This is a genomic window from Salmonella sp. SSDFZ54, assembly GCF_004010735.1.
Taxonomy (GTDB): Bacteria; Pseudomonadota; Gammaproteobacteria; order Enterobacterales; family Enterobacteriaceae; genus Salmonella; species Salmonella enterica.
Genome location: NZ_CP034819.1, coordinates 4375675 through 4431509, shown reverse-complemented (window position 1 = coordinate 4431509; position 55835 = coordinate 4375675). Strand labels below are relative to the sequence as shown.

61 protein-coding genes (2 of these 61 only partly in view) are annotated in these 55835 nt (G+C 51.8%); 23 read left to right on the top strand and 38 right to left on the bottom strand.

Annotation, left to right across the window (positions count from 1 at the left end):
* Positions 1-364, top strand: partial view of a Re/Si-specific NAD(P)(+) transhydrogenase subunit beta gene (gene pntB, locus EOS97_RS22000; RefSeq protein ID WP_000014056.1) — the 3' end only. 1025 nt of this gene lie to the left of the window's left edge; the window shows 364 of its 1389 coding nt (coding positions 1026-1389); its start codon lies beyond the left edge, outside the window; the stop codon is at positions 362-364.
* A gap of 174 nt (positions 365-538) precedes the next feature.
* On the opposite strand, the gene EOS97_RS21995 is transcribed toward pntB, so the two are convergent.
* Positions 539-1573 carry an AI-2E family transporter gene (locus tag EOS97_RS21995; protein WP_001118268.1) on the bottom strand — a complete coding sequence of 345 codons (1035 nt, stop codon included), beginning with the start codon at positions 1571-1573 and terminating at the stop codon, positions 539-541.
* Positions 1574-1990: 417 nt separating this feature from the next.
* On the opposite strand from EOS97_RS21995, the gene mdtJ reads away from it, so the two are divergent.
* Positions 1991-2353 carry a multidrug/spermidine efflux SMR transporter subunit MdtJ gene (gene mdtJ, locus EOS97_RS21985; RefSeq protein WP_000500278.1) on the top strand — a complete coding sequence of 121 codons (363 nt, stop codon included), beginning with the start codon at positions 1991-1993 and terminating at the stop codon, positions 2351-2353.
* Positions 2340-2669 carry a multidrug/spermidine efflux SMR transporter subunit MdtI gene (mdtI, locus tag EOS97_RS21980; RefSeq protein ID WP_001183821.1) on the top strand — a complete coding sequence of 110 codons (330 nt, stop codon included), beginning with the start codon at positions 2340-2342 and terminating at the stop codon, positions 2667-2669. The genes mdtJ and mdtI overlap by 14 nt, the downstream gene beginning before the upstream one ends.
* A 39-nt stretch (positions 2670-2708) precedes the next feature.
* Here mdtI and EOS97_RS21975 read toward each other — a convergent pair whose 3' ends face one another.
* Both EOS97_RS21975 and asr read right to left on the bottom strand, forming a co-directional pair.
* Positions 2709-3530 carry a serine protease gene (locus EOS97_RS21975; protein ID WP_000549652.1) on the bottom strand — a complete coding sequence of 274 codons (822 nt, stop codon included), beginning with the start codon at positions 3528-3530 and terminating at the stop codon, positions 2709-2711.
* A gap of 268 nt (positions 3531-3798) precedes the next feature.
* Entirely contained in the window at positions 3799-4047 is a 249-nt protein-coding gene (asr, locus tag EOS97_RS21970; RefSeq protein WP_000756314.1) for an acid resistance repetitive basic protein Asr, read from the bottom strand.
* A gap of 235 nt (positions 4048-4282) precedes the next feature.
* Between asr and EOS97_RS27295 the strand changes: the two genes are divergently transcribed.
* A complete protein-coding gene (locus tag EOS97_RS27295; RefSeq protein ID WP_001068154.1) occupies positions 4283-4375 on the top strand; it encodes a hypothetical protein in 93 nt (30 codons plus the stop codon).
* 66 nt (positions 4376-4441) lie between these two features.
* Here the strand turns inward: EOS97_RS27295 and EOS97_RS21965 are convergent, their stop codons facing one another.
* Positions 4442-5695, bottom strand: coding sequence for an MFS transporter (locus EOS97_RS21965; RefSeq protein ID WP_000091796.1), 1254 nt, complete (start codon positions 5693-5695; stop codon positions 4442-4444).
* Positions 5696-5814: 119 nt separating this feature from the next.
* Here EOS97_RS21965 and EOS97_RS21960 point away from each other — a divergent pair, with 119 nt between their 5' ends.
* The 3 genes from EOS97_RS21960 to bioD all read left to right on the top strand — a co-directional run bounded on the left by EOS97_RS21960 (position 5815) and on the right by bioD (position 8883).
* Positions 5815-6714, top strand: a complete 900-nt coding sequence (locus EOS97_RS21960; RefSeq protein WP_001019577.1) for a LysR family transcriptional regulator — start codon at positions 5815-5817, stop codon at positions 6712-6714.
* Between the two features lie 127 nt (positions 6715-6841).
* The gene (gene mlc, locus EOS97_RS21955) at positions 6842-8062 is read left to right on the top strand and encodes a sugar metabolism global transcriptional regulator Mlc (protein ID WP_000225093.1); all 1221 of its coding nucleotides are present in this window, start codon (positions 6842-6844) and stop codon (positions 8060-8062) included.
* Between the two features lie 125 nt (positions 8063-8187).
* On the top strand, positions 8188-8883 hold the full coding sequence (gene bioD / locus EOS97_RS21950) for a dethiobiotin synthase (protein ID WP_000919206.1): 696 nt from the start codon (positions 8188-8190) through the stop codon (positions 8881-8883).
* On the opposite strand, the gene clcB is transcribed toward bioD, so the two are convergent.
* The 11 genes from clcB to EOS97_RS21895 all read right to left on the bottom strand — a co-directional run bounded on the left by clcB (position 8839) and on the right by EOS97_RS21895 (position 21596).
* On the bottom strand, positions 8839-10128 hold the full coding sequence (clcB, locus tag EOS97_RS21945) for a voltage-gated ClC-type chloride channel ClcB (RefSeq protein ID WP_000554911.1): 1290 nt from the start codon (positions 10126-10128) through the stop codon (positions 8839-8841). The genes bioD and clcB overlap by 45 nt on opposite strands.
* Positions 10129-10263: 135 nt before the next feature.
* Entirely contained in the window at positions 10264-11412 is a 1149-nt protein-coding gene (osmV, locus tag EOS97_RS21940) for an osmoprotectant ABC transporter ATP-binding protein OsmV (protein WP_000593093.1), read from the bottom strand.
* Positions 11412-12059 carry an osmoprotectant ABC transporter permease OsmW gene (osmW, locus tag EOS97_RS21935; protein ID WP_000379677.1) on the bottom strand — a complete coding sequence of 216 codons (648 nt, stop codon included), beginning with the start codon at positions 12057-12059 and terminating at the stop codon, positions 11412-11414. Before osmW ends, osmV begins: the two co-directional genes overlap by 1 nt.
* Before the next feature lie 9 nt (positions 12060-12068).
* Complete coding sequence (gene osmX, locus EOS97_RS21930; RefSeq protein ID WP_001211193.1) at positions 12069-12971, bottom strand: osmoprotectant ABC transporter substrate-binding protein OsmX; 903 nt, start codon at positions 12969-12971, stop codon at positions 12069-12071.
* 28 nt (positions 12972-12999) lie between these two features.
* Positions 13000-13710 (bottom strand): osmoprotectant ABC transporter permease OsmY, encoded by a 711-nt coding sequence (gene osmY, locus EOS97_RS21925; RefSeq protein WP_000556892.1) that lies wholly within the window; start codon positions 13708-13710, stop codon positions 13000-13002.
* A 304-nt stretch (positions 13711-14014) separates the two neighbouring features.
* Positions 14015-14629 (bottom strand): Tat proofreading chaperone DmsD, encoded by a 615-nt coding sequence (dmsD, locus tag EOS97_RS21920; RefSeq protein WP_000206562.1) that lies wholly within the window; start codon positions 14627-14629, stop codon positions 14015-14017.
* A 42-nt stretch (positions 14630-14671) separates the two neighbouring features.
* Positions 14672-15529: a dimethyl sulfoxide reductase anchor subunit family protein gene (locus EOS97_RS21915; protein ID WP_000534702.1), complete on the bottom strand. Its 858-nt coding sequence runs from the start codon at positions 15527-15529 to the stop codon at positions 14672-14674.
* A 1-nt stretch (position 15530) separates the two neighbouring features.
* Complete coding sequence (gene dmsB, locus EOS97_RS21910; RefSeq protein ID WP_000213064.1) at positions 15531-16148, bottom strand: dimethylsulfoxide reductase iron-sulfur subunit DmsB; 618 nt, start codon at positions 16146-16148, stop codon at positions 15531-15533.
* 10 nt (positions 16149-16158) lie between these two features.
* Positions 16159-18594: a selenate/tellurate reductase subunit YnfF gene (ynfF, locus tag EOS97_RS21905; protein ID WP_000705275.1), complete on the bottom strand. Its 2436-nt coding sequence runs from the start codon at positions 18592-18594 to the stop codon at positions 16159-16161.
* A 98-nt stretch (positions 18595-18692) separates the two neighbouring features.
* On the bottom strand, positions 18693-21131 hold the full coding sequence (gene ynfE / locus EOS97_RS21900; RefSeq protein WP_001117605.1) for a selenate/tellurate reductase subunit YnfE: 2439 nt from the start codon (positions 21129-21131) through the stop codon (positions 18693-18695).
* Between the two features lie 156 nt (positions 21132-21287).
* Positions 21288-21596 carry a DUF1161 domain-containing protein gene (locus tag EOS97_RS21895; RefSeq protein WP_000975516.1) on the bottom strand — a complete coding sequence of 103 codons (309 nt, stop codon included), beginning with the start codon at positions 21594-21596 and terminating at the stop codon, positions 21288-21290.
* A gap of 103 nt (positions 21597-21699) precedes the next feature.
* Between EOS97_RS21895 and EOS97_RS21890 the strand changes: the two genes are divergently transcribed.
* A complete protein-coding gene (locus EOS97_RS21890; protein ID WP_000743126.1) occupies positions 21700-22410 on the top strand; it encodes a YnfC family lipoprotein in 711 nt (236 codons plus the stop codon).
* 40 nt (positions 22411-22450) lie between these two features.
* Here the strand turns inward: EOS97_RS21890 and speG are convergent, their stop codons facing one another.
* Both speG and EOS97_RS21880 read right to left on the bottom strand, forming a co-directional pair.
* The gene (gene speG, locus EOS97_RS21885; protein ID WP_000199997.1) at positions 22451-23011 is read right to left on the bottom strand and encodes a spermidine N1-acetyltransferase; all 561 of its coding nucleotides are present in this window, start codon (positions 23009-23011) and stop codon (positions 22451-22453) included.
* 35 nt (positions 23012-23046) lie between these two features.
* Positions 23047-23388 carry a DUF1283 family protein gene (locus EOS97_RS21880; RefSeq protein WP_001066440.1) on the bottom strand — a complete coding sequence of 114 codons (342 nt, stop codon included), beginning with the start codon at positions 23386-23388 and terminating at the stop codon, positions 23047-23049.
* Positions 23389-23540: 152 nt separating this feature from the next.
* Between EOS97_RS21880 and EOS97_RS21875 the strand changes: the two genes are divergently transcribed.
* The 5 genes from EOS97_RS21875 (at position 23541) to EOS97_RS21855 (ending at position 29276) form a co-directional block, all read left to right on the top strand.
* On the top strand, positions 23541-23867 hold the full coding sequence (locus EOS97_RS21875) for a YnfA family protein (RefSeq protein ID WP_000921389.1): 327 nt from the start codon (positions 23541-23543) through the stop codon (positions 23865-23867).
* Between the two features lie 121 nt (positions 23868-23988).
* The gene (gene rspA / locus EOS97_RS21870; protein WP_000706269.1) at positions 23989-25203 is read left to right on the top strand and encodes a starvation-sensing protein RspA; all 1215 of its coding nucleotides are present in this window, start codon (positions 23989-23991) and stop codon (positions 25201-25203) included.
* A 10-nt stretch (positions 25204-25213) separates the two neighbouring features.
* Positions 25214-26233 (top strand): Zn-dependent oxidoreductase, encoded by a 1020-nt coding sequence (locus EOS97_RS21865; protein WP_000836494.1) that lies wholly within the window; start codon positions 25214-25216, stop codon positions 26231-26233.
* 53 nt (positions 26234-26286) lie between these two features.
* A complete protein-coding gene (locus tag EOS97_RS21860; RefSeq protein ID WP_001804839.1) occupies positions 26287-27666 on the top strand; it encodes an MFS transporter in 1380 nt (459 codons plus the stop codon).
* A gap of 143 nt (positions 27667-27809) precedes the next feature.
* Positions 27810-29276: a mannitol dehydrogenase family protein gene (locus EOS97_RS21855; protein ID WP_001181240.1), complete on the top strand. Its 1467-nt coding sequence runs from the start codon at positions 27810-27812 to the stop codon at positions 29274-29276.
* A gap of 66 nt (positions 29277-29342) precedes the next feature.
* Here EOS97_RS21855 and ydfZ read toward each other — a convergent pair whose 3' ends face one another.
* The 3 genes from ydfZ to ydfG all read right to left on the bottom strand — a co-directional run bounded on the left by ydfZ (position 29343) and on the right by ydfG (position 31290).
* Positions 29343-29546 carry a putative selenium delivery protein YdfZ gene (gene ydfZ, locus EOS97_RS21850; RefSeq protein WP_000989267.1) on the bottom strand — a complete coding sequence of 68 codons (204 nt, stop codon included), beginning with the start codon at positions 29544-29546 and terminating at the stop codon, positions 29343-29345.
* A gap of 181 nt (positions 29547-29727) precedes the next feature.
* Positions 29728-30414 (bottom strand): GntR family transcriptional regulator, encoded by a 687-nt coding sequence (locus EOS97_RS21845; RefSeq protein WP_000215562.1) that lies wholly within the window; start codon positions 30412-30414, stop codon positions 29728-29730.
* A 129-nt stretch (positions 30415-30543) separates the two neighbouring features.
* Entirely contained in the window at positions 30544-31290 is a 747-nt protein-coding gene (gene ydfG / locus EOS97_RS21840) for a bifunctional NADP-dependent 3-hydroxy acid dehydrogenase/3-hydroxypropionate dehydrogenase YdfG (protein WP_000636564.1), read from the bottom strand.
* Positions 31291-31428: 138 nt separating this feature from the next.
* Between ydfG and dcp the strand changes: the two genes are divergently transcribed.
* Together dcp and EOS97_RS21825 are read left to right on the top strand one after the other, a co-directional pair.
* Positions 31429-33471 (top strand): peptidyl-dipeptidase Dcp, encoded by a 2043-nt coding sequence (gene dcp / locus EOS97_RS21835; protein WP_000106261.1) that lies wholly within the window; start codon positions 31429-31431, stop codon positions 33469-33471.
* Positions 33472-33815: 344 nt separating this feature from the next.
* Positions 33816-33998, top strand: a complete 183-nt coding sequence (locus EOS97_RS21825; protein WP_000807642.1) for a general stress protein — start codon at positions 33816-33818, stop codon at positions 33996-33998.
* Positions 33999-34117: 119 nt separating this feature from the next.
* Here the strand turns inward: EOS97_RS21825 and EOS97_RS21820 are convergent, their stop codons facing one another.
* A complete protein-coding gene (locus tag EOS97_RS21820) occupies positions 34118-34645 on the bottom strand; it encodes a 2-oxo-tetronate isomerase (RefSeq protein WP_001235357.1) in 528 nt (175 codons plus the stop codon).
* A gap of 426 nt (positions 34646-35071) precedes the next feature.
* On the opposite strand from EOS97_RS21820, the gene EOS97_RS21815 reads away from it, so the two are divergent.
* Positions 35072-35464, top strand: a complete 393-nt coding sequence (locus tag EOS97_RS21815) for a YdeI family stress tolerance OB fold protein (protein WP_000776349.1) — start codon at positions 35072-35074, stop codon at positions 35462-35464.
* Between the two features lie 346 nt (positions 35465-35810).
* On the opposite strand, the gene mgtS is transcribed toward EOS97_RS21815, so the two are convergent.
* Together mgtS and ydeE are read right to left on the bottom strand one after the other, a co-directional pair.
* Complete coding sequence (gene mgtS / locus EOS97_RS21805) at positions 35811-35906, bottom strand: protein MgtS (protein WP_000901531.1); 96 nt, start codon at positions 35904-35906, stop codon at positions 35811-35813.
* A gap of 246 nt (positions 35907-36152) precedes the next feature.
* Positions 36153-37340 (bottom strand): efflux MFS transporter YdeE, encoded by a 1188-nt coding sequence (ydeE, locus tag EOS97_RS21800; protein WP_001068055.1) that lies wholly within the window; start codon positions 37338-37340, stop codon positions 36153-36155.
* 227 nt (positions 37341-37567) lie between these two features.
* Here ydeE and eamA point away from each other — a divergent pair, with 227 nt between their 5' ends.
* The gene (gene eamA / locus EOS97_RS21795; protein WP_127836197.1) at positions 37568-38470 is read left to right on the top strand and encodes an O-acetylserine/cysteine exporter; all 903 of its coding nucleotides are present in this window, start codon (positions 37568-37570) and stop codon (positions 38468-38470) included.
* Positions 38471-38588: 118 nt separating this feature from the next.
* On the opposite strand, the gene marB is transcribed toward eamA, so the two are convergent.
* From marB to marR, 3 genes are read right to left on the bottom strand one after another with little or no spacing between them, the layout of a single operon-like run.
* Positions 38589-38804, bottom strand: a complete 216-nt coding sequence (marB, locus tag EOS97_RS21790; RefSeq protein WP_000783051.1) for a multiple antibiotic resistance protein MarB — start codon at positions 38802-38804, stop codon at positions 38589-38591.
* Between the two features lie 28 nt (positions 38805-38832).
* Positions 38833-39216 carry an MDR efflux pump AcrAB transcriptional activator MarA gene (marA, locus tag EOS97_RS21785; RefSeq protein ID WP_000091194.1) on the bottom strand — a complete coding sequence of 128 codons (384 nt, stop codon included), beginning with the start codon at positions 39214-39216 and terminating at the stop codon, positions 38833-38835.
* Between the two features lie 19 nt (positions 39217-39235).
* Positions 39236-39670 carry a multiple antibiotic resistance transcriptional regulator MarR gene (marR, locus tag EOS97_RS21780; RefSeq protein ID WP_000843434.1) on the bottom strand — a complete coding sequence of 145 codons (435 nt, stop codon included), beginning with the start codon at positions 39668-39670 and terminating at the stop codon, positions 39236-39238.
* 258 nt (positions 39671-39928) lie between these two features.
* Here marR and EOS97_RS21775 point away from each other — a divergent pair, with 258 nt between their 5' ends.
* Positions 39929-40594 carry a MarC family NAAT transporter gene (locus EOS97_RS21775; protein ID WP_000968968.1) on the top strand — a complete coding sequence of 222 codons (666 nt, stop codon included), beginning with the start codon at positions 39929-39931 and terminating at the stop codon, positions 40592-40594.
* A gap of 46 nt (positions 40595-40640) precedes the next feature.
* Here EOS97_RS21775 and EOS97_RS21770 read toward each other — a convergent pair whose 3' ends face one another.
* A complete protein-coding gene (locus tag EOS97_RS21770; RefSeq protein ID WP_000154617.1) occupies positions 40641-41831 on the bottom strand; it encodes a sugar transporter in 1191 nt (396 codons plus the stop codon).
* Positions 41832-41946: 115 nt separating this feature from the next.
* Complete coding sequence (locus tag EOS97_RS21765) at positions 41947-42819, bottom strand: LysR family transcriptional regulator (RefSeq protein ID WP_000366528.1); 873 nt, start codon at positions 42817-42819, stop codon at positions 41947-41949.
* A gap of 102 nt (positions 42820-42921) precedes the next feature.
* Between EOS97_RS21765 and sad the strand changes: the two genes are divergently transcribed.
* From sad to EOS97_RS21745, 4 genes are all read left to right on the top strand, one after another.
* Entirely contained in the window at positions 42922-44310 is a 1389-nt protein-coding gene (gene sad, locus EOS97_RS21760) for a succinate-semialdehyde dehydrogenase (RefSeq protein ID WP_000178412.1), read from the top strand.
* A 72-nt stretch (positions 44311-44382) separates the two neighbouring features.
* Entirely contained in the window at positions 44383-45309 is a 927-nt protein-coding gene (gene glsB / locus EOS97_RS21755; protein WP_000090081.1) for a glutaminase B, read from the top strand.
* Positions 45309-45668: a DUF4186 domain-containing protein gene (locus tag EOS97_RS21750; RefSeq protein WP_000992449.1), complete on the top strand. Its 360-nt coding sequence runs from the start codon at positions 45309-45311 to the stop codon at positions 45666-45668. Before glsB ends, EOS97_RS21750 begins: the two co-directional genes overlap by 1 nt.
* 255 nt (positions 45669-45923) lie before the next feature.
* A complete protein-coding gene (locus tag EOS97_RS21745) occupies positions 45924-46838 on the top strand; it encodes a bestrophin family protein (RefSeq protein WP_001804844.1) in 915 nt (304 codons plus the stop codon).
* 55 nt (positions 46839-46893) lie between these two features.
* On the opposite strand, the gene EOS97_RS21740 is transcribed toward EOS97_RS21745, so the two are convergent.
* Positions 46894-47436, bottom strand: coding sequence for a DUF4440 domain-containing protein (locus EOS97_RS21740; protein ID WP_000513118.1), 543 nt, complete (start codon positions 47434-47436; stop codon positions 46894-46896).
* A gap of 716 nt (positions 47437-48152) precedes the next feature.
* Between EOS97_RS21740 and ompC the strand changes: the two genes are divergently transcribed.
* Positions 48153-49271, top strand: coding sequence for a porin OmpC (ompC, locus tag EOS97_RS21735; protein ID WP_000758335.1), 1119 nt, complete (start codon positions 48153-48155; stop codon positions 49269-49271).
* A 140-nt stretch (positions 49272-49411) separates the two neighbouring features.
* On the opposite strand, the gene hypA is transcribed toward ompC, so the two are convergent.
* The 9 genes in view from hypA to EOS97_RS21690 are tightly spaced (at most 17 nt apart) and all read right to left on the bottom strand, a layout consistent with a single transcriptional unit that may run on beyond the window.
* On the bottom strand, positions 49412-49753 hold the full coding sequence (hypA, locus tag EOS97_RS21730; protein WP_000544772.1) for a hydrogenase maturation nickel metallochaperone HypA: 342 nt from the start codon (positions 49751-49753) through the stop codon (positions 49412-49414).
* 12 nt (positions 49754-49765) lie between these two features.
* Entirely contained in the window at positions 49766-50653 is an 888-nt protein-coding gene (locus tag EOS97_RS21725) for an ATP/GTP-binding protein (RefSeq protein ID WP_001189404.1), read from the bottom strand.
* Positions 50641-51702: a hydrogenase expression/formation C-terminal domain-containing protein gene (locus tag EOS97_RS21720; RefSeq protein ID WP_001016752.1), complete on the bottom strand. Its 1062-nt coding sequence runs from the start codon at positions 51700-51702 to the stop codon at positions 50641-50643. The genes EOS97_RS21725 and EOS97_RS21720 overlap by 13 nt, the downstream gene beginning before the upstream one ends.
* Before the next feature lie 17 nt (positions 51703-51719).
* Entirely contained in the window at positions 51720-52130 is a 411-nt protein-coding gene (locus tag EOS97_RS21715; protein ID WP_000155985.1) for a hydrogenase, read from the bottom strand.
* Positions 52127-52426, bottom strand: coding sequence for a HypC/HybG/HupF family hydrogenase formation chaperone (gene hypC / locus EOS97_RS21710; protein WP_000334910.1), 300 nt, complete (start codon positions 52424-52426; stop codon positions 52127-52129). Before hypC ends, EOS97_RS21715 begins: the two co-directional genes overlap by 4 nt.
* Entirely contained in the window at positions 52426-53034 is a 609-nt protein-coding gene (gene hybD, locus EOS97_RS21705; RefSeq protein WP_000852664.1) for a HyaD/HybD family hydrogenase maturation endopeptidase, read from the bottom strand. The genes hypC and hybD overlap by 1 nt, the downstream gene beginning before the upstream one ends.
* A gap of 5 nt (positions 53035-53039) precedes the next feature.
* Positions 53040-53783, bottom strand: coding sequence for a Ni/Fe-hydrogenase, b-type cytochrome subunit (gene cybH, locus EOS97_RS21700; protein WP_000924456.1), 744 nt, complete (start codon positions 53781-53783; stop codon positions 53040-53042).
* Positions 53734-55536 (bottom strand): nickel-dependent hydrogenase large subunit, encoded by a 1803-nt coding sequence (locus EOS97_RS21695; protein ID WP_000331200.1) that lies wholly within the window; start codon positions 55534-55536, stop codon positions 53734-53736. Before EOS97_RS21695 ends, cybH begins: the two co-directional genes overlap by 50 nt.
* Before the next feature lie 2 nt (positions 55537-55538).
* A protein-coding gene (locus tag EOS97_RS21690; RefSeq protein WP_001194448.1) for a hydrogenase small subunit crosses the window boundary here: on the bottom strand, positions 55539-55835 show its 3' portion. 807 nt of this gene lie beyond the right edge of the window; only the last 297 of its 1104 coding nucleotides appear in the window; the start codon falls outside the window, past its right edge; its stop codon occupies positions 55539-55541.

Here is a 55835-nt window from a genome sequence, read left to right as displayed (position 1 = left end):
CGGCATTCATCCGGTGGCGGGTCGCCTGCCGGGGCATATGAACGTGCTGTTGGCGGAGGCGAAAGTGCCTTATGACATCGTGCTGGAGATGGACGAGATCAATGATGATTTCGCCGATACCGATACCGTGCTGGTGATTGGCGCGAACGATACGGTGAACCCGGCGGCGCAAGACGATCCCCGCAGCCCGATCGCCGGTATGCCGGTTCTCGAAGTGTGGAAAGCACAGAATGTCGTGGTCTTTAAGCGTTCAATGAATACCGGTTATGCTGGTGTGCAGAACCCGCTGTTCTTTAAAGAGAATACGCAAATGCTGTTTGGCGATGCCAAAGCCAGCGTGGATGCGATTCTGAAAGCGCTTTAATCTTTTAAACGTGCGGCGGCCTCTTCGGAGGCCGTTTTTATACACTTCATCCTTTACGCTGCCTCTTTGTTGGCTGCGCTCAGAAACCCCGGTCACATCGTTATCTATGCTCCCGGGGATTTCTTCCCTTGCCGCCGCGAGGCATCTTGAATGATTTTGTGTATGTATTGCATTTTATCTTTTGTTTAAATCGCTAAGCAGAACGGCGATACTCTGCCCGCCGGTGGTCTGTTCGAGGGCGATTTTGACAATGATGGTTAACGGAACGGAGAGCAACATGCCCACCGGACCTAATAACCAGCCCCAGAAAATTAACGACAAAAATACCACTAAGGTTGAAAGGCCTAAACCACGTCCCATGATTCGTGGCTCAAGGATATTGCCGAAGACCAGATTAATCAGCAGATAGCCTGCCAGCACCAGCAGCGCATCATAAAACCCGTTAAATACCAGCACCTGAATAATGGGTGGCAGGGCAGCGAGCACCGATCCAATATTAGGAATATAGTTCAGCGCGAAGGCCAGTAGACCCCAGACAAAGGCGAAGCGGACATCCAGCGCGGCCAGCATTCCCCATGCGACCAGCCCCGTCACGATACTGATCGCTGTTTTTAACACCAGATAATGGGAAACGCTATCAAGCGCGCGTTGAATTGCCGCCATACCTTCTACCGGGCGGCTCATCATCTGCTGCAGTTTTTCAGGCAGTTGTGGAACCTCCAGCAGCATAAATACCACGGTCAATAGCAATAAAAAGATGGATGACATGGCATTGGACAGTTGGGTGAGCAGGTTCGTTACCAGAGTCATGGCGGCGTTTGGATCGATATATTTCGCCAGCTCATCAACCGACACGCCAATGCCAGCTCGCTGCAACCACGGTTCAATACGTTGCAACGGTATCACCAATGAGGAGCGATATTGCGGTAGGGTACGAGCCAGTTCATTTAATGATGTCCCCAAATAGGCCAGTAGCAGTACCATTAACATAACAATAATCACAATGAGCAATGATACGGCGATAACGCGCGGAATTCGGCATCGGGTCATCCGTTGCACAACGGGATTGAGAACGACTGCAATAAATAACGCCAAAATAAAGGGAACAATGATATCTGCGGCGAAGCGGATACCGCTCAGAATAACCACCAGCATTCCCAGCATAATGACGATTTTTAGACCATTGAGCGTGATGATCGGTTTTGCCATATCAGTCCCTGTTTTCTGATGCCGACACGAATAATAATGTGATGTCGGTCGACCTGTTCTGGTTAAAATCAAACACTTCAGGTAAAGAAGTGAAAATATTTTGAGTTAATTCCTGGCTTATGATACAAATCAGGCGTGTTCAACTACCGAGGACAATTATCATCCGCGATGACGAGAAGCAACACTGCGGATAATTGTAATATTATGGACAATATGTTCAGCGCTTTTTTCTCCACGCAAACGCATCTTCACTCTACCTCCTTTTTCCTGCTTATCGGCGAGCAGCACTGGCGTAACGCACTTTAGTCTCTCACTTCTGCCTGAGCTGGCGCAATGCGCTGTGCTAACTGATTTTATTTTTTAGTTTGCTGCGTGCAGCAGACTCGAAAGAGTATATTCTCATGCAGGAGAAGTGTCATGTTTTACTGGATTTTATTAGCTCTGGCTATCGCGACTGAAATTACCGGCACGCTCTCAATGAAATGGGCTAGCGTGGGTAATGGCAATGCGGGTTTTATTTTAATGCTGGTGATGATCACGCTGTCATATATATTTCTTTCTTTTGCGGTAAAAAAGATTGCCCTGGGTGTAGCGTATGCCTTATGGGAAGGGATCGGCATTTTATTTATTACCATTTTTAGCGTGCTGCTATTTGATGAAGCATTATCAACCATGAAGATAGCCGGCTTGCTGACGCTGGTCGCTGGCATCGTATTGATCAAATCAGGGACGCGTAAACCCGGCAAACCGGTGAAGGAGGCGACTCGTGCAACAATTTGAATGGATACACGGCGCCTGGCTTGGGCTGGCAATAATGCTGGAAATCGCGGCTAACGTACTGTTGAAATTTTCGGACGGCTTTCGCCGTAAATGCTATGGCATCTTATCGCTTGCCGCTGTTCTGGCCGCCTTCAGCGCGCTTTCCCAGGCGGTAAAAGGGATAGACCTGTCGGTGGCGTATGCGCTATGGGGCGGTTTTGGTATTGCCGCCACGCTGGCGGCGGGCTGGGTGCTCTTCGGCCAGCGCTTAAACCCCAAAGGCTGGGTTGGCGTGATATTGCTGCTCGCCGGAATGGTCATGATCAAATTTGCCTGAGACGATCGCTGCCTGTCGGTTCAGGCAGCGATTCCCGCATTAATCCTGCGCCAGAGCTTTCAGCTTATCGCGAAAGCCGGTGACGGATATAGCGCGGTTATCGGCGCGCCAGCGATCTTTAGCCGCAGGGGCGGAGCTTTGTACGCCAATGAGCTGCCATCCGCTATCCGTGTGCAATAAGAGCGGCGAGCCGCTGTCGCCAGGTAACGTGTCGCACTGGTGTGAGAGTACGGCATTCTGCGCCCAGCCGGTCACGACGCAATCCTGATGGGAATAGAGCGCATTCAGATGATCTTCCGGATAACCAGACTGCGTGACTTTTCGGTCTGCGGCTTTCAACGCCGCAGTGAGCGCCGCTTTATCGCCGGTAAATAAAGGCACTGGCGTGATACCGGAAGGTGGGTAGCGCAATATTACCAGACCAAAATCCCAGCTTGCCGCGGCAGGCGGCACAATCCAGCCATCGCCATCCGCTTTCAGACGTCGGCCCAGCGACGGTTCAACGCGGCCTTCAATGCCGTGGATTTCATAGCGCCATACTCCTTTTCGCGCCACAAAACGCAGCGCAACCGCCTTGTCTGGTTTTCCTTTCGGTGGCGTTAGCAGGCAGTGACCTGCTGTCAGGGCGATATGCGGGGAGATAAGCGTTGCCGTACACAAATTACCGCTGGCGGTCTCTAGTTGCCCGATGGCATCCCACGGCGATTGGGTAGGATCGGCGACGGGCACCCGATCGTCATGGTTAAAAAAAAGCGTTTTGACGTCGCTGGCATCCGTGGCGTCTGTTTCAGTCCCCCTGGCTTTCGCCATAACCGGTAAAAAACACACTATGCCCAGTAATACAGCAATGGTTTTATGCATATCACACTCTGGTGGGTAATTATGATTATTAACAACAAACCCTCAGTACTACTATAGACGTGACGGTAAGAAAGTGGGAGTAAAATCAGATAACTACACTCAGGAAAGATAGAAATGCGTGGCAATAACGGCGCATAAAATAAGCACGATAAGAATGAGCTCAAAGCGGTAGCGAGACACTTTTTTGCCCTCCCGGAAGGCGGCGCTAAACCAGAACAATTTAGCGCCGTAAAAACGGGCGCGGGGGCGCGCCGCAGCATGTTACGACTTACGCAGCCGGTTGAGTAGTTGGTTTTGACGTGGTTTTGGCTGGCGCTTTACCACCTTTTTTCTGGTGCTTTTTAGCTGCCTGCGCTTTTTGCTCAACGGTTTTTTTATGCTGTTTTTTGTGGTGCTGGGTGGTCTGGGTTGTTTTGGCAGGCGCTGCGGTTTTCGCAGGCGTTGCAGTCTCAGCCGCGAATGCTGCGGAAGAGAGACCCATTGCAGCGGCAACAACCAGAGCTAATACTTTTTTCATTTTGATACCCTCGATTTGGTTTTCATTCAACCCCACTGCGGGGCCGGTGAAATGACTATATCGCTGTTATCAAAAGGCTTCCGTGAGTGATTGGTTTCGGCATGTAACGCTATGTACAATCCCCCGGTAACGCGATGTAAGCCCCCACCATAATAGGTAGCTTTACGTTACCGGCCGTTATTTTTGGTCGCAGAGTCGGTAATATCCGCCCTCCAGAATAACAGGCACACCGTATATGAATCCGATAATCTGGGTGGTATTTACGCTTCTGGCGCTGGATGCAATCAGAGAAGTTATGGGCGTATCAAGCCTGACAGGTCTATGGTGAACAGTGAGTCGTGGCGTGAAACCAGCCCGGCGATAGCGCACGTTGCTATCGCCGGATTATTTCTTTTCAGGCGTGAAGACGATGATGTAACCGCGTCCCGACCAGGATGGCCAGCACCAGCATTAGCGCGATAAAACCACCTACGCCGTTCCAGCCGTAACTATGCCAGAATACGCCGCCTAGCGTCCCGGCGATACTGGACCCCAGATAATAGCTGAAAAGATAAAGTGACGAGGCCTGTCCCTTCGCCCGGCGCGCACGCGGGCCAATCCAACTACTGGCCACGGAGTGCGCGGCGAAAAAGCCGGCGGAAAAAAGCAGCATCCCGGCAAAAATCAGCCAAAGCGAGGTAAAAAGCGTCAGTAAAAGCCCACCCAGCATTACTGCGGTAGAGAACAGCATCACCGGCCCCCGGCCATAGCGTGAGGTCATTGCGCCAGCTTTCGGCGAGCTCCATGTGCCGGTGAGATAGGCTACGGATAACAGTCCGACCACGGCCTGGCTTAATTCCCAGGGGGAGAGCATCAGGCGATAGCCAATGTAGTTAAACAGGGTGACGAACGCGCCCATCAGTAAAAAACCTTCCGCAAACAGCAGAGGTAACCCCCGATCGCGCCAGTGGAGACGAAAATTAATAAATAGCGTTTTAGGCCGTAGCGACGTGGGACGGAAATGTTGCGAGGCGGGTAAAATCTTCCAGAACATCAGCGCGGACGCAAGCGCAAAGCATCCGATGGCCGCCAGCGCGATGCGCCAGTTAAAAAAGTCGGTCATGACGCCGCTTAATAAACGCCCGCTCATTCCGCCGATGGAATTACCGCTAATATAAAGCCCCATAGAGAAAGCGACAAAGCTGGGATGGATTTCTTCACTCAGGTAGGTCATTCCCACCGCGGCGACGCCGCTTAACGACAGACCGATCAGCGCGCGCATAATCAGAATACCATGCCAGCTGGTCATCATGGTTGATAACAATGTGCAGCAGGAGGCTAATAACAAGGCGGTGACCATCACCGGTTTACGGCCTATCGCATCAGAAAGCGGGCCGGTAAAAAGTAAGCCGATAGCCAGCATGGCGGTAGAAATAGAAAGTGAAACGCTGCTGCTGGCGGGGGAGACGCCAAACTCCTGGGAAAGTACCGGTAGTATAGGCTGAACGCAATAAAGGAGCGCGAAAGTCGCCAGGCCCGCGGAAAAAAGGGCCAGCGTGACGCGCATGAAAGGCGCTGTACCGCGTTTAATAAATTGAACCGGCTGAGAATGGCGTTGTTCATCGATATCGCTCGCCGTGGCGTCATCGAGAATAGTTGTACGACTCACGTTAAATCCTTGCTTTACATCTCCGTCAACAGGAGACGGGTATAACCGACATGTAAAGCATAGAAAAAACAAAATATTCTGTCTAATATATTAATTGTCTCAAATAAGACGTTAAAAATATGAATATCGAATTACGTCATTTACGTTACTTTGTGGCGGTAGCAGAAGAGCTGCATTTTGGTCGCGCCGCCGCGCGCCTCAATATCTCGCAGCCGCCGCTCAGTCAGCAGATACAAATTCTGGAGCAGCAGGTCGGCGCGCGATTACTGGCGCGGACCAACCGCAGCGTAGCGTTAACCGCCGCCGGGCGACAGTTTCTGGTGGATAGCCGACACATCCTGAGTCTGGTAAACGACGCCGCCGCTCGCGCCGAGCGGTTGCATCAGGGCGAAGCGGGAGAAATCCGTATTGGCTTTACGTCTTCAGCGCCTTTTATTCGGGCGGTATCGCATACCTTTTCGCTGTTCCGCCAGTCCTATCCGGGAGTGCATATGCAAACGCGTGAAATGAATACGCGTGAGCAAATCGCGCCGCTCAACGAAGGCGTACTGGATATTGGCTTGCTGCGGAATACGCCGCTGCCCGACACACTTAATCGCGAGGTGATTTTGCATGAGCCGCTTATGGCCATGATCCCGCGCGAACATCGGCTGGCGCAAAAGCCGGTCGTCAGTCTGACAGAACTGGCGGAAGAACCTTTCGTCTTTTTCGATCCGCATGTCGGGACGGGCCTCTACGACGATATTCTCGGCCTGATGCGGCGCTATAACCTGTCGCCGACCATCACGCAGGAGGTAGGCGAGGCAATGACCATTATCGGTCTGGTGGCGGCGGGACTGGGCGTCTCGATTCTGCCGGCATCCTTTAAGCGCGTACAGATGAGTGAGATGCGCTGGGTTCCCCTGGCAGAAGAGGACGCCGTATCTGAAATGTGGCTGGTATGGCCGAAGCATCATGAACAGAGTCACGCCGTACAGCGGTTTTGCCAACTGCTATTACTGGCTGCCCGACGGGATTAATTACGCTTAAAAAGGGTGAAAATGTGCAGTTAATCACACGGCTAAGCAAAAAGTTGACGGCGAGTATTGAAGTGTTTCACCATAGCACACAGATTATTTCGGAGCGCGAAAATAAAGGGAGTGAGCGGTGGTTGCTGATAGTCAGCCTGGGCATATCGATCAAATTAAGCAGACCAATGCTGGCGCAGTGTATCGCCTGATTGATCAGCTCGGACCGGTATCGCGAATTGACCTGTCTCGTCTGGCGCAGTTGGCGCCTGCCAGTATTACGAAAATTGTTCGCGAAATGCTGGAAGCGCATTTGGTTCAGGAACTTGAAATTAAAGAGGCGGGCAGTCGCGGACGTCCCGCCGTCGGGCTGATGGTGGAAACGGAAGCCTGGCACTATTTATCTATTCGTATTAGCCGTGGCGAAATTTTCCTTGCGCTGCGCGATCTTAGCAGCAAACTGGTGGTAGAAGAGTGTCTGCCGCTGCCGCTAAACGAAGCCACGCCGTTGCTTGAGCGAATTATTACGCACGTTGATCGGTTTTTTACCCGCCATCAGCAGAAACTGGAGCGTCTGACCTCCATTGCCATTACGTTACCGGGCATTATCGATACCGAAAACGGCGTTGTGCACCGGATGCCGTATTACGAAGATGTCAAAGAGATGCCTTTGGGAGATGCGCTGGAGCGGCACACCGGCGTACCGGTTTACATTCAGCATGATATTAGCGCCTGGACGATGGCAGAGGCGCTTTTTGGCGCCTCACGCGGCGCGCGCGACGTTATCCAGGTGGTGATTGATCATAATGTGGGGGCGGGCGTTATCACCGACGGTCATTTGCTTCATGCGGGCAGTAGCAGTCTGGTAGAGATTGGGCATACCCAGGTCGATCCTTATGGTAAGCGCTGTTATTGCGGTAATCATGGCTGTCTGGAGACCATCGCCAGCGTCGATAGCGTGCTGGAACTTACGCAGCTTCGGCTTAATCAGTCGATGAGTTCAATGTTGCACGGCCAGCCGTTAACGGTAGATTCACTGTGTCAGGCGGCGATGCAGGGAGATCTATTAGCAAAAGATATTATTAGCGGCGTTGGCGCGCATGTCGGACGCATTCTGGCTATCATGGTGAATTTATTTAATCCGCAAAAAATTCTTATTGGTTCGCCGCTAAGTAAAGCGGCTGATATCCTTTTTCCGGCCATTGCTGACAGTATCCGTCAGCAGGCGCTGCCCGCCTACAGTAGGAATACGGTAGTGGAAAGCACGCAGTTTACCAACCAGGGCACGATGGCCGGGGCGGCGTTGGTAAAAGACGCGATGTATAACGGCTCTTTGTTGATTCGTCTATTACAGGGTTAACATTTTTTAACTGTTGTACAAAAATTTGCGCTAACTCAAGCTGATTGCCCTTGCCATATCTTAGACTTTCTCCACTGTATTATTTTCCTGGCTTATATTTTCGAAGCATAACGGTGGAGTTAGTGATGCTGAAGCGTTTCTTTATTACAGGTACAGACACTTCTGTTGGGAAGACGGTGGTTTCCCGCGCATTACTACAAGCGTTAGCGTCGGGTGGTAAGAGCGTTGCAGGGTATAAACCTGTCGCTAAAGGGAGCAAAGAGACTGCAGAAGGGATGCGCAACAAAGACGCGCTGGTATTGCAAAGCGTCTCTTCGCTGGAGTTGCCGTATGAGGCGATTAATCCGATCGCGTTAAGCGAAGAAGAAAGCAGCGTCGCGCATAGCTGTCCTATAAATTACACCTTGCTGTCCAACGGTCTGGCGAGCCTGAGCGATAAAGTGGACCACGTGGTTGTGGAGGGTACTGGCGGCTGGCGTAGTTTGATGAATGATTTACGTCCATTGTCCGAATGGGTGGTACAGGAACAGTTACCGGTATTGATGGTGGTAGGGATTCAGGAGGGGTGCATTAATCATGCGCTACTGACTGCGCAAGCTGTCGCTAACGATGGACTGCCATTAATTGGTTGGGTGGCGAATCGTATCAATCCTGGCCTGGCGCATTATGCTGAAATTATTGATGTGCTTGGGAAAAAACTGCCAGCGCCGCTGATTGGCGAGTTACCGTACCTGCCGCGCGCCGAGCAGCGTGAGCTGGGGCAGTATATTCGTTTATCAATGCTCGGCAGCGTGCTGGCGGTAGATAGAATCATGGCGTAACGTTCGCGAGAGCACTGACGCGACTACACAGGCAATCAGCAGACCGGGGAGTAACTGATACTCGCCGGTCATTTCACAAATCATCAGGGTGGACATTATCGGCGCATGGGTTGTCGCCGCCAGTAGCGTCGCCATACCCGCCAGCCCCAATAAAATTGCTATTTCATCCGAGCCTGGCAGCCAGAATCCCCATATCCGACCCAGAAACATTCCAATGGATAATCCGACAAATAATGTTGGCGTAAAGACGCCGCCCGGCGCGCCAGACCCGCTGCTGGCGAGCACCGCCAGGATTTTGCACACAAAAATTCCGCCAATCAGCGAGAATAGCGGCGGAGAGAGCAAAAATGATTGTACGACGCTATAGCCGTTTCCCCATACCGTGGGCGTGAGTAACGACAGTAATCCGACAATAAGCCCGCCCAACGCCAGTTGCCAGGGCGGGGACAGTTTTAAACGTAAGAAACTATTATGACTGGCCGTCATCAGCCACATCAGCAATGGGCCGCACAGACCGGCGACCAGGCCGGTACTGACTATCATGACGTACTCCCGCGCGTGGAGATCAACGGTCAGATGTACGGTATAGAGTAGTGAATCGCTACCGTTTAATACATGGGTGGTTAGCAGGGCGACGACGGCGGAAACGACAACCGGGCCGAGGGAAGCCAGCATTAAGGTACCGAACAGGATCTCCGCGATAAACAGGCTGCCCGCCAGCGGCGCATGGTAAGCGCCCGCCATGCCCGCAGCGGCGCCGCTGGCGATCCATAATTTCCATTCCTCACGCGGCGTGAAGCGTCGGGCAAAGCTGGATGCCGCCAGCGCGGCGAGGAGGATCATTGCGCCTTCGCGACCAATTGCGCTGCCGCTGACCACGACCAGCAGCGAGGCCAGCGATTTCACCAGACTGGCGCCAACGTCAAATTGCCCGTCGGTTTGCAATGCTTCCATATAGTCAGTGGGCGCATGGGGGCGCTGTTGGTTCATTTTTTGCCACCCCCACAGCAACAGACCAGCGGCCAGGCCGCCAAGCGCTGGCGTAATCAGCCGTCGCCAGGGCGAAAGCCCCTCAGCCGCATTCACCAGACTGCCAGTGTCATTACTCAGGAAAATCCACTCCAGCAATTGCATCGCATGACGGAAGGCGGCGACAGCCAGCGCCGCGAGAATACCAATGAGCGTAGCGATCAGCAGGCGACGAAACATCGCGCGCAGATCCGGGTAAGCGTGTAAACGATGCATGAGCGGGTAAACAGGGAGTTTCAGGATAGCCTATTCTGCGGGGAAATGGCGTCAGACGCAAAAGCACTATGTGCGATATAATATTGCGTACAATAATGATACTGCCGGATAGCGAGAGGCCATCCGGCGGCAACGTTAGCTGCTTTCGTGAATATTTAGCGCCCGACGCGTGCGGCCTGAGCTGAGATAGTCGGCGATGTAATCCTGAGAGATTTCACCGTTATAGCGTCCGTCTTCATCAACGATCGGCATCCAGCTAGTATTACTTTCGTACAATCTGGACAGCACAATACGCAGATTATCTTCCGCTTTGCCCGTAATACGGAAAGGATGGGTGATATCGGCGCAGATTCCGCTGGCGTTCCGCGCTTCCCGGCGCTTCACAAATCCCAGTGGCTTACCGTCGTTGTCAATGACGGTAATGGCGCGAATATCGTGATCATCCATAATGCCGAACGCCTCGCTTAGCGGCGTGGAAGGCCGCGCGGTAATGGTTGGCTGTTGGTCGGTCACATCGCCTGCGGAGACCAGTAGCAAACGCTTTAACGTTCTGTCCTGACCGACAAACGACCCGACAAACTCGTTAGCCGGTTTGGCCAGCAGTTCATCAGGACTGGCGCACTGTACAATTCGCCCCTGACGGAACACGGCGATACGGTCGCCGAGCTTTAGCGCTTCGTCGATATCATGGCTGACCAGCATTACGGTCTTTTTTAGCTTACGCTGCATATCCAGAAACTGGTTCTGGATCACTTCGCGGTTAATGGGGTCCACCGCGCCGAAGGGCTCATCCATCAGCAGTACCGGCGGATCGGCGGCCAGAGCGCGGATCACGCCAATACGCTGTTGCTGTCCCCCGGACATCTCCTTTGGATAGCGATGCAGAAATTTTCTGGCATCCAGCGCCACCATGTCCATCAACTCTTCGGCGCGTTGCTTGCAGCGCGCTTTGTCCCAACCCAACATGCGCGGCACAACGGTAATATTTTCTTCAATCGTCATATTAGGAAACAGGCCGATCTGCTGGATAACATACCCAATATTGCGGCGTAGCGTTACCGTATCCATATCGTTGGTATTCTCGCCGTTGATAAGAATATTACCGCTGCTGGGCGCGATCAGCCGGTTGATCATCTTTAACGTGGTGGTTTTGCCGCAGCCGGAGGGACCGAGTAAGACGCACATTTCGCCTTCCGGCACGTTCAGGTTGACGTTGTCGACGGCTTTTAGCGGCTGACCCTTTTTCTGTACAAATTGTTTGGTGAGATTTTCCAGTTTTATCATTATCGTATCCCCTTAGGTGTCAGTACGACTTGCAGACGATGCAACAGCCAGTCAAGCACAATCGCCAGTAGACAGATCATCAGCGCGCCGGCAATTAACATGCGAATATCGCTGCCGCTAATGCCGTTTAACAGTAGCAGCCCCAGACCGCCAGCGCCGATCACCGCGGCAATCGCCATCACGCCGATATTCATCACTACCGCGGTGCGGATACCCCCGAAAATAACCGGTAGGGCCATTGGGATTTCGACCCAGCGCAGCCGTTGCCAGAAAGTCATACCGATGCCGCGTCCCGCTTCACGCAGACCGGGCGGCAAACTATCAAGCGCAGTATGGGTATTACGGACAATCGGCAGTAAAGAGTAGAGAAAAACAGCCGTCACGGCGGGCAGAACGCCAATACCATGTCCGATCAGCGAAAAGAGCGGGATCATTAATCCAAACAGCGCGATAGACGGAATGGTAAGAAGTAGCGTGGCGGCGCCCAGTACCGGCGTTGCCAGCCATTTGTGGCGTACAATCAAAACGCCTAACGGTACGCCGATGATAATCGCCAGACCGACGGCCAGCGCGACCAGCCAGAGATGCTGAAAGGTAAGGCTGGCGAGATAGCCTGCGTTATCCAGCATATAATGTATCGTATCCATAGGCGCTCCTTACAGCAGACCTTTGTCCTGCAAAAATTGATGGGCTACCTGTTGCGGCGTGCGATGCTCGATATCGACCTGGGCGTTTAGGGTCGATATCACATCGTTATTGAGCAGGCCGGAAAGGGTGTTTAAGGCGTCATCAAGGCCAGGATTGGCTTCCAGCACCTCTTTACGCACTACGGGCGTGACAGCGTAACTTGGGAAGAAGCCTTTATCATCTTCCAGCACTTTCAGATCAAACCCTTTCACCCGTCCGTCGGTGGTATAGACCAGCCCGGCGTCAACCAGCCCATCCCGAACGGCGTTATAGACCAGCCCTGGGTCCATCTGTCGTATTTGCGGGCGATCAAGCTGCATCTGGTAGGCTTGCTGAAGGGGCTTCATTCCGTCGCTGCGCCCGGCAAATTCCAGATCGAGGCCGAGCATCCAGTTGTGGTCAGGATCGTTCTGCCGGACCTGTTCGATTTTTGCCACCATTTGCGAGATGGTGGTGATATTTTCCGACTCGGCGCGTTTGCGCTGCATCGCGAACGCGTAAGTATTGTTCATGTCAGCCGGTTTGAGCCATACCAGGCCCAGCTTCGCATCCAGGCGTTTTACCGTGTCGTAGGTTTCCTGTGGACTCATGCGCTTATCGATACGGTTGAAAATAATCAGCGATGTACCGGTGTATTCCCAGGTAATATCAATTTGTTTATTCACCATCGCATTACGTGAAATCACCGCGGCGATATTGGTTTGCGGCTGAACCTGAAAGCCTTTTTTCTGCAAATACTGAACGGTCATAGCGGAAAGAATATGCTGCTCGGTAAAGCTTTTGGTAGCGAGAACCAGCGGCGCGGCCTGCGTCTGGCTACTGAACAACAGCGTTGCGGCAAGCCATCCCAACAGGTGTTTTTTGAATCTCATTTAACGCTCCTTATTGTTATTTATGCGTTCAGACGGTATGAGGGCTAAGGCGTCGCCCAAACCAGGCAAGCAGAGTGTCAAGAATCAGCGCGAATAACGCCGTGGCCGTTGCGCCGAGAATCAACGTCGGAAAATCGTTGAGATAAATTCCCGGGAAAATCAGCTCGCCGTAGCTGCTGGCGCCGATCAGAAAGGCCAGCGGCGCGGTGCCGACATTGATGGCGGTCGCGATGCGAATACCGGACAGCATCACTGGCCACGCATTAGGTAGCTCTACCTGACGAAGCCGCTGCCATTTTGTCATCCCAATCCCGTTCGCCGCTTCAATCAGTGAGGCGGGAACGGAACAGAGGCCCGCATAGGTATTGCGGACGATAGGCAGAAGGGAGGCCAGAAATAGCGCGACAATGGCGGGCGTATCGCCGATCCCGATAATCACCATCGCTAAGGCCAGGACGGCCAGCGGCGGCAAGGTATTACCAACATTAAAGATTTGCATGACATATTCAGCAAATCCTTTTGCCGCAGGACGGCTGAGTAAAATCCCACTCGGGATACCGACCAGTAAAGCAAAAAACATGGACGTAAATACCAGCATCAAATGCCGTTGTCCGAGATACAGCAGATCGACCTGACGCGCTTTCAGCGTCTCCAGACCGATTCCCCAGATAAACAGCGCCAGTAACAGCGGAATGACGATAGTGAACCCAAGTACGCGTTTTAGGGTGTGGGTGTGCATTGCGGTGTGTCTCCCTGTTTGCATGTGTTATGGCGACGTTAAAAGTCGCGTGTTGTTATGCCATGTTCCGGCAGGGTACTTTGAGCTATAGCAACAGGTTGGGAAGGATTCCAGCGGAGCGTGATGTTTAACACTGTTAAACATCTATTAACAATTATGTTTTGCCCTTATGCGGCTTAGCGTGAACATTCACGATAAAGAATTATCTTAAAAATAGAAGCGTGATGTGACGTTGTCACTTTTTATAGATAAAAATAGGCCGCAATGGGAGAAAAGGCAGGTAAAATCCTGCCTTTTGTGGGGATTAACGGAATAACGGTTTTACAGCGACGGGAATAATGAGTTGAGCTTGCCATTGCGCCAGCGTCAGACGCGCCAGTTGTCCCAACGCCTGATAAAACGGATGCCCGGCATGATCGATAAATACGTCCAGAAAGCGGGACGACCACGGAAACAGATGCCAGGCCAGGAGTTGTTCGCATTCATGATGACGGCCATTCTCGGCAAGCCAGGCCGCCAGCAGCAACAGCGACCCAAAATGATCTTCTGGCTCGTTTTGCTGCATTTCAAACTGAATCCCGTTTTCGCGCATCCACTGACGTAGCGCCAGCGTAGAATCGCCAAATAATACGCTCTCACGATCCAGCCACACGGAACCCCACGGCGGAGACGGCAGAGCGTAAGGGCCGATAAACAGACGCTGCCAGGCCTGTGGCAACGACTCTTCGCTGTGGGTCTTAAACATAGCCGCTACAGGCGCAAGCGCCTCGGCATCAAGCGGCCACTGCGCCTGCCAGTCGTCGTTTAATAGCGCCTGGACCAGAGGAGCGGTTTCGTGGCTTTCCGGCGAATAATAAAACAACGCGCCGAGAACACGCGCCGTTACTGCAAAATCATCACGTTGTAAAAAAGTGGTCATTCAAACAATCCCGAAAGGTGCGGGTCGCCCCGCACGCATAAATTAACCTGCGACGGCCATACCTACGGTCATATGCAGGCCATAAAAAAGTCCGCGGCCAATAATTTCGCCTGCCAGCACCAGCACGACACCGAGCAGCAAACCAACGGTATGCGGTTCGCGGCGACGGATTAGCGGACATAGCCAGCAGCCTAATCCGGCAGCAAGCAAGACAATGCGCCAGACCTGTAGCATACCGTAATCCGGTACGAGATGGCTGGCCTGTTGCACGGAACTGTGAATGGTTGAGAGAGACAGTCCTTGTAGTACGATGACCGTCACGCACACCACCAATGCCAGGCCGCTAATACTGGCAAACGTCACGCTGCAAAATGGGACGCGCGCGATGCGTAGCAGTAACGCCGCAAACACCGGGCCGCACAGGAATGCCGTGAGGAAAAAGGCCAGCGTGGTGTAGCCATTATACCAGGTTGGCACGGTATCTATCTGATAAACGAGCGTCATTGCCCAGATGAATGCAACGCCGAGCGCCATACTGATCAGCAGCCACACTTTACCCAGCACCGGGGGCATTTTACCGAGTACCGCCACCAGCCACCAGATGCCGCCTACGGCAAAGAACACCGATCCTGCGGCGATTTCATTACTCAGTGCGGAAGCGCCTACGCGGTTAAGCGAGTTAAACGCGCGCATCGGCGAGCCGAGATGCATAATCGACGCGAGGAATCCCAGTCCCATCACCAGCCACAGAAAAAACATGCTACGCACGATGCGCTGACGGGCGATGGTATCGTCTTTTGCCGTCAGCCAGCCCAGTCCGCTAACGATTAACGCGCCGACCACGCACTGACCAAAGACCGTGAAGATCATCAACGGCCATTCATGCCATCCACTTCCCATCTTATACCTCCTTCGGATTGGCCAGATAACCGGTGGTGTCCCCGGTCGGGCGGCTGTTGGCGTTGGGTTTAATCACAATATTCGGCTTCGTGAAATGCGCGCGCGGCAGCGGCGCGACGGCAGCCAGCTCACCGTGTTTTTTGCGCAGTTCGTCTATCGGGCCGAAATCCAGCGCCCGCAGCGGGCAGGATTCCACGCAGATAGGCTTTTTGCCGTCAGCGACCCGGTCATAACAGCCGTCGCACTTGGTCATATGACCTTTGGCCGCGTTGTACTGCGGCGCGCCGTACGGGCAGGCCATGTGGCAGTAGCGGCAGCCGATACAGACCTCTTCGTTCACCACCACAAAACCGTCATCGCGCTTGTGCATCGCGCCGCTCGGGCAGACTTTGGTACAGGCCGGGTCTTCGCAGTGGTTGCATGAAATGGAGAGATAATAGGCAAAGACGTTCTGGTGCCAGACGCCGTTATCTTCCTGCCAGTCACCGCCCGCATACTCATAAATGCGGCGGAAGCTGACGTCGGGAGTGAGATCTTTGTAGTCCTTGCAGGCCAGTTCGCAGGTTTTGCAACCGGTGCAACGGCTGGAATCAATAAAAAATCCATACTGGGTTGTCATCGGTTACTCCTTACGCCTTTTCAACCTGAACAAGATTACTGTGTGACGGATTACCTTTCGCCAGTGGGGAAGGCCGGTGCGACGTCAGAATGTTAATGGAGCCGCCGCGATCGATTTTGTCGCCAAACATGTCGGCATTTAACCAGGCGCCCTGGCCGATAGCGGTGACGCCAGGCAATATGCGCGGCGTGACTTTTGCCGGAATGAGCATCTCTCCATTCTGGTTAAAGATCCGCACGGTGTCGCCGTGCTGAATGCCGCGCGCTTGCGCATCAATCGGGTTGATCCAGATCTCCTGCGGACATGCCTGTTGCAGGACGTCGATATTGCCGTAGCTGGAGTGGGTACGCGCTTTATAGTGGAAGCCGGTTAGCTGTAGCGGGTAGCGCTGACGAAGCGGATCGTCCCAACCGTCAAAGCCTGGCGTATAGGCGGGTAAAGGATGGATAATCTCATCTTTCTTCAGCTCCCACGTGTTGGCGAGGGTTGCCAGACGCTCGGAATAGATTTCGATTTTACCGGACGGCGTTTTCAGTGGGTTGGCGGCAGGGTCTTCGCGGAAGGCGCGGAAAGCGACGTAGTGCTCCTCCGGGCATTTTTTCTTGAAAATTCCTGTCTGTTTCATCTCTTCGTAATCCGGCATTTCCGGGTTACGCGCTTTGGTTTTTGCGTGCAGGTATTTGACCCACTCATGCTGCGTGCGGCCTTCTGTGAAGGTCTGGTATACGTCCGGACCAAGCCGTTTAGCCACTTCACTGAGCGTCCAGTAAATGGGCTTTCTTTCAAATTTCGGCGAGGTGGCGGGCTGACCAAGAATGACATAGCCCATATTGCCTGCGGATTCGTGGGAAATCAGATCTTCCTGCTCGGTCGGCATTAAATCAGGCAGCAGAATGTCGCAATATTTTGCCGACGCGGTCATAAAGTGCTCGATGCCGACGATCATTTCACATTTACTGTCGTCCTGAAGCACCTCGTGGGTGTGGGCGATGTCGCCATGCTGATTGATCAGCGTATTACTGGCGTAGCACCACAAAAATTTGATCGGCACGTCGAGCTTGTCTTTTCCCCGCACGCCGTCGCGTGTGGCGGTCATTTCCGCGCCATGATCGATAGCGTCGGTCCAGGTAAAGACCGAAATCTGGGTTTTTACCGGGTTCTCCAGCATAGAAAACCATTCGACGCCCAGATCCCAGGTGCCTTCGCGCACGCCGGAATTACCGCCATTTATGCCGACGTTACCGGTGAGTACAGACAGCATGGCGATTGCGCGTGCGGTCTGCTCCCCGTTAGAGTGGCGTTGCGGTCCCCAGCCCTGGCAAATGTAAGCCGGTTTCGCCGAGCCGATTTCCCGCGCCAGTTGAATGATTTTTTCCGCCGGAATACTGGTAATCTGCGCGGCCCATTGCGGCGTTTTGGCGATACCGTCGTCGCCCTGACCCAAAATATAGGCTTTATAGTGCGCGTTACGCGGGGCCGAGGCGGGCAGAGTGGTTTCGTCGTAGCCGATGCAGTATTTATCCAGAAACGGTTTATCAATAAGATCTTCGGTAATCAGCACCCAGGCGATTGCCGCCGCCAGCGCGCCATCGGTACCAGGGCGAATCGGCAGCCACTCGTCTTCGCGGCCGGCGGCAGTGTCGTTATAACGCGGGTCAATCACGATCATCCGGGCGTTGGAGCGTTCGCGCGCCTGTTCGACATAGTATGTCACGCCGCCGCCGCTCATACGTGTTTCCGCGGGGTTATTGCCAAACATCACCACCAGTTTTGTATTGGCGATATCATCCGGACTGTTGCCGTCGTTGCCGCCGAACATATAGCTCATGGCCGCGCTGATTTGGGCGGTGCTGTAGCTACCGTAACGGCTGAGATAGCCGCCGCAGGCGTTCATCAGGCGATACGGTACGTTAGAATTGGTAATATTGCCGCCGTCCACGCCGGTACCGTAAAGGACATGTACCGCTTCGTTGCCGTAGTCCTTGAGGATACGTTTCAGGTTATCGCCGATGGTATCCAACGCTTCATCCCAACTGATACGTTCGAATTTGCCTTCTCCTCGTTTACCAACGCGTTTCATCGGATATTTCAGGCGATCGGGATGATTCATCCGACGACGAATAGAACGACCGCGCAGGCAGGCGCGTACCTGATGGTTGCCATATTCATCGTTGCCCGTGGTATCCGACTCAACCCAATATACGGTGTCATCTTTTACGTGCAGGCGCAGCAGGCAGCGGCTGCCGCAGTTAACGGTACATGAACTCCAGACCGCTTTTTCTGCCACATTGCCAGATGCGAGGTCTGCTGCGGCGTGGGCGATGCGGGAGAACGGAAGGGTGAAAGCGCTACTGGCAAGCGCAAGGCTACCGATAGCGGAGGTTTTCACCAGGCTTCGTCGGCTGATACTGGCCGCCATTAATGCCTCAGGGTTGGTGATTTTCATAACAGCTCACTATGCTCATCCAAAAAAGAGTTTTAAATGTTGTTGTGTTCGCAAAACGGGGAGCTCCGGGCGCGTAAAAACGTCCCGGAGCAGGCGGCTTAGATTTTTTCGATTTCCACCAGATTTGTATGTTGAGGATTCCCTTTTGCCAGGGGGGAAGGACGCAGCGTCGTGAGCGTATTGATGCAGGCGCCGTGGTCAATTTTATCGCCAGCCATATCCGCATTATGCCATGCGCCCTGACCCATCGCGCTGACGCCCGGCAGAATACGCGGCGTGACTTTGGCGGGTAGACGCACCTCCCCACGATCGTTAAAGACGCGAACCTTATCGCCATTCGCGATACCGCGTTTTTGCGCATCAAGCGGATTTATCCACACCTCCTGGCGACAGGCGGCCTGTAGAACATCAATATTGCCGTAGCTTGAATGGGTACGGGATTTATAGTGAAAGCCAAACAGCTGTAGCGGGAAGGTGCTCCGCTTCGGATCGTCCCATCCTTCAAAAGTAGGGGTATAAATCGGCAGTGGGCTTATCACGTCGCCTTCCGCCAGTTCCCAGGTACTGGCGATGTGAGCGAGTTTGCTCGAGTAGATTTCGATTTTACCGGACGGCGTTTTTAACGGATTGGCCTGCGGATCTTCACGAAATTTTTTATAGGCGACAAAGTGGCCGTTGGGATCTTTACGTTTATAGATGCCCATTTTTTTCAGCTCGTCATACGCGGGCAATGCCGGATCTCTTGCCTGCATTTTGGCGTACAGATATTGCAGCCATTGCGCCTGGGTACGGCCTTCGGTAAACCGCTGATACACATCGTCGCCGAGGCGTCTGGCGATTTCGCTGAGTACCCAGTAGATGGGCTTGCGCTCGAACTTAGGCGTCGTCGCCGGTTGAATAAAAATCAGATATCCCATATTGCCGGCGTAATCATTGGGGATGATATCTTCCTGTTCGACGGTCATGAGATCCGGCAGTAAAATATCGGCGTACTTCGCGGAAGAGGTCATAAAATTGTCGATGACCACAATCATTTCGCATTTCGCTTCATCCTGAAGAATTTCATGGGTTTTATTAATATCCGAATGCTGATTAATCAGGGTGTTGCCAGCGTAGTTCCATAGAAATTTGATCGGGACATCCAGCTTATCTTTGCCGCGTACGCCGTCGCGCAGGGCGGTCATTTCCGGGCCGCGCGCAATGGCGTCCGTCCAGCTAAAGCAGGAGATGGCGGTTTTAACGGGATTCTCCAGGACCGGCAGACGTTCAATGGTAATGGTGTAAGTAGATTCGCGTGCGCCGCTGTTACCGCCATGAATGCCGACGTTGCCGGTCAGAATCGGTAACATGGCGATGGCGCGAGCGGTTTGTTCGCCGTTCGCCTGACGCTGCGGCCCCCAACCCTGACAGATGTAGGCCGGTTTGACGCTACCTATCTCGCGCGCCAGTTTGATAATCCGATCGGCGGGGATGCCGGTAATATGCGATGCCCACTGCGGCGTTTTGGCGATACCGTCCTCGCCCTGGCCCAAAATATAAGCCTTATAATGGCCATTGGGGGGCGCGTCAGCCGGAAGGGTCTTTTCATCGTAGCCGATGCAATAGTTGTCGAGAAAAGGCTGGTCAACGAGATTTTCGTTAATCAATACCCAGGCAATCCCTGCCACCAGCGCGGCGTCGGTGCCGGGGCGAATCGGTATCCACTCGTCTTCACGTCCGGCAGCGGTATCGGTATAGCGCGGATCTATCACGATCATGCGCGCATTTGAGCGTTCACGCGCTTGCTCCAGAAACCAGGTAATGCCGCCGCCGCTCATGCGTGTTTCAGCCGGATTATTGCCGAACATGACCACCAGTTTACTGTTTTCGATATCAGACGTGCTGTTGCCGTCGTTGGAGCCATAGGTGTAGGGCATGGCGCAAGAAATTTGCGCGGTACTGTATGAGCCGTATTGATTCAACGAACCGCCGTAGCAGTTCATCAAACGCTTCACCGGCGAGGCGGCAGGCGACGAGCGGGTTATGTTGCCGCCTACGATGCCGGATGAATAGTGGATATAAACGGCTTCATTGCCGTAGGTCTCTACGGTCTTTTTCAGGCTGGCGCTAATGGTGTCCAGCGCTTCCTGCCAGCTAATGCGTTCAAATTTGCCTTCGCCGCGGCGGCCAACGCGTTTCATGGGATAGTTAAGGCGATCCGGATGGTTAATGCGCCGACGGATTGAACGGCCCCGCAGACAGGCGCGAACCTGATGATTGCCGTAGACATCGTCGCCAGTGTTATCAGTTTCAACCCACCAGACTTCATTATCTTTTACATGCAGACGCAGGGCGCAGCGACTGCCGCAGTTGACCGAACAGGCGCCCCAGACGATTTTATCTTCTTCGTTGCGCATAGCCTGCTGCACCGCTGCGGCCGCGGTACGCATCCCAAACGGTAAAGATACGCCTCCGGCAGCCAGCGCCAGTGAGCCAAGCGCCGCTGATTTCACTAACGTCCTGCGGCTAACGCCTGTTTGTTGCTTTTCTCCGGGCATCACTCACTCCATTGTCGTTATTATTTCGCTATATATTGATAACTATAACGAAATTATTAACATGCTAATGATGTAATGAGTTTACCCCTTTGGGAGTAAGGATTATTAATCCATGTCAAAGAGCGTTACCCTCCGGACCCGGAGGGCAGGAGGAGGTTATTGCGGTTCGGCGGATGAACCGTCCTGAGCGGGAGAGGTATTGGCTGGCGCATTGCCGCTGCTGGTGCGGGTATAAAGAATTTTATGCGTGTCGTTCGCGCAATGGCCCACCACCTGTGAGTCCGGCTGATCGGCCTGGTCGTTAGGAACGATAGTGAGCGTAAAATTATCCGCCGGCACGCCGTTATTGATGATACGTTGTTCAATATCGCTTTTTACTCTCTCGCACGATCCCGGTGCCGCCATCACCAGCGAGGGGGCGCTAACTAACGCCAGAGCGGCTATTGCAGTTGCGATTTTCATCATGAACTCCTGTGATTAATGACGATGTTCTAAGCTTAGCATTTTTCGTGTAAATAACTGTATTTGCTAATATGATGATAAATATCTTTTCATCCTGGTGATACGTGTGAAGAAACCCCTTTTACTGACGTTATTGTGCATGATACTGGCAGGTTGTGATAACCCGAAATCCCTTGAGTCTTTTACGCCGGAAATGGCCAGTTTTTCGAACGAATTTGATTTTGATCCATTACGTGGTCCGGTAAGGGATTTCAGCCAGACATTGATGAGTGAGAATGGCGAAGTGGCGAAGCAGGTCACCGGTACGCTTTCACAGGAAGGCTGTTTTGATACGCTTGAGTTACACGATCTGGAGAATAATACGGGGCTGGCGCTCGTGCTGGATGCCAATTATTACCGGGATGCTCAGACGCTGGAAAAAAAAGTGCAGTTACAGGGGAAGTGCCAGCTGGCGGCGTTGCCTTCGGCGGGCGTGACCTGGGAAACGGACGACAACGGTTTTGTGGTATCGGCGACGGGCAAAGAGATGAAAGTCGAGTATCGCTATGATAGCGAAGGTTATCCGCTAGGTAAGACAACCATAAACTCGCAGAATACGCTCTCTGTGACGGCAAAACCCTCCGCGGACCCGCGTAAAAAGCTGGATTACACGGCAGTCAGCCGGGTGGATGATCGACAGGTCGGCAACGTCACACAGAGCTGCGAATATGATACGTACGCGAACCCTGTTGACTGCCGGCTTGTTATCGTCGATGAGAGCGTTAAGCCGGCAGTATCCCACCATTACACCATTAAAAATCGTATCGATTACTACTAAACCGGGCGCGGTGCGACTCTCCGTGACTACCGCGCCGCGTTTACTGCGCGGTGGGTTTCAGGAGCGTAGAACCGGACGTTTTATGTTCATCCAGATACTGCTGCTGGAAGATACACATGCGGATGGTGTTACGGTATTCGCCGTTAATGAAGAACTCATGAATCAGCTCGCCTTCTACCCTAAACCCGAGTTTACGGTAGATGTGAATCGCTTTTTCATTCTCTTTATCGACGATCAAATACAATTTATAGAGATTGAGTACGGTAAATCCGTAATCCATCGCCAGTTTGGCCGCGCGTGACGCCAGGCCTTTTCCCTGGTACTCCGGCGAGATAATAATCTGAAATTCCGCCCGCCGATGCACATGGTTAATTTCCACCAGTTCTACCAGCCCGGCGTTTTCACCATCGCATTCGACGACAAAGCGCCGTTCGCTTTGGTCGTGGATGTGTTTGTCGTAGAGATCCGACAGTTCGACAAAAGCCTCATATGGCTCTTCAAACCAGTAACGCATAACGCTGGCATTATTATCAAGCTGGTGGACAAATCGTAAATCTTCACGCTCAAGCGGGCGCAGTCTGACCTTGTAGTCACTTGTCATACTGTATCCTTACACTTCCTTTTAGTTATCCTGCATCAGGGCGTAATAACGCGACCTGTACGACGATCCAGACACCGCAGCGTATTGGGCTCCCAATAGGCGTTGATGTTGGCGCTTTGCTCGCATTTATCGCGGTTATCAAAGGCGGCATCGGCTTTGTCCCACTCTTTTTCTGCGCGGGTATTCACTTTCTGGCGCAGACTGCGAGTGTCGTTCCATTGTTCCTTTTCCATCGCCGCTTCCTGACGACTTTGTGCGCTATCTCCCGATTCAATCACCAGTTTACTGGTTTCAGCGAATGCGGAAGTAGTATATACAACGGCCGCCAACGTAAGCATTGCCGTCAGGCACAGGCGTTTGCTCAGCGTATTGTTCATCACAACATCCTTTCATTAGAGGGGAAAAAGCGGTAAACCACCTGTAAATTCTACACCAATCCTTATGCCTGGCATATACACAAGAATGGCCGGATAACCGTAACGATATTCTGTTGTATTATCACTTATCATTTCGTAACCAAATGAATCTCATGCTAAAGACGACTCTGCTTTTCTTTGTCACCGCCCTCTGTGAAATCATTGGATGTTTTCTTCCCTGGCTATGGCTTAAGCGCGGCGCCAGCGTGTGGTGGCTTCTGCCCGCCGCCGCGTCACTCGCGTTATTCGTCTGGCTTTTGACCTTGCATCCGGCGGCGAGTGGGCGGGTTTATGCGGCTTACGGTGGGGTATATGTCTGTACTGCGCTCCTGTGGTTACGTGTTGTCGATGGCGTCCGGCTCACGGTTTATGACTGGTGCGGCGCGCTGATCGCGCTGTGTGGAATGCTGATTATCGTCGTCGGATGGGGACGTACGTAACATTGCCGCGCGACCAGAACATTTTGTGATCTGGCAGCGCTTTTTACATCAATATACTTGTATGGTAGTAGCTCAGTTGGGTAAATTTCCTGCATCCCATAATGCGATGTAAGGAATAAACATGAAGATTGTAGGGGCTGAAGTTTTTGTTACGTGTCCAGGGCGTAACTTCGTCACCTTAAAGATAACCACGGAAGACGGGATCACCGGTCTGGGGGATGCCACCCTGAACGGACGCGAGCTCCCGGTGGCCTCGTACCTTACCGATCACCTGTGCCCACAGCTCATCGGGCGGGATGCTCGCCGCATCGAAGATATCTGGCAGTTCTTCTACAAAGGCGCGTACTGGCGCCGTGGCCCTGTCACCATGTCCGCCATTTCCGCGGTTGATATGGCGCTATGGGATATTAAAGCCAAAGCCGCCAATATGCCGTTGTATCAGTTACTCGGCGGCGCTTCGCGTGAAGGCGTCATGGTGTATTGCCATACCACAGGTCACACCATCGACGATGTGCTGGAAGACTACGCGCGTCATAAAGAGCAAGGGTTCAAAGCAATCCGCGTGCAGTGCGGCGTTCCGGGGATGAAAACCACCTACGGCATGGCGAAAGGCAAGGGGCTGGCCTATGAGCCCGCGACAAAAGGCCAGTGGCCGGAAGAACAATTGTGGTCAACGGAAAAGTATCTCGATTTTACGCCAAAGCTGTTTGACGCCGTGCGTAATACGTTCGGTTTTAATGAACATCTTCTGCACGATATGCATCACCGACTGACGCCTATTGAGGCTGCCCGCTTTGGCAAAAGTATTGAAGACTATCGTTTGTTCTGGATGGAAGACCCGACGCCGGCTGAAAATCAGGCGTGCTTCCGCCTCATCCGCCAGCATACGGTCACGCCGATTGCGGTAGGCGAAGTCTTTAACAGTATCTGGGATTGCAAACAGCTCATTGAAGAGCAATTGATTGACTATATCCGCACCACGCTTACCCATGCCGGTGGTATTACCGGGATGCGCCGCATTGCCGATTTTGCCTCGCTCTACCAGGTGCGTACCGGTTCGCATGGGCCGTCCGATCTGTCGCCGGTTTGTATGGCCGCTGCATTACATTTCGACCTGTGGGTGCCTAACTTTGGCGTGCAGGAGTTTATGGGCTACTCCGAACAGATGCTGGAGGTTTTCCCGCATAACTGGACGTTCGAGGGCGGCTATATGCATCCGGGCGACAAGCCAGGACTGGGCATTGAGTTCGATGAAAAACTGGCGGCGAAATATCCGTACGATCCAGCCTATTTGCCGGTGGCCCGCCTGGAAGACGGCACACTGTGGAACTGGTAAGGAGCGAAAAATGAAAAGCATCGTAATCGAAAAACCGAATACATTAACTATCGAAACGCGCGCGCTTCCGCAGCCTGCGCCGGGTGAAGTTCGTATTAAAGTGAAACTGGCGGGTATCTGCGGTTCCGACAGTCATATTTATCGGGGACATAATCCCTTTGCAAAATATCCCCGTGTCATAGGCCATGAATTTTTCGGTGTCATCGACGCGGTAGGCGACAACGTCAATCGCGACCGGATAGGAGAACGGGTATCCGTCGATCCGGTGATCAGTTGCGGGCATTGTTACCCTTGTTCAGTCGGTAAACCCAATGTGTGTACCTCGCTGGTGGTGCTGGGCGTGCATCGTGACGGCGGTTTCAGCGAGTATGCGGTGGCGCCGGCCCGTAATGCTCATCGCATACCGGACAACATCGCAGATCATCATGCCGTCATGGTTGAGCCGTTTACCATTGCGGCAAATGTGACGGGGCAAGTGAATCCGACCGAGCAGGACGTGGCGCTTATCTATGGCGCAGGCCCGATGGGACTGACGACCGTACAGGCGCTGAAGGGGGTTTATCAGGTTAAAACGGTCATAGTCGTTGATCGCATTGAAGAGCGTTTAGCAATGGCGAAGCAGAGCGGCGCTGACTGGACCCTCAATAATGGTCAACATTCACTGGCGGAATTTCTACAGCAGAAGGCGCTAAAACCGACCTTGATTGTCGATGCCGCCTGTCATCCCGCTATCCTGCAAGAGGCGATTACCCTTGCATCGCCTGCGGCACGCATTGTCCTGATGGGATTTTCCAGCGACCCGTGTGAGATTGTACAGCAGGGTATTACCGGAAAAGAGCTGGCTATTTATTCATCGCGTCTTAATGCCAATAAATTCCCGGTCGTGATTGACTGGCTGAATAAAGGGCTTATTGATCCGGATAAGCTGATAACGCATACATTTGATTATCAACATGTCACCGACGCGATTGAGCTTTTCGAGAAAGACCAGCGTCAATGCTGCAAAGTCTTACTCACGTTTGCGAAATAATATAAATAATTGCGAGTAAGTGGTACGCATCTTACCTCTTAGAGATTGCCTATATGACACAAATAAAGCATGAACGATCGACTCAGGATTTAGTGCGCGCTGCCGTATCTGGCTGGTTAGGCACCGCGCTTGAATTTATGGATTTTCAGTTATATTCACTAGGCGCGGCTCTGGTCTTCCATGAGATATTTTTTCCGGAACAGTCTGCCGCGATGGCGCTTATTCTGGCAATGGGCACCTATGGTGCAGGTTATATAGCCAGAATTATCGGCGCCTTTGTTTTTGGTAAAATGGGCGACCGCATCGGACGAAAAAAAGTATTGTTTATTACCATCACCATGATGGGGATCTGCACCACGCTGATTGGCGTACTGCCGACGTATGCGCAAATCGGCATTTTTGCGCCAGTATTACTGGTGACATTGCGAATTATACAGGGGCTGGGCGCCGGGGCGGAAATTTCCGGCGCGGGTACCATGCTGGCCGAGTATGCGCCGAAAGGAAAGCGTGGCATCATTTCCTCGCTGGTCGCGATGGGCACCAATTGCGGTACGTTGAGCGCGACGGCGATCTGGGCGGTGATGTTCTTTGCGCTTGAACGCGAACAACTGATCGCCTGGGGATGGCGTATTCCTTTCCTGGCGAGCGTCGTTGTCATGATATTCGCGATCTGGCTGCGAATGAATCTGAAAGAAAGTCCGGTATTCGAAAAAGTAAGCGAAGGCGAAAAATCGCCAGCGTTAGCGCCTGCGTCAGAAAATACATTGGGCGCGATGTTTACCAGCAAATCTTTCTGGCTGGCCACCGGTTTACGTTTTGGACAAGCGGGGAATTCGGGGCTTATTCAAACCTTCCTTGCCGGATATTTAGTTCAGACGTTATTATTTAACAAATCTATCCCAACCGATGCGTTAATGATAAGTTCCGTAATTGGTTTTATCACTATCCCACTCTTGGGGTGGTTGTCCGATAAATACGGTCGTCGGCTGCCGTATATAATATTGAATATCTCCGCGATTATCCTCGCCTGGCCGATGCTGTCTATTGTGGTAGATAAAACGTATAGCCCTAGCGTAATTATGGCGGCGCTCATTGTTATTCATAACTTTGCCGTGCTGGGATTATTTGCGCTGGAAAACATCACCATGGCGGAAATTTTCGGATCGCGTAATCGCTTCACCCGGATGGCGATTTCAAAAGAGGCAGGGGGGCTGGTGGCGGTCGGTTTTGGCCCCGTCCTCGCAGGGATCTTTTGTAACATGACCGATTCCTGGCTGCCCATCTTAATTATGCTGGTGATCTACTCGTGTATTGGTCTGATTTCTGCGTTGTTGATGCCGGAGGTCAGAGATCGCGATCTGAGCTTGCCTGAGGATGCGGCGGAAGCGACAGCGGCAGAGAAGTTACGCCACTCCGCAACTCAGACGAGTTAAATCGTGTTGGCGGTATGGCCGGAACGCTAATGCGGTTTCGGCCATGCTGTCCGGTCACTTTTGTTTAATTAGCGTAAATCCAAATGCACCAGGGCAGGCGTTACTCTGCGACTGTTCCGCTTTCAGAATATAGAGGTTATAAAATGCAAAACAGGCTTTTATCGGCAAAGGCGACGCTTCCTGATTACGATCGCGCGGCGCTGGCGGCGCGGATGGTCCATCTCGGTTTTGGCGCGTTTCATCGCGCGCATCAGGGGGTTTATACAGATATTCTGGCTGCGGAGCAGCATAGCGACTGGGGCTATTATGAGGTTAATCTTATTGGCGGCGAACAGCAGATTGCCGATCTAAAGCAGCAGGATAACCTCTATACCGTGGCGGAGATGTCGGCGGATGCCTGGACGGCGCGTGTGGTGGGCGTCGTCAAAGCGGCGTTGCATGTTCAGGTTGATGGTCTGGAACGTGTGTTGGCGGCGATGTGCGAACCGCAAATAGCGATTGTGTCTCTGACCATTACCGAGAAAGGGTATTGTCATTCGCCAGCCACGGGCCAACTTCTGCTGGAACATCCCATGATTGCCGCCGACCTGCAAAATCCGCATCAACCGCTAACGGCACCGGGTATTATTGTCGAAGCGTTAGCGCGTCGTAAAGCCGCAGGCTTACCGGCATTTACCGTGATGTCCTGCGACAACATGCCGGAAAATGGGCATGTGACGCGTCAGGTTGTGACGGCTTACGCCCGGGAGGTGGATGCGGAACTGGCGATATGGATCGAGCAAAACGTGACATTTCCGTCAACCATGGTTGATCGGATTGTCCCTGCGGTCACGCCGGAGACGCTGGATAAAATCGAACAACTGACCGGCGTGCGCGATCCGGCGGGCGTTGCCTGTGAACCGTTTCGCCAGTGGGTGATAGAAGATACGTTTGTGGCGGGTCGTCCGCAGTGGGAAAACGCGGGCGCGACGTTGGTCGCCGACGTGGTTCCGTTTGAAGAGATGAAACTGCGAATGCTTAACGGCAGTCATTCATTCCTGGCTTATCTGGGGTATCTTGCCGGCTATCAGCATATCAATGACTGCATGGCTGACGACAACTATCGTCTGACCGCGCAGGCGTTAATGTTACGCGAGCAGGCGCCCACGCTGAAAGTCCAGGGGGTAGATTTACAGCGTTATGCCGATCAGTTGATTGCGCGTTACCGTAATCCGGCGCTGCGTCATCGTACCTGGCAGATTGCGATGGATGGTAGCCAGAAACTTCCGCAGCGTATGCTGGACTCCGTTCGCTGGCATCTTGCTAATCATAGCGATTTTGATTTGCTGGCGCTGGGCGTAGCGGGGTGGATGCGTTACGTTGGCGGCGTGGATGAGCAGGGCAAGGCCATCGACATTAGCGATCCGCTATTGCCGGTTATTCAGCGCGCCGTGGCAAACAGTGAAGAAGGCGCCAGTCGTGTTAAGGCGCTGCTGGGAATGGCTGAAATTTTCGGCAACGATTTGCCGCAGGCGGCGCGGTTTACGCAAAAAGTGCAAGAAGCCTATGACAGTTTACTGACATATGGCGCGAAAGCGAGCGTGGCGAAATATGCCGAGCGGTTGAAGTAGCGCAACAGAGACCCGGTAGCATTATGCTACCGGGAAGGCCGGAGCGGTTCTTAGCGGCCAGTGGTATCAGTTCATGCCAAGACGAATCAGTTCGACCGGCGCGAATTTACCTTCACAACCTTCGACAATCACCGTTTTGCCGCGGCGAATTTGACCTGCATCCAGACCTTCGCTCTCAATGGCTTTGATAATCCCGGTATGACCCGTGCCGCTTATCATGACCCGGCTACCGGTAGTGATTGCGTTACGGTTACGATCGTATGTCATCATGGTGTTTTCTCCTTTCAAACTTACAGCCAAAGCCCGCAGGTTTCCCCGCATGACGGGCGTCATATAAATACGCTTATCGTTGCGAATTTTTTTTGTTTTTGATCAAGCTCACGGCTTTTTAGGCGGGAATGTGCAGGGTGAGAAAGCGGAGAAGGCGTCTCACCCCGACGTTAAAGGGGGGTTAGTCTTCGCTAAACCAGCCGCTGTTTTCCTGACGGATAAGCTGGACGGATTCGCTAATTTCCTGCAAATGCTGGGTCATTGCGCTCTCAACCGCATTGCCGTCACGATTTTCCAGCGCGGAGAAAATATCATGGTGCTGGCGCAACAACATCTCCGGCGGAGAAACATGATCCAGACTCATATAGCGAACCCGGTCGATTGTCGCTTTGATATTTTCAATGGTATCCCACGCTAACTGGCAATCGGCGATCTGCGCCAGTTTTTGGTGGAAATCGTCATCAAGCTGGAAAAAATCATCAATCTGTTTGCGCTCGATAGCAATATGTTGCAGGTGCAGGTTTTGTGCCAGTTGATAGCACTGGTTGTCGGTGATCATCGCCGCCGCACGGCGGACCACCGCGCATTCGATCGCCTGCCGAACAAAGCAGCCATTCTGTACCTGAGAAAGCGAAATCTTATTCACATAACTACCGCGCTGAGGGCGGATCTGAATCAACCCATTTTCCGCCAGCTTTATAAAAGCCTCGCGCACCGGTTGACGCGAAACGTTAAAACGGGTTGAGACCTCTTTTTCTGATAGCGGTGTGCCAGGCGGGATAAGACAATGCACGATATCACGCCGAAGAATACGGTAAATTTGCTGGTTGACAGGCTGTGTAGGGTTAAGCTGCGTTTCGACGGTCATTCATTCTTACTTTTTAGGCGGTTGACCCGGATACTCTACCACTTTTCCGTGGTGGTCTATACCGATCATGTTCTTGGTTGCAGATACGTTTGCCAGGGATTACCCGGCCCGCAGACCGGGTATAACCTCTTAGCTACGGTGGACGCTGAGCCCTGCGAAAGATTGGGTAACAGGCATCATTTCAACGGTATTAATATTCACATGCGCGGGGAGTGTGGCCACCCACCATACCGCTTCGGTAATGTCTTCTGGCGTGAGCGCGGTGGTATTTTCGTAAGTTTTACCCGCTTTCTCATCGTCGCCTTTGAAACGGACGCTGGAAAACTCGGTACCGCCAACCAGACCCGGTTCAATGTCGGTCACGCGAACCGCCGTGCCGTGTAAATCCGTGCGCAAATTCAGGCTAAACTGGCGCACAAAGGCTTTCGTCGCGCCATAGACATTGCCACCAGCATAAGGCCAACTGCCGGCGGTCGAACCGATGTTAATGATATGACCGCGATTACGTTCGACCATTCCTGGCAGCACGGCGCGGGTCATATAAATTAAGCCTTTATTATTAGTATCGATCATAGTTTCCCAGTCTTCTACGCTGGCTTTATGCGCCGGTTCAAGACCCAGCGCCAGACCGGCGTTATTGACCAGCACATCAATATCGCGCCACTGCGCAGGCAGAGAGGCCATCATCTCTTCGATGGCCGCGCGGTTGCGCACGTCCAGTTGAGCGGTCAATACGTTCTCGCCAAGCTCATCTTTTAACGCTTGCAGGCGTTCATGACGACGTCCCGTGGCAATGACTTTATGTCCATTCTCAACAAAACGGCGTGCAATGCACTCGCCAAACCCTGCGGTTGCTCCAGTTACTAAAACGATCATCACACAGTTCCTCAACGCTTTTTGTGTTGTATTACCATAGCACGCGGCGTTTATGAAAGGGTAATCCTGGTTAACACGGTTGCGGTCAGCATAGGGGGAAGCTTACTCTTATGATCAACCTATTTTCAGGAGTGAAAAATGTCGACGAATCCTTTGTTAGACCAGAGTATGTTGCCTTATCAGGCACCGCGTTTTGATCGGATCAAAGATTGCCATTATCGTCCTGCTTTTGATGAGGGCGTGCGGCAAAAACGCGTAGAAATCGAGGCCATCGTCAATCATCCGGCGGCCCCTGACTTTACGAATACGCTTCTGGCGCTGGAGCAAAGCGGGGCGCTTCTGTCACGCGTCACCAGCGTTTTTTTCGCGATGACGGCCGCGCACACTAACGATGAACTCCAGCGGTTGGATGAGGCCTTTTCTGCCGAGCTGGCGGCGCTCTCCAACGATATTTATCTGAATAGCGCGTTATTCGCTCGCGTGGATGCCGTCTGGCAACAGCGTCACTCACTGGGGCTGGATGATGAGTCGCTACGGTTGGTCGATGTTATCCATCAGCGTTTTGTGTTGGCAGGCGCGCAGCTGGCCGAAGAGGATAAAGCGCGACTGAAGGTATTGAATACTGAATCCGCGACCTTAATGAGCCAGTTTAATCAGCGTCTGCTGGCGGCAAGTAAAGCGGGCGGGCTGGCGGTCGATGACGCGCATTGCCTGGCAGGATTAAGCCCGGAAGAAATGACCGTCGCTGCTGAAGCGGCGCGTGAAAAAGGCCTGGAGGAGCGCTGGTTCATTCCGCTCCTTAATACGACGCAACAGCCTGCGCTTGCTACACTGCGCGATCGCCAGACTCGCGAAAATTTATTCGCAGCGTCATGGACTCGGGCGGAAAAAGGAGATGCCCACGATACCCGCGCTATCGTTCAGCGTCTGGTAGAGATTCGTCGCTGTCAGGCAAAACTGCTGGGTTTCCCCAATTATGCCGCATGGAAAATGGCCGATCAGATGGCGAAAACGCCGCAAGCCGCACTGAGCTTTATGCGTGGCATTGTGCCGCCAGCGCGTCAGCGTGTACTCAATGAACAGGCGGAAATTCAGAACGTCATTGATGGTGAGCAGGGCGGCTACACCGTTCAGGCCTGGGACTGGATGTTCTATGCCGAACAGGTACGGCGGGAAAAATATGCGTTAGATGAAGCGCAACTGAAGCCCTATTTTGCCTTAAATACGGTGTTGCAAGAGGGGGTTTTCTGGACCGCCAACCAGCTATTCGGCATCACCTTCGTCGAGCGTTTTGACATTCCGGTGTACCACCCTGATGTTAGGGTGTGGGAGATTTTCGACTCCGATGGTGTCGGCATGGCGTTATTTTATGGCGACTTCTTCGCGCGGGACTCGAAAAGCGGCGGCGCGTGGATGGGGAATTTTGTCGAGCAATCCACACTCAATGAAACCCGGCCCGTTATATACAATGTATGTAACTATCAGAAACCGGTTGATGGGCAGCCTGCATTACTGCTTTGGGACGACGTTATTACACTCTTCCATGAGTTTGGCCATACGTTACATGGTTTGTTTGCCGTTCAGCGCTATGCCACGCTTTCAGGTACCAATACGCCCCGCGACTTTGTCGAGTTTCCCTCCCAGATTAATGAGCATTGGGCGAGCCATCCACGTGTGTTCGAACGCTACGCGCGTCATGTCGACAGCGGTGAAAAAATGCCTGCTGATTTACAGGAAAAAATGCGCAAGGCGAGTTTATTTAATAAAGGTTACGATATGACTGAATTGCTCGGCGCCGCATTGCTGGATATGCGCTGGCATATGCTGGAGGAGAGCGTAGCAGAGCAGTCTGTCGCTGAGTTCGAGCAGCAGGCGCTGGCCGCCGAGCATCTTGATTTACCGGCAGTGCCGCCCCGCTATCGCAGCAGTTATTTTGCCCATATCTTCGGCGGCGGCTACGCAGCGGGATACTACGCCTACCTGTGGACGCAAATGTTAGCGGATGACGGTTATCAATGGTTTGTAGAGCAGGGCGGCCTGACGCGTGAAAACGGGCAGCGTTTTCGTGATGCTATCCTTTCCCGGGGGAATAGTACTGATTTAGAAACGCTTTATTCAGCCTGGCGTGGACATGAACCGCATATTGACCCCATGTTGCAATATCGTGGGCTCGATCGCTAAGCTGATACGGTTGTTCGGCACTGTCGAACAACCGCCTGAAAATGAATCCTGCACTTCTGATGACAGCCAGTTAAATTTATGGGGTTAAATTGTCTGAATATAAAGAGGGCGTGCATTCGGATTTTTCTACTTATTTTCCCGTGGTGGCTTGATTGCCAAAGATTTATTACCGCTTCGCTGTTGATGTTTTCAAAAAATATATTTTCCGCTATGTGGTGGTATTATGTAAATAATGCAGAAATGAATTTGACACTGCGCACAGGGCGACTAGATTTAGAACTGTATCACATGATATGAGAAGACATATCATATTTAAAACGCAACATCATCATGAGGATTATATTATGGCAGAACATCGCGGCGGTTCCGGTAATTTTGCAGAAGATAAAGAGAAAGCCTCAGAAGCAGGTCGTAAAGGCGGCCAGCATAGCGGTGGGAACTTTAAAAACGACCCACAGCGTGCATCTGAAGCGGGTAAAAAAGGTGGCCAGAATAGCCACAGTGGCGGACGGAAATCCGGCAATTAATTTTACTCCTGATATTTCGTAAATATATTCTGAAATATTGCGCATACGATGCGGGCCATAGGCTCGCATTTTTTTATTCTGACCGGGAGTTATTCTGACCGGTCAGATGAAATTATTGTTTATGCTTTCTTCGTTAACAGAAAAAGCAATTCAGCGAGGGCGAAGCGTACGCATTTTTCCAATACTTCCTGACAATCTCCGTTGAAATGTTGTCGGCTTGTAAAAGTTGTATTGTTAATATTCCAGGCAAACCAAACGGTGCCCGCCGGCGTGCCATCTTCGCCGCCTTCCGGACCGCCATAGCCGCTGATTGCTATGCTGATATTGACCTCAGCCTGATCCTTAGCGCCCTGTGCCATTTCAGTAACGACCGCTTCGCTGACGGCGGTATGTTCGGCAAGGCTGTGGCGTTGTACGCGTAAGATTTTTGCTTTGGCTTCATCAGTAAAGGTGACATAACCCACACCGTAAAATGAGGGCGTATCTTCTGCTGCGCACAATGCTGAAGCCAGTTTCCCGCCAGTGCAGGATTCTGCAGTGGTCAGACGGAGTTTCTGGTTAACCAGTAAATCACCAAGTTTTTTTGTCAGGCTATCGACGGATTCGGCTTCATCAAGGGTGACAATATCGTGCTGTTCTAATCTCATCGTTTATTTTTCCGTTACAGAGACAAATGAAATATGTTCGTTCTTCTCAAGTATGGCATATTTATTTTATGACATTGTCAGTGAATGATTATTTTATCCAGTTACCAACAAACCCGCTGTTGCATAACTTGCTTACTTTCTTACGGCGATGACTGTCATTGATTATGCGTAAGGCCATTATCCTCCAAAAATAAAGCCGATTATTCTGAATTGCTATCCAGACGTTGATGCATATGACTTCAGCTATGTGGCAAGTTCTCTATTACGCCGTTACGCTTTCGCGCTCACCGGCGCTGATGTCGGTTGCATATTAATCCGGATGGGTTGATTTTATTGCTTAATATTCTGTGGGTAAATTCATGTTTGTAAAAACTAAAAATAGCGGCCAGACTTAATACGTCAAATAGACGTTATTAAGGAGAGAGCATGAAACTACAGGTGGCTGCATTTTTAAGTTTTCTGATAATGCCTTACGCGCTAGCGGATGATCAAGGGGGATTAAAAAAAGACGTGGCACCGCCGCCGCCTCATGCTATTGAGGATGGTTATCGTGGTACGGATGATGCAGAAAAAATGACCATCGAACAGGCAAAAACCCTGCATGATGGCGCGACCGTTTCGCTGCGCGGCAACCTTATTGATCATAAAGGCGACGATCGCTATGTATTTCGTGATAAATCCGGCGAGATTAACGTGATAATTCCTTCCGCCGTATTTGATGGGCGGCAAGTTCAGCCGGATCAAATGATCAACATTAACGGTAGTCTGGACAAGAAAGCGAAGGAACCGCTTGTTCGCGTGAACCGACTGCAAAAATAACGCGCGCTAACCGGCAATCTCCAGGTCAGCCATACGGGGCACGCGGCTGGCCTGATACCATGGCTCTTGTAAAAGCGCCTGGGGGACAAAAGGTCCCATAATGTCTTATTCAGGTCTGGTTGCGTATCGTTTAAGCTTCATTGATATTGACGGTGCTACAGTCGTTAGCGATCCGTTATCCTCGCAAGAATTTGCCCGGTAGCGTATAAGCAAAACACAAATCTATCCATGCAAGCATTTACCGCTGGTGAACCGGCGGTTTTTTTTGCCTGCCATCCAGACAAAAGCGGCCCCTTGCGCAACGATGCAGCAAGGGGCCGGCTCTGCGAGGGATTATCTCCGTTCATTAATCATCCCATTTGTGACTGAACCAGGCGGCCAGAAATCCGGAAAATAAAATAATTCCTAATACAACGATAAAAAGGTTAATACTGCCTAACATCTCGTTTCTCCTTATTTTAGCGTGCATCCTCTTTTTTAAAAACCTCGTACAGACTATAGTACTAATTTATACTTAAGCAAAGTCTGAATTGCGTATTTATTTTACTGGAAGGGTAAAGCATTAGAATATTTTCGTCAGCGCCCAGGAATATTCCTGAATTATCGCAGTGACAGCAGATAATTAGCCTGCAATATATAGGGTTAACCCAGTGCGCCAGAAACTGCGCACATCACTGGCTGCAGATAATTAACAGGTGATAGCCTGCTGCGTATGGGTAATCCGCATTCCTTTTAACATCAGTGCCCAGGCGAACACAATGGCGATTATCAGGACAACGAAAAGCGACCAGGCGGGAAGCGTCGTCAGGATGACGCCGCTGGCCAGCGGGTTTACCGCCGCACCCAGCCAGCCCAGCGATTGCGCTGAAAAATAGCTGGCTTTCATCCCGGCAGGCGCAATGTTGTCAATTAACATATATTCGCCGGGGGCATAAATAATTTCGCCAATCGTGAATACTGCCGCTGAAAGCCCCCAAAAAAACAGATTGTCGCCTGAAAAAATAAATCCGATGAGCCCGGCGATAAAAAAGACGGTGCCGGTCGTCATCATTGGTCGAATATTGACGGCGGTAAGTCGACGGCCCACGGCGTATTGCAAACTGACCACAATAACCGCATTAACCGGCAGGACGACGGCTACCACTTTTTCCGCGAAGCCGCTATCGGCAACGACCATAACGTACTGTGAAATACAGGACGCAAAGGCACCCCCCACAAAGGAGGCCAGAAATGCCGAAAGCGTAAACCACAATAATGCTTTGTCGCGCAGCAGAACGGAGGGAGACCAGATAGCGGCATTTTTCCCCTCGCTGGCGGCAACCGAACGTGTCACCCATACCTGAATAAAGACCAGCGGGAATGCGGAACAGATGGCGGCAAGCCAGAAGGGTAAATTGATGCTTTGCATCACCAGCAGCGTGCCGAGCGGCGGGCCAACCGTCCAGCCGATATTGAGTACGGTATAATTGAGCGAAAAAATCCGCGTTTTTGTTGTCGCGGTGAGGTTATCGGCGAACCAGGCTTTCAGGACGGTAGAAAAAACCGAATAGGCGCAGTTAATAAGCGCAAAAAGCAGGACAACCAGTACGACATTATGCACCATTGGGATGGCGATAAATCCACAGGCGAAGGCGATAATCGCGAGTAACATGTAGCGCTTTTTATCAAACTTGTCCGCCAGAATCCCAAAGCCAAGACTAAAGACGACGCCAATCGTTAACGCGCTGGTCAGCGCGTAGCCAATCAGATCCACGCCTAAACCGTACTGACGGTTAAGATAGATGGTCATAAAGGGGAGCGTGGCGCCGCGTCCAATTGTCAATAACAGCGATGAGGCGAGTAGAGCCAACGTCGAACGTCTCAATCCTGGATTCATTTTTCCTGCCTGAAATGGAGGTTACGTATCGGGACGTTTTAATCTACCGTGCCCGCAAAAGCATGATGTCTATACGCTATAGCGTAGTCTTAACATACCATAACGCAGGATTTTGCCCATCGTGTGTTGTTCAATGCCATGCTCACGGTAAAAAGAAAAGTCCTGTTATGGCGCACTGATTTCCGATAACTTACCTTTTTACAAAATTTTAATAATGACAGGGGCCGATGATGTCGCGTAAAGACGGTTTTTTGGCGTTACTGGTGGTTGTCGTATGGGGGCTCAATTTTGTTGTCATCAAAGTAGGCCTGCACCATATGCCGCCATTATTGCTGGCAGGATTACGATTTTTACTGGTGGCGTTTCCGGCAATTTTCTTTGTCGCCCGGCCTAAAGTCCCGCTTACGCTGTTGCTGGGCTATGGGCTGACGATAAGCTTTGGGCAGTTCGCCTTTCTCTTTTGCGCGATAAAGTTTGGTATGCCCGCAGGACTGGCGTCGTTGGTATTACAGGCGCAGGCCTTTTTTACCATGGCTTTGGGGGCGTTTGCTTTTAGCGAGCGGTTACAACGTAAGCAGTTGGCGGGGATCGCCCTGGCGATTATAGGTGTACTGGTATTGATTGAAGCCAGTCTCAACGGACAGCATATAGCGATGTCGGGATTTATGCTGACTCTGGCGGCGGCATTTAGCTGGGCCTGCGGCAATATCTTTAATAAAAAAATTATGCAACATAGTCCGCGCCCGGCGGTGATGTCGCTGGTGGTCTGGAGCGCGCTGATCCCGATCCTGCCGTTCCTGCTGTCATCGCTGCTACTGGAGGGGGCGGATCACATTACGCAAAGCCTTATTACCATCGATATGACGACGATATTGTCGCTGCTTTATCTGGCTTTTGTCGCCACTATACTTGGCTACGGCATCTGGGGCACGTTACTGGGGCGCTATGAGACCTGGCGCGTGGCGCCGTTATCATTGCTGGTGCCGGTAGTCGGGCTGGCGAGCGCCGCGGTGTTACTCGGGGAAACGTTGACCGGGATGCAGCTTGCGGGCGCAGTACTGATTATGGCTGGACTCTATATCAATGTATTTGGATTTCGTGTGCGCCGTACTGCCCGCGTCAGGGGATGAGGCATTATGTTACTAAGAAGACAAACGCTAATTTCAGACCATGCCGCGGGGTAATAGCGGCGGACTTGTCATCGCCAGACGGTACTAAAAAAATGCCCCGCAAAACGGGGCAAAGAGGTTAAAGGTGTTGGTCGTTATAATAGGGCACGCCTAATTCATCTGACTTATCGCTGTTCACGCTCACGGGGTGAAGGTCATTTGGCGGATCGCTTACACAGGGCAGCAGCATCACATCGCGGCTATTTTGCGCCACAGGTAACAAAGTTTGTTCTGCAATGCCATATCCGGAGGCGATAAGTAACAGACCCGGCAGGGCGGGAAACAGCATTTTCATAGTGCTCTTCGCGTGGCGCATAAACAAACTAGTAGTTGCCATGGTTCAGCGGCAGCATATACCGTGATTCGCCATGCATATTGGTGATCCGGTATTTGTGTGGCGGCACATCAAAGTAGTTTTTGAACGTCCGGGTCAATGTTTGCTGTGACTCAAAGCCATAGCGTTCCGCCAGATAGAGAATGGGCTCGTTGCTCTCTTTTAATTTTTGCGCGATTTCCGTCATCTTACGGCTGCGGATGTATTGACCTAATGAATGACCGGTCTCTTTTTTAAACATCCGTTGCAGGTGCCATTTGGAATATCCTGAACGCTCAGACACTTTTTCCAGTGAGAGCGGCGACTCCAGGTTATCCTCGATCCAGTCCAAAATGCTATGAATAGTAATAGCGTCAGTGTTGCGTCTGGACATCGTCATACCTCTTTTTTGTCTACGGCAGAATTTTCTTGAGCAAATACTCAAGCGTTGCCACTTCGTCCGCCGTTAAGTTTTTTGTTAATTCCTGATGCAGGTCTTGCCCTGGTCGTTGATGACATTGCTCACAAATTGCCGCGCCGTCCGGCGTTAGCTTCACCAGTACGCCGCGTTTGTCATTAGGATTCGGCAGTCTTTCGATCCAGCCTTTGCACAGCAGGCGGTCGAGCATCCGCGTCAATGCGCCGAGATCGACAGACAGCACTTTTTTAAGTTCAACCGGGGTAATACATCCCGCGCAGCGTATCGAGCACAGCACTTTAAACTGTGTTGCGGTGATATCCAGCGGGGATAAATAGTTATTTAACAGGCGATCTTTTTTTTGATTTACCATGTAGATCAAGCGACCCAGCGGAATGATTTCATTGAACAGATCACTGGTGCTTTTCAAAATGGTTGCCCCGGCAAGTAATTAATTTCGTCAGATACTATTGCCCAGGCAAGTATAAGTCAACTAAATGAATTGACCGATGCCACGATTTGCTAAAAGGCGTCCGGAGTATTGTGTTGTGATAACTTGTAACTAATTGATAATTACAGGTTATATGTTGTAGAGGATATTAATTTGCACACTGGCGAAATGGCGCGCCTGGGCAATTTCACTTTATACTTCCGGTTCATGAAACGCTGATGGGTAAGAGATAGTATTATGATGGATTTGTTTAAAGCGATTGGATTGGGGCTGGTCGTACTGCTCCCGTTAGCCAATCCGCTAACCACCGTGGCGCTGTTTCTTGGCCTTGCGGGCAATATGAATAGTGCGGAACGCAACCGGCAGTCCTATATGGCTTCGGTTTATGTCTTCGCTATTATGATGGTGGCGTACTACGCCGGGCAGTTAGTTATGAACACCTTCGGTATTTCGATTCCAGGGCTACGGATCGCCGGGGGGTTAATCGTGGCGTTTATCGGCTTCAGAATGCTTTTCCCGCAGCAGAAGGCGCATGAGTCGCCGGAAGCGAAAAGCAAATCGGAGGAGCTGGCAGACGAACCGACGGCCAATATTGCGTTTGTTCCACTGGCTATGCCAAGCACCGCAGGACCGGGGACCATCGCAATGATCATCAGTTCCGCTTCCACGGTGCGTCATGGCGGCGAGTTTCCCGACTGGGTCATTATGGTCGCGCCGCCGATTATTTTTCTTGCCGTGGCGGTGATCCTGTGGGGATGCTTACGCAGTTCTGGCGCTATTATGCGGCTGGTGGGTAAAGGGGGGATTGAAGCGATCTCCCGCTTAATGGGATTCCTGCTGGTGTGTATGGGCGTGCAATTTATTATCAACGGCGTGTTGGAAATTATTAAAACGTACCACTAAGGCGCATTGTCGTCTGCCGGAAACCTGTTCCCGGCAGACAAATGTCTTAATGCGGTTGTTCTTCCAGCGTCACTGGCCATTTGCGGAATATGAGCACAGCCCATACCAGCGCGGCACAGGCGGGTATGGCGCCAATATAGCCGATGGCCGACATTGACCAGTGCAAACTCACCTGATTACCTACCAGCGCGCCAGCGCCAATACCAATATTAAAGATGCCTGAAAATAGCGCCATTGCGACATCGGTCGCGTCCGGGGCCAGCGCCAGTACTTTCACCTGCATACCGAGCCCTATCACCATAATCGCGATGCCCCAGAAAATGCTCAGTATGGCCAGATGCGCTTCGCTATCCGCCGCAGGCAGCAGCAGAAGCAGACAGACAACCAGCAGGGCAATAGCGATACTGACGAGCGACGAGGCATGACGATTACCCAGTTTACCAAACACGAGGCTGCCGATGATCCCGGCGCCGCCGAGGATCAGTAACAGGACGGTAGCAAAATTCGCACTGAGCCCGGCGACATTCTGAACGAACGGTTCAATATAGCTATAAGCTGTGTAATGCGCAGTCACCACAACGACGGTCAGTACATAGAGGCTCATCAGCGCCGGGCGTCGGAATAGCAAAGGTAAACTTTTTAGTGAGCCGGAATGCTCGCTCGGCAATTTCGGTAGAAGCTTAATCAGACATAGCAGCGTAATTAATGCGCCCATGCCGATGGCAAAAAAGGTGGTGCGCCAGCCAAAATACTGACCAACAACGCGACCTATCGGCAGCCCAAGCACCATGGCCAACGCGGTGCCGGTCGCTATCAGACTTAATGCCTGCGCGCGTTTCCCGGCAGGGGCCAGGCGGATCGCCAGCGAGGCGGTTATCGACCAGAAAATAGCGTGGGCGAAAGCGATGCCAATACGGCTAATGACCAGCACGGTAAAGTTCCATGCCAGAAAGGAGAGCACATGGCTGGCAATAAACAAAACAAACAGACAAATGAGTAGTTTACGGCGCTCCATTTGACTGGTAAGAAGCATAAAGGGCAGCGACATGACGGCAACTACCCAGGCGTAAATGGTTAGCATGATGCCGACCTGCGCGGTTTGCATATGAAAGCTTTCAGCAATGTCTGACAGCAAACCAACCGGCACAAATTCTGTGGTATTGAAAATAAAAGCGGCAATAGCAAGCGTAACTACCCGTAGCCACGCGACCTTGCGGGAAACTGGATTGATTGTCATAAAAATATTTCGGGTTAGTTGCGAGAAGGTGAGGCCGCAATCTTAAAACGTTTACTGGCGAAAAGACAATCATTTTGTGACCTGCTTCTCATTTACTTCGCAGGCCGTTTCGTCTTCAGTCGACGCTCGCCAGTTGGGCGTTAAGTAACTCGATAAAGGCCTCAAGCTGACGCGTCATCGCCCCGCGCCGCCACATTAGCCATGTGTTAAGCCAGCGCCACTTCTCCGCCAACGGCCAGGCTTCCACCTGATGATGTCCTGGCATACTGTTGAGCATACTTGCTGGCATCAGCGCAATACCTGCGCCGGCAATTACGCACGCCAACATTCCATGATATGACTCCATTTCGTGAATCGTACCGGGGGTCGCGCCATCGGCATGAAACCAGCTTTCGAAATGCCGTCGGTAAGAACAGTTGGCGCGAAAAGCATAGATGTTATAACCATTCACCTCGCTGGCCCGCGAAACGACGGAATGGCCGTGTGGCGCGACGATCATCATCTCTTCCTGGTAAGCCGGTATACCTTCCAGCCCCGGATGCATTAGCGGGCCATCAATAAAGGCGGCGTTCAGCTTTCCCTCGAGCACGCCATCCAGCATGGCGCCGGAAGGACCGGTCGTTAACGCGAACTGAATTTTAGGGTAACGCTGGTTATAACCCGCCAGCAGTGCGGGGATTCGTACGGCGGCAGTACTTTCTAACGCGCCGAGTGAAAACAGTCCTTGCGGTTCCTCTCCGGCAACCACCATACGGGCTTCATCAACCAGCGCCAGGATCTGCTGGCTGTAACGTAAAAAGTTATGCCCGGCTGGTGACAGCCTGAGTCGCTGGTTTTCGCGAATAAACAGAGAGACGCCCAGGTCGGCTTCAAGCTGACGGATACGCGTGGTCAGGTTGGACGGAACGCGGTGCACTTTTGCCGCCGCCTGCGAAATGCTGCCCGTCAGAGCGACAGCGTTAAACATTTCTAGTTGCGTCAGGTCCATGGTTTTCTCAATTCGTGAATAGTCTGGTTAATATTATTCATTTTTCAGAAAGGGTAAAGGGCGTCATGATGGTACAACTCCCCTGATAACGAGAGAAAGAACATGACCATGATGACTGCAACACAGGCGTTATCCGTGAATCCTGCGACCGGCCAGACGCTGGCGGCAATGCCCTGGGCTAACGCGCAAGAGATTGAACATGCGCTGAGTCTGGCGGCGAGCGGTTTCAAAAAGTGGAAAATGACATCGGTAGCGCAACGGGCGCAAACATTACGTGATATTGGTCAGGCGCTTCGCGCTCATGCAGAAGAGATGGCGCAATGTATTACGCGTGAAATGGGTAAACCCATAAAGCAGGCGCGTGCGGAAGTGACGAAATCCGCCGCGTTATGCGACTGGTATGCGGAACATGGCCCGGCAATGCTGAATCCTGAGCCTACGCTGGTAGAAAATCAGCAGGCGGTGATTGAATACCGTCCGCTGGGCGTCATCCTGGCGATAATGCCGTGGAATTTTCCTTTATGGCAGGTGTTACGCGGGGCAGTGCCGATACTGCTGGCGGGGAATAGCTACTTGTTAAAACATGCGCCCAATGTCACGGGTTGCGCGCAGATGATAGCCCGAATCTTGACGGAAGCCGGTACTCCCGCTGGCGTCTATGGATGGGTGAACGCTAATAATGAGGGCGTGAGTCAGATGATTAACGATCCGCGAATCGCGGCGGTGACGGTGACCGGTAGCGTGCGCGCCGGCGCGGCGATTGGTGCTCAGGCTGGGGCGGCGCTGAAAAAGTGCGTACTGGAACTGGGGGGCTCGGATCCGTTTATTGTACTCAATGATGCCGATCTTGAGCTGGCGGTAAAAGCTGCGGTTGCAGGACGCTATCAAAACACCGGACAAGTCTGCGCCGCCGCCAAACGTTTCATTGTCGAAGAGGGCATTGCGCAGGCGTTTACCGATCGCTTTGTAGCGGCTGCCGCAGCATTAAAGATGGGTGATCCTCTGGTTGAAGAGAATGACCTGGGGCCGATGGCGCGCTTTGATCTGCGTGATGAACTCCATCAACAGGTGCAGGCTTCCGTCGCCGAAGGCGCACGGCTACTGTTGGGCGGAGAGAAAATCGCCGGGGAGGGCAACTATTATGCCGCGACCGTTCTGGCGGATGTCACACCTGACATGACTGCATTTCGTCAGGAGCTTTTTGGGCCTGTTGCCGCCATTACCGTTGCAAAAGATGCGGCGCACGCCCTCGTGCTGGCGAATGACAGTGAGTTTGGCCTGTCGGCGACGATCTTTACCGCCGACGATACGCTGGCCGCGGAGATGGCGGCGCGTCTTGAGTGCGGCGGGGTATTCATTAATGGGTACAGCGCCAGCGATGCGCGTGTGGCATTCGGCGGGGTGAAGAAAAGCGGCTTCGGTCGCGAGCTTTCGCACTTTGGTTTACACGAATTTTGTAATGTGCAGACCGTCTGGAAGAACCGCGTCTAATCGCCCTGACGTCGCGTGGCGCCCTCTGCTATACTCGCAGGCCTTTTCAGACCTGCGAGCAAGGAGCATGTTGTGGCCAGGGCCATGGATAATGCAATTTTAGAGACGATTTTACAGCGCGTTCGCCCCCTCATTGGCCAGGGCAAAGTCGCTGACTATATTCCGGCATTAGCGTCCGTCGAGGGTTCAAAGCTGGGGATAGCGATTTGTACCGTGGACGGGCAGCATTATCAGGCGGGCGATGCGCACGAACGCTTCTCTATTCAGTCTATTTCGAAAGTGCTCAGTCTGGTGGTGGCGATGCGTCATTATCCGGAAGAGGAGATCTGGCAGCGCGTCGGAAAAGATCCTTCCGGCTCGCCGTTCAATTCGTTGGTTCAGTTAGAGATGGAACAAGGCATCCCGCGTAATCCATTTATTAATGCGGGCGCGCTGGTGGTATGCGACATGTTGCAAGGCCGGCTTAGCGCGCCGCGTCAGCGGATGCTGGAAGTTGTGCGCGCGCTCTGTGGCGTATCGGATATTACGTATGACGCTACGGTCGCGCGCTCTGAATTTGAGCATTCCGCCCGTAACGCCGCTATTGCCTGGCTGATGAAATCATTCGGTAATTTTCATCATGATGTGCCTACCGTGTTGCAAAATTACTTCCACTACTGTGCGTTGAAAATGAGCTGCATGGAACTGGCGAGGACGTTTGTCTTTCTGGCGAATCAGGGCGAGGCGTTTCATCTCGACGAGCCGGTAGTTACCCCCATGCAGGCCCGGCAGATTAATGCGCTAATGGCGACCAGCGGTATGTATCAGAATGCCGGAGAGTTTGCCTGGCGGGTGGGATTGCCCGCTAAATCCGGCGTGGGCGGCGGTATTGTCGCCATAGTGCCGCATGAAATGGCGATTGCCGTCTGGAGTCCGGAGCTGGATCCTGCGGGAAACTCTCTGGCAGGTATCGCCGCGCTTGAGCAATTAACACAAACGTTAGGACGTTCGGTATACTGATGAACGCGCTTGAACCGCTCTTTGCCCGCCTGGCGCGATCGACATTTCGTTCGCGTTTTCGTCTCGGGATAAAAGAAAGACAATATTGCTGGGATAAAGGCGCGGAGGTAATTGATAAACACGCCGCCGATTTTATCGCCCAGCGACTGGCGCCAGCTCACCCGGCGAATGATGGTAAGCAAACGCCGATGCGGGGCCATCCGGTATTTATCGCGCAACATGCGACGGCAACCTGCTGTCGCGGGTGCCTGGCGAAGTGGCACCAGATACCTCAGGGAGAACCGCTGAGCGAAGCGCAGCAACAGTATATTGTCAGCGTTATCCATTACTGGCTGGTCATACAAATGAATCAGCGGTAGAGCAGCGCGTCGTTGCTGACGCTTTCCCCGATAAATCACCCTATACCACTGATAGCAGCCGTTGACCGTCATATATCTCATGTGCTGAAGTGTCTTTTTAGTTACAACATACATTTGGTTGTTTTTTTTCAACGCCTGTCAGCACTGTGCAAAAAAATGCTCTACAGGGCAGGGGAGCCGTGTATCACCAGAAGCTTGCAACCTTGATCTGGATCACGTTTAATGACAGTGCTTTTTTACCTGCTGAAGATAATCATGATCGTTAGACCACAACAGCACTGGATTCGCCTGATATTTGTCTGGCATGGTTCCGTGTTATCTAAAATCTTTTCACGACTGCTCCTTAACTTTCTTCTTTCTATCGCCGTTATTATCATGCTGCCCTGGTACACAATGCTGGGTATTAAGTTTACCCTTGCGCCGTTTAGCATACTGGGCGTCGCTATCGCCATTTTTCTTGGGTTTCGCAATAATGCCTGTTATGCGCGTTACGTCGAAGCGCGACATTTGTGGGGGCAGTTGATGATCGCTTCACGCTCAATACTGCGTGAGGTGAAAACAACCTTACCTGATGAACGCGGTATCGAGGATTTTGTTCGGTTACAAATCGCTTTTGCCCACTGTTTGCGTATGACATTGCGTCGACAGCCTCAAACGCAAGTTCTGGGCAACTATCTTGACCAGGGCGCGTTACAGAAAGTTGTCGCTTCCCATTCGCCCGCTAATCGTATCTTATTGCTGATGGGAGAGTGGCTGGCGATTCGCCGCCACAGCGGAAAGCTTTCCGATATTTTATTTCATAGCCTCAACAACCGTTTAAATGATATGTCGTCAGTGTTGGCCGGCTGTGAACGCATCGCCAACACGCCGGTGCCTTTTGCCTATACGTTAATTTTGCATCGTACGGTTTATCTTTTCTGCATTATGTTGCCATTTGCACTGGTGGTTGATCTGCACTATATGACGCCGTTTATTTCGGTGCTTATTTCTTATACGTTTATCGCGCTGGATGCGTTAGCAGAAGAGTTGGAAGATCCGTTCGGTACTGAAAATAATGATTTACCGCTGGATGCGATATGCAATGCGATAGAAATCGATTTACTGCAAATGAATGATGAAAGGGATATTCCGGCAAAACGGATACCGGATAAACGCTATCAACTGACCTAAGCTCGACTTAACTGGCGCAGAATGTTCATCTGCGCCATAACCTGAAGAGCAAAGCTTAATAGCCTTCTCCAACGCCGGTTTTGGCTGGACCGGAGTAGTGGACATGAACGATTCGCCATCCTGTGTTTGGTATCTTCGCCCACACCTGGCTTTCGCGGCCTGTCGTGTGTTGAGTCTGCCCATTATCACGGCGTACCGCGGTAAAATGCCAGTCGAACTCTGCAACGGCGGCATTGCCATACACATGAATAGCAGGGGGAGCGTCCAGTTTTAATGTGCGTTTGCTGAAGGTTTTACCCATAGTGGCACCATAAAAATTTTCAGCGATCTGCGACCATCCGCGTTCGTGACCGCGTGGATGAATAAAACTGGTATCCGGTGAAACATAAAAAAGCTGCTTGCCTAACGTTGGGTCTGCCTTATCTATTGAATAAAGGTAACGGTTAATGCCTTCTGTAATTTCTTGTTTAACGGTCGACGTAGCTTCATTTTGTGCGGCGGTTGGCGTTGCCGCTGATGCCGATGACGCCATCAGAGTTAACGTTATCGCGGCGGCAGAAAACAATAGTGACGTTTTTTGCATAATAGTTATACCCATATGGTCTGTTTTTGAGACGCTTTATCTTTCCTGTTACGTTCACCTTTATACTAAAGGAGCATGGCTCACGAACAATAAAAAACATCCTTCTATAAAATTACCCCGAAAAGGGAGTAGTGCAATTAAGAATATCGTATTTGTTTGTAACGGCATGACTCAAAATATCAACATTTAGAGTTTCAGTATTGTTGTTGTCCATTGACTTACTTTTATGTTTATTACCACTGGTAAATAGTTAATCTTATGAATAGTGATACACAAATGACCGTTTGCGCTATGTGATAATTAACCATAGTAAAAATACACGAAGCGAAGAAGTGCTATTTCAGTAGTACTGATATTTTCATAACGCTAATTTAAAAATAAATGTAAACGTAACAAATTATACACAAAAATAAGAAGGACTGTGGCCTCAACTGACTTGATTATGATTCCGTCTTACCGAATGTCAGCCTGGTGTTCAGTGCCATTCTCGCCCTGGCATCCCCGACCGTAAGCCAGTTCTCTAAGGGTAACCCCCTTGTTATTACAGCAGAAAACAGGGCATATCATTGATGTAGCCATGCTTAACTTGCATTTTAACATCACTAATACATAGCAAGCTAATATTACACTTTGAAACTTAACGCGCGGTAATTGTTAGTGATATTGTCCTGGACAGTTCCGCGAGCAGGTTTTGCGGAAAGTCCAAAAATAAGACAAATAAGGCATATAAAATGAAAAAAGTAGTGGTGTTATCTGCGGTAGCCGCAGCCGTAATGATGGCTGGAGCCGCCAACGCAGCAGAAATCTATAACAAGGATGGCAATAAACTGGATTTGTATGGCAAGGTCGACGGCCTGCATTATTTTTCCAGTAATCATAGTACGGATGGCGATCAATCTTATATCCGTATGGGTATTAAAGGCGAGACTCAAATTACCGATCAACTAACCGGTTTTGGACAGTGGGAGTATCAGGTCAACGCCAATCGTCCGGAAGATGGTGACTCCAGCGGTTCCCCGCAAAGCTGGACGCGTCTCGGTTTTGCTGGTTTGGCATTTGCCGATATGGGATCTGTTGATTATGGTCGTAACTATGGCGTGTTATACGACATTGGTTCATGGACTGACGTACTGCCTGAATTTGGTAATGATTCGTATGAAGCTTCCGATAATTTTATGACCGGACGCGCGAATGGCGTTCTGACTTATCGCAATAATGATTTCTTTGGTCTGGTTGATGGTCTGAATATTGCGTTGCAGTATCAGGGTAAAAATGACGGCCTGTCGAAAGAAGGCGATCCTTTAAGTAATAATGCCAGAAAAAGTATCGCATACCAGAATGGCGATGGTTTCGGGGCATCAGCGACATATGATTTGGGCATGGGGGTGAGTCTGGGGGCAGCCTATACCAGTTCCAAACGCACGCTTGATCAGATGACGCAAGATAAATACGACAATGGTGACCGCGCTGAAGCCTGGACTGGCGGCGTGAAGTATGATGCCAATAATATTTACCTGGCGGCAAACTATACCCGTACTTATGATATGACCTATATGGGCGATACATTGGGCGGCTTTGCACATAAAACCGATAACTGGGAAATGGTAGGGCAATATCAATTTGATAATGGCTTACGCCCATCACTGGCGTTCCTGCAATCCAGAGCCAATGATGTTGATGGACTGGGTTCGTTCGACCTTGTGAAATATATTGATGTGGGTTCCTACTACTACTTCAATAAAAATATGTCCGCGTATGTTGACTACAAAATCAATCTGCTAAAAGATGGCAACCCATCGAATCCTAATACAGACAACACCGTGGCGCTCGGCTTAGTCTACGAGTTTTGATAAAACTTGCTGATTAAGACAGTTTAGGGATACCCTCCTTTTCCCAAAACTGTGTCACTGCTTAACCTTTATTATTGTTAATTTATTCTTTTATTATTTCAGGACGCTTCTGGCGTCCTTTTTTATTGACTATTCGTTGACTATTCGACTTCGATCTCGCGAATGCGCATTCTGCTACTGTCATCTATCTGCACTTTGCCTGAATGACAAAAGGGGCAACAGAGTGTGGATGTTTGAGAGGTGAAGGGTTGATTACAGGACAGACACCAACCTTGCGCCGGTGCGATAGTAATGTGGAAACGCGCATTGTCAGCAAGGGTATGACGAGCGGCGACGTCCAGGCCAAAATGCAGCGCCGGCACCTCAACACAGGCCATAACGCCAATCTCCAGCCAGACTTGCTTTACCTTGCTGAACTGGTGATTTACTGCCTGCTCCTCCAGCAATTCGATAATATTTTGCGCCAGGGCTAATTCATGCATGGGCCAGCTCCTTCATTCAACAATATTTACGGCGACACAAGGATCAATTACCTGTAACTGTTGCGACCACAATGAGAGTGGAATAGTGGCCAGTTCGCGAGCAATGACGCCGTCAGATTGGGCGTGACGTGTGGTAGGCGAGATAATACGGTAATCAAGAATATTGCCTGACGTCGTCAGTCTGGCCTGATGAACTAACCATCCTCGCGCGGTTTCCACTACCGCTATTTTCCATTCGCCATCATCAAAACGATTCCAGCGCAGGGTAGGAAGGGCGCTCAAACTTCGGGCGAGCGTAATGCAGCGGGCCAGCAGACGTAGCGCAGTCGTTTTTCCGCTAAGACAACAGGCTGACAGTAGCGGATATTCGATAGCCAGAGGCGAGACATCCAGGGGACCATGGGTTATTAACGTATGGTCCGGGGACGACGCCATCGGTAGTGTAGGTGTAATGATATTCTGTACTGCCGCCAGCCAGCGGGCGGTTTCAGAACGCTCTTGCAAAAACCAGGCTTCCCAGCCCTTTACGCCAGCGGCAAGCCAGGCCTGAGGATCATCGTCAAAAAAGATTGTGCTTGCCAGCGGGGATAACTCTCCGCGACGTAACAACGCCCATTCTTCAGCGGTTGCCTGTCGGTGGCTAAACAGGGGGAGCCAGTCGGTCAACGCGCGACGGAGCGTTTCTCGCGCCAGCTCCTGTTGTGCGGCCTGCATATCTGGCTTCTCTTCAGGAAACAACAGTAAAGCCGCCGCTACGCTGTGCGCCTGAGCGCACAACGTAAACAAACGTGAAATAAGCGTTTTTGCGTACACCGGTGTTGCGCCCTGTAACAAACGACCGATCGGCGCCTCCTGCCAGATAATCCGTAGCGGGTGAGAATAGACGGTCAATCTTTGCACGAATTATTACCTTCATCGATCACCATAAACCCGGACTTACTGGTTTCGCAAACCGGACAGCACCAGTAATCAGGTAACTGGTTGAAGGGCACGCCGGGTGGAATTTGCCATACATCATCGCCCAGCGCAGGGTCGTAAACCCACCAACATACTTTGCACTCCATGCGCACCACTGGCTCATTTTCTGTGACCGGGTATTCTTTCAACCATTCCAACGTATTTTTTAGCCCCGCGTAGGCATCTTCGATATCGTCGATGCCTGCAACGGCGATATCAGGAATGTCCGCTATCTCAATCATATCTTGCAGTAATGTGTTCATATCATTGAAATAATTGACCCGCCATACGCCGGGAAAATGCGTGCTTACAATCCGGCATTTACCATATCCGCGTGAAAAAATAGCGCTACAGCCTTCGCCTAAAAAATGATCCAGATACTCGCGATCGGCATCGTTTACTGGCAACAGCGTTAAGTTAATGATATGCGGCTCTTTTACCGGCTGTTTTACGCGCTCGGCTATTTCATGCGCGATAAAGGCGCCATTCATCAATCCCGCCGGTTGTGGCGGCAATTCTGGTGTAATCGGCGGCTGCGGATGCGTCTGCCAGATGCTCTCCGGGATCGGGCCAATGATAATTTCATCGGCAACCCGTTGCTGGTCAGCGTTATATTCACGCACACGCCAGACGCCCGTAAAAACCGTCTCCTGAATACGCTGTTCTTTTCCATCGGGTAATAGTACCCGGGCGGATATTTCACCTTCGCCGAGCAGTTGATCCAACAAACCGCTATTCTGTTGCTCAGTGGCACTCAGCTTATAGCTCAGGGGAAAGGGGAGCGTTGCCACCGGGTTATCCATATCGCGAATAAGCGTAGTCAGGATGTGTCTGGCAACACGAAGCTCAGCGGGCAGCGCCTGTTCCGGTAAAACCGGCGTCAGTGGGAGATTAATGCCGGCGGGGATAGGAAGAAAGTTAAAGTCTTCCTCTTCTGGCTGCGAGCCTGGTCCGGCAATATTAACGACTGGAATAGTTCTGGAATGATTCACGTGTGTTACCTTTCATTCTATTGCGTGATAACGGGAATATCCTGACGATAGCCCGGTGTGGTCAGCAATGCGGCCACCCGCTGAGAGTATTCTTGCCAGCTATATAATCCCGCCAGACTGCCGACAAAACGGTGCTGGCGAAAGAAAAGCAGCGCCGGATATTTCAGAATGCGATACTCCCGGGCGATCAGTTCACTCTGTTCGCTATCCGCAAATGCCGCGGTATAAGACGTCGCCGGAAATTGCTTGAGGATCTCCGGGATAATGACCCAACTGTCGGCGACTTCCGGATGTTTGTTGGGGTCGCTTTGCAGCAAAACCAGCACAGTCGGATGCGCATTAATCAACGACGGGAGCGTTTGCGCATCGGTAACCAGAAAGCCTTTATCCGCCAGTGGACAAACAGGATTTTGGGGTGAGATAGTCATTTTTTTAAATGCTCCGGTAATTCAGGCGTGCGAGACAATAAATCGGCAAAACCGGTCAGCGGATCGCTTTGCGTGAGCATGGCCTGTTCCAGCGAGTCTAGCGCCGCCAGTACCTCAACGGCTTCCGTTTCGTCCATTTCTCGTCGTGCTGCGCCGCCAAATGTCAGCAGCCATGCGCCTGCTAAGGGGGGAGCCACAAGCCGAATATCAACGTCGATAAGCTCGCCGTGTCGGTCGCGGCATTTGGCGAACCACTGACCGGGTGAAATAACCTGCACAGGAACGCCGATACACATTATGATTTCTCTCTCTGTAGCACCCGAATATCGCCGACCCGGCAAGCGCTTTGCGCATCTGGCCGTTCATCTTCGTAGCGTTCCATACACAGGCTGTAATGATTGAGTCTTTCAGTGGGCAAGGCCGCTGAAGAGGCGGTGATACCCCATTGCGCCAGCACTTCCTGCGCGAGATAGACCGCAGGCATCAGTTGCGCCTTTACCTGCGGCGTAAGACTTCCGCCATAGTCATCCAGACATTCCGGCTGCACGCCAATCAGCACAATCTCCGATAACTGGCCGCCGGTTAATTGCAGCAATGCCAGCACTTCAGAAAAACTGGTCTGATGTAAACTGAGTTTTTTCGCCGTCAGATAGGCGGGAACCTGTTCATCACGAAACATCGCCAGCGAACCTGGCGCCATACCAAAATCGATAGCATCCATGATTAACAGTTTTTCGGTCTGTTGCAGCCAGGGCAGCAGCGCCAGCCCCTGCGTACCGCCATCAACAACGTCAACTTTCTCGTTATCGGCATACTGTTCAAACAGCTTTTCCGCCGCTCTGACGCCGAACCCTTCATCTGCCCAAAGCAGGTTGCCAAGCCCTAAGATTGTTACTTCTGCCATTGTTATCACCTGAACCAGCGCCAGCCGCTTATCATGACGGAAATCACGCTTTGTCGGCTCATAATGTCTTCACGGATAGCGGTATAAACATGCGCAATGACGAAGGCGATAATGAACCACATGCCCAGCCGGTGCCAGAAATGTAGCGCGAGGCTATCGTTGCCAGTCAGGCGAATCATCCAGCCAAACCATTGATACGCCCAACTGTCTGTTCCAAGCCCTTCGCCATAGAGCGCAAAGCCGCTACACACCATCAGTACGGACATCCAGAAATAGAACATTACCGCCAGTCCCGCTACCGGATTATGTCCATAGTAACGATGGGCCTCTTTTTCGAGGAAAAAATACCAGCGGATTTCGCTGATAACGCCTTTGCGCCAGGCGCGGCGCCAGAACGGAACCAGAAACATCTCCCTGGCGTACTCATTGCCGACACATGCCCAGTAAATACGAAACAGCAGCGCGACAGTAAAAATATACGCCGTGGTAAAATGGATCAGTCGTATCCAGCCCATCCAAAACATAAAGGTCGCTTCACCTTGAATCGATGGCAGGGGGCGGCCAATGAAATATCCTGTAACAGCCAGGACGACAATGGATAACGCCGTGATCCAGTGCCATAAACGGACCGGCGCTTCATAGATATAGTACCCCTGGCTGGTTATTTCTTTGAGATGCATTGAGACCTCCGAATCGTCGTCATCGTACCTGAACCCTGACCAGCTCCCCTCCATGATTATCAATAACATGGGTGGAGCAGGCCAGGCAGGGATCGAAGCTGTGCAGAGTACGTAAAATCTCCAATGGTTGATCGGGAACGGCGAGTTTAGTCCCCATTAACGCCGCTTCGTACGCGCCAATTTGACCTTTATCGTCACGTGGCCCGGCATTCCAGGTTGTCGGTACCACACACTGATAGCTGTCGATTTTCTGATTTTCAATTTTTATCCAGTGCCCCAGCGCGCCACGCGGCGCCTCGCTGAAACCAACGCCTTTTGCCGATGTAGGCCAGGTATCGGGTTCCCAGAGCGTGACGTTTGCCGTCGCCGTATCGCCGGACTTGAGGTTACGCATCAGACGATCGAAGAAATATTGCAGCGTATTGCCTGCCCATACGGATTCCAGCGCACGCGCGGCAGTACGTCCTAATGTAGAAAAGAGCGCTTCTTTAGGCAGCTTTAATACACTAAGCAGTTGATCCACAGGTTCTTTAAATTCCGGTTTATTTTGATGATATCCAATCAGATAACGCGCCAGCGGACCTACCTCCATCGCATGTCCCTTCCAGCGCGGCGATTTAATCCATGAATATTTAGCGGACTCATCCACCTGTTCGATAAAGGTTTTTGTGCCTTTATAGTGTTCGCCCATGACCAGTTGCGGTTCGGTCAGACCATCCCACGGATGCAGGCCCTTATCGTTATTGCCGTTACCATAGGTATACCAGGAGTGAGTGACAAACTCCTGAATTTCATCGGGGGCGGTTAAATCGACAGGATGAATTTCGTCGAAACGACCGTTAATAATAGCCCCACGCGGAAGCAGAAGATTACTGGCGGAATAATCGTTAGGGTTATCCGGAAACTCGCCATAAGCCAGCAGGTTCATGCTCGATAACCCGCCGCCGATTTTTGCCCAGTCTTTGTAATAACTGGCAATCAGCAAGACGTCCGGAAGATAAACCTGTTCGCAGAACTGGCGAGCTTTTTGGATGATGGAACTGACAAGATTCAGACGTTCCATATTCACTGCGCCGACCGCGCCCGTTTCGTCAAGGTTGATGGCGCAAGGAACGCCGCCCACCAGCCAGTTAGGATGCGGGTTTTTGCCACCGAAAACGGTGTGAATTTTTACGATCTCTTTTTGAAAATCGAGCGCTTCAAGATAGTGGGCGACCGCCAGCAAATTGGCTTCCGGCGGAAGTTTCATCGCCGGGTGTCCCCAGTAGCCATTACGGAAAGGGCCAAGTTGACCGGACTCGATAAACCGCTTCAGTCGATTTTGCAAATCGCGGAAATATCCCGGCGAGGATAGCGGCCATGCGGAAAGGCTTTGCGCGATGGCGGAGGTCTGATGCGGGTCGGCTTTCAGGGCGGCAACCACATCAACCCAGTCCAGCGCGTGCAGATGATAAAAATGCACCAGGTGATCGTGAACGTGTAGCGTAGCCTGCATCATATTACGGATACAGTTTGCGTTGTCAGGAATCGCGATTCCCAGCGCATTTTCTACGGCACGGATTGAGGTCAGAGCGTGTGTACCGGTGCAGACGCCGCAAATGCGTTCAACAAATGCCCAGGCGTCTCGCGGATCGCGACCTTTCAGAATAACCTCCAGGCCGCGCCACATGGTGCCGGTCGACACGGCGTTAGTAATGACATTATTACTGTCGATATTCACTTCGCAGCGCATATGCCCTTCGATGCGAGTAACCGGATCGACCACAATTCGCCGTCCGCTATTGTCCAGCGTAAAACCCTGAGTCTGATAAGGATATGCCATAATTATTTTTTCTCTTCCGGAGCGTTTTCTGATGACGTGTTGTTTTTATTGCGGGCATGTTTTATGGCGCTCACCGTGGCGTGAGCGATGGCGGCAGCGCCCGCGACGCCAGCAACGCCCAGTCCGATTTTATCGGCGGTAGCCTCAATGCCGGTTTGCGGAATGCCCGTTGCCCGGCTGTAAAAAGAACCGTAATCCCAGAATCCATCTTCCGAACATCCGAGGCATCCATGACCCGACTGGATAGGAAAAGACACGCCATCATTCCAGCGAACGGTTGAACAGGCGTTATAGGTGGT

Bases quoted from the DNA above. Each gene is read 5' to 3' on its own strand.
- EOS97_RS21995 (WP_001118268.1), bottom strand. From the start codon at position 1,573: ATGGCAAAACCGATCATCACGCTCAATGGTCTAAAAATCGTCATTATG.
- mdtJ (WP_000500278.1), top strand. From the start codon at position 1,991: ATGTTTTACTGGATTTTATTAGCTCTGGCTATCGCGACTGAAATTACC.
- EOS97_RS21975 (WP_000549652.1), bottom strand. From the start codon at position 3,530: ATGCATAAAACCATTGCTGTATTACTGGGCATAGTGTGTTTTTTACCG.
- asr (WP_000756314.1), bottom strand. From the start codon at position 4,047: ATGAAAAAAGTATTAGCTCTGGTTGTTGCCGCTGCAATGGGTCTCTCT.
- EOS97_RS27295 (WP_001068154.1), top strand. From the start codon at position 4,283: ATGAATCCGATAATCTGGGTGGTATTTACGCTTCTGGCGCTGGATGCA.
- EOS97_RS21960 (WP_001019577.1), top strand. From the start codon at position 5,815: ATGAATATCGAATTACGTCATTTACGTTACTTTGTGGCGGTAGCAGAA.
- bioD (WP_000919206.1), top strand. From the start codon at position 8,188: ATGCTGAAGCGTTTCTTTATTACAGGTACAGACACTTCTGTTGGGAAG.
- clcB (WP_000554911.1), bottom strand. From the start codon at position 10,128: ATGCATCGTTTACACGCTTACCCGGATCTGCGCGCGATGTTTCGTCGC.
- osmV (WP_000593093.1), bottom strand. From the start codon at position 11,412: ATGATAAAACTGGAAAATCTCACCAAACAATTTGTACAGAAAAAGGGT.
- osmW (WP_000379677.1), bottom strand. From the start codon at position 12,059: ATGGATACGATACATTATATGCTGGATAACGCAGGCTATCTCGCCAGC.
- osmX (WP_001211193.1), bottom strand. From the start codon at position 12,971: ATGAGATTCAAAAAACACCTGTTGGGATGGCTTGCCGCAACGCTGTTG.
- osmY (WP_000556892.1), bottom strand. From the start codon at position 13,710: ATGCACACCCACACCCTAAAACGCGTACTTGGGTTCACTATCGTCATT.
- dmsD (WP_000206562.1), bottom strand. From the start codon at position 14,629: ATGACCACTTTTTTACAACGTGATGATTTTGCAGTAACGGCGCGTGTT.
- EOS97_RS21915 (WP_000534702.1), bottom strand. From the start codon at position 15,529: ATGGGAAGTGGATGGCATGAATGGCCGTTGATGATCTTCACGGTCTTT.
- dmsB (WP_000213064.1), bottom strand. From the start codon at position 16,148: ATGACAACCCAGTATGGATTTTTTATTGATTCCAGCCGTTGCACCGGT.
- ynfF (WP_000705275.1), bottom strand. From the start codon at position 18,594: ATGAAAATCACCAACCCTGAGGCATTAATGGCGGCCAGTATCAGCCGA.
- ynfE (WP_001117605.1), bottom strand. From the start codon at position 21,131: ATGCCCGGAGAAAAGCAACAAACAGGCGTTAGCCGCAGGACGTTAGTG.
- EOS97_RS21895 (WP_000975516.1), bottom strand. From the start codon at position 21,596: ATGATGAAAATCGCAACTGCAATAGCCGCTCTGGCGTTAGTTAGCGCC.
- speG (WP_000199997.1), bottom strand. From the start codon at position 23,011: ATGACAAGTGACTACAAGGTCAGACTGCGCCCGCTTGAGCGTGAAGAT.
- EOS97_RS21880 (WP_001066440.1), bottom strand. From the start codon at position 23,388: ATGAACAATACGCTGAGCAAACGCCTGTGCCTGACGGCAATGCTTACG.
- EOS97_RS21875 (WP_000921389.1), top strand. From the start codon at position 23,541: ATGCTAAAGACGACTCTGCTTTTCTTTGTCACCGCCCTCTGTGAAATC.
- rspA (WP_000706269.1), top strand. From the start codon at position 23,989: ATGAAGATTGTAGGGGCTGAAGTTTTTGTTACGTGTCCAGGGCGTAAC.
- EOS97_RS21865 (WP_000836494.1), top strand. From the start codon at position 25,214: ATGAAAAGCATCGTAATCGAAAAACCGAATACATTAACTATCGAAACG.
- EOS97_RS21860 (WP_001804839.1), top strand. From the start codon at position 26,287: ATGACACAAATAAAGCATGAACGATCGACTCAGGATTTAGTGCGCGCT.
- EOS97_RS21855 (WP_001181240.1), top strand. From the start codon at position 27,810: ATGCAAAACAGGCTTTTATCGGCAAAGGCGACGCTTCCTGATTACGAT.
- ydfZ (WP_000989267.1), bottom strand. From the start codon at position 29,546: ATGATGACATACGATCGTAACCGTAACGCAATCACTACCGGTAGCCGG.
- EOS97_RS21845 (WP_000215562.1), bottom strand. From the start codon at position 30,414: ATGACCGTCGAAACGCAGCTTAACCCTACACAGCCTGTCAACCAGCAA.
- ydfG (WP_000636564.1), bottom strand. From the start codon at position 31,290: ATGATCGTTTTAGTAACTGGAGCAACCGCAGGGTTTGGCGAGTGCATT.
- dcp (WP_000106261.1), top strand. From the start codon at position 31,429: ATGTCGACGAATCCTTTGTTAGACCAGAGTATGTTGCCTTATCAGGCA.
- EOS97_RS21825 (WP_000807642.1), top strand. From the start codon at position 33,816: ATGGCAGAACATCGCGGCGGTTCCGGTAATTTTGCAGAAGATAAAGAG.
- EOS97_RS21820 (WP_001235357.1), bottom strand. From the start codon at position 34,645: ATGAGATTAGAACAGCACGATATTGTCACCCTTGATGAAGCCGAATCC.
- EOS97_RS21815 (WP_000776349.1), top strand. From the start codon at position 35,072: ATGAAACTACAGGTGGCTGCATTTTTAAGTTTTCTGATAATGCCTTAC.
- mgtS (WP_000901531.1), bottom strand. From the start codon at position 35,906: ATGTTAGGCAGTATTAACCTTTTTATCGTTGTATTAGGAATTATTTTA.
- ydeE (WP_001068055.1), bottom strand. From the start codon at position 37,340: ATGAATCCAGGATTGAGACGTTCGACGTTGGCTCTACTCGCCTCATCG.
- eamA (WP_127836197.1), top strand. From the start codon at position 37,568: ATGATGTCGCGTAAAGACGGTTTTTTGGCGTTACTGGTGGTTGTCGTA.
- marB (WP_000783051.1), bottom strand. From the start codon at position 38,804: ATGAAAATGCTGTTTCCCGCCCTGCCGGGTCTGTTACTTATCGCCTCC.
- marA (WP_000091194.1), bottom strand. From the start codon at position 39,216: ATGTCCAGACGCAACACTGACGCTATTACTATTCATAGCATTTTGGAC.
- EOS97_RS21775 (WP_000968968.1), top strand. From the start codon at position 39,929: ATGATGGATTTGTTTAAAGCGATTGGATTGGGGCTGGTCGTACTGCTC.
- EOS97_RS21770 (WP_000154617.1), bottom strand. From the start codon at position 41,831: ATGACAATCAATCCAGTTTCCCGCAAGGTCGCGTGGCTACGGGTAGTT.
- EOS97_RS21765 (WP_000366528.1), bottom strand. From the start codon at position 42,819: ATGGACCTGACGCAACTAGAAATGTTTAACGCTGTCGCTCTGACGGGC.
- sad (WP_000178412.1), top strand. From the start codon at position 42,922: ATGACCATGATGACTGCAACACAGGCGTTATCCGTGAATCCTGCGACC.
- EOS97_RS21750 (WP_000992449.1), top strand. From the start codon at position 45,309: ATGAACGCGCTTGAACCGCTCTTTGCCCGCCTGGCGCGATCGACATTT.
- EOS97_RS21745 (WP_001804844.1), top strand. From the start codon at position 45,924: ATGATCGTTAGACCACAACAGCACTGGATTCGCCTGATATTTGTCTGG.
- EOS97_RS21740 (WP_000513118.1), bottom strand. From the start codon at position 47,436: ATGGGTATAACTATTATGCAAAAAACGTCACTATTGTTTTCTGCCGCC.
- ompC (WP_000758335.1), top strand. From the start codon at position 48,153: ATGAAAAAAGTAGTGGTGTTATCTGCGGTAGCCGCAGCCGTAATGATG.
- hypA (WP_000544772.1), bottom strand. From the start codon at position 49,753: ATGCATGAATTAGCCCTGGCGCAAAATATTATCGAATTGCTGGAGGAG.
- EOS97_RS21715 (WP_000155985.1), bottom strand. From the start codon at position 52,130: ATGACTATCTCACCCCAAAATCCTGTTTGTCCACTGGCGGATAAAGGC.
- hypC (WP_000334910.1), bottom strand. From the start codon at position 52,426: ATGTGTATCGGCGTTCCTGTGCAGGTTATTTCACCCGGTCAGTGGTTC.
- hybD (WP_000852664.1), bottom strand. From the start codon at position 53,034: ATGGCAGAAGTAACAATCTTAGGGCTTGGCAACCTGCTTTGGGCAGAT.
- cybH (WP_000924456.1), bottom strand. From the start codon at position 53,783: ATGTTATTGATAATCATGGAGGGGAGCTGGTCAGGGTTCAGGTACGAT.
- EOS97_RS21695 (WP_000331200.1), bottom strand. From the start codon at position 55,536: ATGGCATATCCTTATCAGACTCAGGGTTTTACGCTGGACAATAGCGGA.